Raw genomic sequence first — 57,671 nt, 5'->3', positions numbered from 1 at the left:
TACTATTTAATTGTTAAAGAAGAAAATAAAGTAATGGGATGGATATTAATAGGGGGAAATACAGACTATTTTTCTCGTGAAAAACTTGGATTTATATATGAATTGTACGTTTTCCCAGAATATCGCGGGAGAGGATTATCGCGAGAACTGATGGAAGCTAGTATTAAGGAATTAAAGGAGAAGTATTCAGAAATTCGGTTGAATGTATTTGCTGGGAATTTTGCAAAAGAGATGTACGAAGAGTTTGGGTTTGTTGAAAGGCAGGTCATTATGACTTTGAAGTGAGTATTATAGTCTGAATGGGAGAAAATAATGATTTAGTCGCTACTTTCTCGCTGGGATTTAAAGTGAATAAGTCCTTATAAATATATAAAATAGATGGTTTGCCTTTATTTTATAGTAGATTTATAGAGTGTGCTTAAAAAACAAATAAATTAGTATTATACAATATATCGTTATTATAGTAAAAGAGAAATTTTGGAAAAATATCATTTTTTTGTTTAGAAATTTTTAAATTATTGATATAATCAATTTGTAGAATTGATTATTGGTTAATTTTACTATTTTTTAATTTTAAGGGGGATTTAATAATGGCAGGACAAATTCGTATGTCACCAGAGGAGCTTAAATCGAAAGCGACTCGATATGGACAAGGTGCAAATCAAATTGAGGACATTTTACGTCAACTACAAAACTTACAAAATGAATTAAGAGGAGAATGGGAAGGTCGTGCTTTCGAAGGTTTTGACCAACAGTTCAATCAATTAAAGCCAAAAGTACAAAACTTCGCACAGCTATTACAAGAAATCAATATGCAGCTTAATAAAACTGCAGAAGCTGTTGCTAGACATGACGAAGATCTTTCTCGTAATTTCGGTCTACAATAAGACAGATAAAAAGAAATATATAATTTAGCCATGCAACCATACGTTGTATGGCTAAATTACTTTAAAACTAGAGTAAGATACGAAGTCTTTCATTAGATAGACTCGCAGTCGCAGGAGTGATAAGTAGTGAAAAAGTTCAAATGGAGCATCTTGTTGTTTATTATTTTAGCTCTTGTACTATCAACAGGGGTCTCCTATTTAGCATTAAATCAAAATGTTAAGAAAGCTAATGAGAATACTACACCAAAAATGACAGTTGCGTTGGTAAATGAAGATCAGGGCACTGTATTTGAGGGCAATAAAATAGCGTTTGGAGATCAATTTGTTAAAAATGTAAATAAAAATACGAAACAAGAATGGTACGTAGTTAGCCGCGGGGTAGCGGAAAATGGATTGAAAAATAATAATTACAATATGATGATTGTTATTCCAAATGATTTTTCTAGGAAGGCAGTTGCGATTGATTCAGAGATTCCAGAGAAATTAACGTTAAACTACAAAGTAAATGCAACTGGGAATAAGGATTTGAAAGCTGAGGCAGAAAATACAGCTTCTGTTATTTTAGAAGATTTCAATAAGCAAATAATCGACGTTTATTTTGCGAGTATTATCGGTAAGCTACAAGGTGCACAAGATAATATAGGTAAAATAATTGAAAAAGGAAACGTTCAAACAACTATGTATAAAAAAGATATACATAGTCCGTTAGCAAATTACACAAATCAATTTAAAACAGTACAAGATTATACAGGTGTTTCTGTTAATAGTTTCAAAGGATTTCAGGATGTTTTAAAAGGTTTCGGTCAAGCGTTAGATGAAGGGAATAAATCTAACAGTACGTACTTAGATGGTTTTAATAACTTTCAAAAAATGCAAACTGATAACAATTTGTTAGCGAATAATTTCACAAATCAATTCAATCAATATATGAATGATATGAATACAGGCGATGCTTTAAAGCAATTAAGTGCATTGGAATCCGCTAATAAAATTATTTCAAATCAATTTACATTTTCAGAGAAAGAACCGAATATTTTAACTGATGCTGCAGCGATTCAAAAATATTTAGCAGATGTAAAAAAACAAGTGTCTGAATATGATACAGAACTTGCAGGGAAGTTAGAAAGTGATATTCAAGAGACGGTAATTAAGAAGTTAAAGCAATCTATGTCGAATGATGGAAAGCAAGAGATCTTCATAAATACATTAATGAAACAACCAGATGCTCGAATAAAGAACCAAATCGAGAATTTAATTGCGAAATTACCTAGTTTAAACATGGAAGAAATCGGTCAAAGTGATTTGCCAGATACAACGAAATTACAACTGCAAAATGTAATTCAATTTACAAAAAAATATAATAAAGAAAATAATTTTTATTATGATCCTGTAAATAAAATATCTTTAGGAAACGCAATTAAAGAAGTAAAGGATAGACTTTATACAGAGGGAATTACATTTAGTGATACTGCGAAAGTAATTAAAATGGAATCTCCGCAAATTTTGAAGATAAAGATTCCAGAAGAATTTAAACTAGATGGAAGTACAGGATTCTTACATATTGATGGTGAGGATCGTACAAGTGATTTTCTTCAAAGCGAAGCAGGAGAAATTACAATAGCTCCTCGTAATGAAGGGGATATAAAGATTGATCTGCATGTGAAGTTAAAAGATCCAAACATCAATATAGATGTTTTCTCTCCTGTAATGTGGCAGTGGGAATTGAGTGGGACTCATAAAAAAGAAACTAGTCCTGAAAAAGAAAAACCTAACAAAGAAGATAAAGGAACACAAACGGAAAATAGCAAGGTGGAAAATGTGGTTCATAAATCACAGTATGGCATAATGCCGTTAGTACACAATGCTAAAACGCCTATTATCAAAAAAATGGAAAACACAACAGGCAATAATGAAGGAAGCCAAGGAGGCGGAACAGGGAAAGATAACGGAACTGGAGGAAACCCAGGAGGCGGAACGGGAACAGATAACGGAACTGGAGGAAACCCAGGAGGCGGAACGGGAACAGACAACGGAACCGGAGGAAACCCAGGAGGCGGAACGGGAACAGACAACGGAACCGGAGGAAACCCAGGAGGCGGAACGGGAACAGATAACGGAACTGGAGGAAACCCAGGAGGCGGAACGGGAACAGACAACGGAACTGGAGGAAACCCAGGAGGCGGAACGGGAACAGACAACGGAACTGGAGGAAACCCAGGAGGCGGAACGGGGACAGATAACGGAACCGGAGGAAATCCAGGAGGCGAAACGGGAACAGATAACGGTAAAGTTATTGAAAGTACAACGAATCAAGTAATACATCAAAAAACAGAAAAAATAACAGATATTACTTCTAGTGTATTAATAAAAGAAGCAGTAGATACAGTCGAAAGTTATCAAGGTTTAATGAGCCTTTACGAAATGTATTATGGGATTGATTTAAGAACGAAAGATGTAGGTCCTAAGTTAGAAGAGGGAAGTTTAGATGCAATTGCGACGGACCAATCTTTGTACTACGTATTAAATAAACAAAGCTTAATTGATTTAATTTCAAATCTTGTTTCATCAAGTATTACTACAGAAATAAAGCAAGATATGTCAGGTTTAAAACAAAAAATAAACTCTTATCAACAATCTATTACTAGTGCGGATCAAAATTCTATGCTACTAGCGGAGAAATTAAATGGAACGACGCAACAAGCAACTAGTATGAATGAAAATTTAGGAGAGTATTTAAAAGGTTTAGCGAAATGGCGTGAGAATAGCTTAAAACTAGTTGAAGAGCAGCAAGTATTAACAACAAATCATGCTGGTGAGCAAACAGCTGTTTTATCGTTAGATTCTGGTATTAAATCATTAATGATGCAAAGTCAGTCATTGGTCGAAAGTTCGAAACATAGTTTAGCAACTTCAGACGATGTATATAAAACATTTGATCAAATCAATGGACAAGCAAAAGAAATTCAAGACAGCGGAACGACAATTGTTTCAAAAGCTGATTTATTATTAAACGACTTTACGAAGAAAATGGAAGATGATAAATCATTCTCCAAAAACTTTACGAAAATTTTAGCGAATAGTCGTATTGGAGATCGTCAAAATGAAATGCTATATGACTTTTTAGCTAGTCCAGTTCAAAAGCAAAATGATGGAGTAATTGTAGCAGGTAATGCTTTTACACCTTACTTAATTGTATTAACTTGTTTCATTGTTGCATTATTTACAGCATACGCAATTGCGAATCAAGAAAAGAAACGAATGCAATCAGATCATTTTGAAGAGAAATTCTCATTAATTGATATGAATGTACCAACTACAGTAGTAGCTTTCGGTATATCAATTGTGGAAGGGATTAGTATAGGTATCATTTCTGGGCGTCTTTTAAAGTTCGGTCAGGATCAAAGTTTACTATGGATTGCGTTCATCACATTTATTATGATGGCGTTTGTATTGGTCTCAACCTACTTATTACGACAAATAAAAATGGTAGGTATGTTTATACTATTAGTATTTTTAAGCATGTACCTATTTTTAACTGAGGCAGTTGGAAGTAAAGTAGATCAAATGTCCTCTGTCGGAAAGATACGTCAATTCTCACCGCTTCAGTATATAGAAAGTTTTCTAAATGATTTTATTAGTGGTAAAGATACTGGGAAAGTTATTTTTGTCGTATTGTTTGTAATTGCCATTATTGGATTGGTTAGTAATCTATTTGTATGGCATAAGAAATGGGAGGAAAAAGAAGTAAATGATCAAACAATGGAGCATAGTGGCTAAGTTATCATTTCTCTCTATCCTTTTACTGTTTGTCGCGCTACCGATAAGGAGCGCGGCTGACAGTTATCTTGGTGATGATGGGAAGATTAAGTTTAAAGTGGATCGACTTGAAGAAAGCGACCAAGAAAAAAATAAAAAGGAACATAAGGAAACAGAATTAGATAAAGCATCGATTGAGTTATTTAACAAAGATATAGAAGAAGAAATTGAGAAAAAGAAAAAGAAAGAACAAAAAGATATGGAAGCTTTGCGAGATTCTCTTTTTACAAAACCAAAAGAGAATAATAGTGTTAAAGATACGAAAAATAGTTTGTTTAACAGTGAATACATTGTCCGAAAAAGTGCAGATGAAGTAGCAAGTAATGAAACAATGAATGAAGAGCCAATTAGTATAACAATAATATTATTATTTGGCGGCGGCATTCTACTTATTTGCATCGGTATTTATACGGTTCTTCGTAAAAGTTGGAGGTAAAGCGATGGCAATACAAACACATATCAATGTGACAGTAGATTTTAGTAAATGGAATGGAAATACATATGATTTGCGTATTCCGAATCATCAATCTATTAAATATTTATTGAAAAACTTATTAGATACGCTAAAGATTGATAATCATGAAGGTTCACATTTTGTGATTAAAGTGAAAAATAAGTCAATTGTTTTAACAGATAATGATCGTTTAATTGATCACCAAATAACAGATGGAGATATTTTGCAAGTTTTATAAAGAATATTTTTTACTTTTAGTTATTTGAAAATAAGTTATTACGGGTTATAAAGAAAAGGAGAAGAGGATAAACATGACGGGAAAAATAATTCAAATTGATGCAATGAACTATCAATTTCAAATAGAAAAAGAAAATTGGAAATTGGAGATGACCAAATCTCAAACACGTATAAAAGACTTCCGTCAATTCGATATAATTACGGGCGTATCATCTGAATTTGTACCATTAACAATAGAAGAAACGGATGATATGTTTACGTTTCTATATCAAGTAGATAAAAAATTATATAAGTGGGACGATCTTAGCCGTTTTAGAAGAAATGAGAAATTAAGACTACTTCGGAATGTTGCGCAGTTTCGTAAATATTTAAATAAACGAATCACGTTCTTTTTACATCCAGACAATATAGTTTTTAATGCTAATTTAATACCAAGTATTATACATAGAGGAATTCGAGATATTGTTCCGCCAACCCCGTTATTAGAAGAGCAGTTTTTAACACAATATAAGTGTCTAATTATTGCTTTATTCTCCCAAAAACATAACTTTGATGATTTGTATGCTGGGTTACTAAAAGATGCAAAAGAAACAACATTTGAACAGACCGTTGCTCAAATGGAAAGCTTAGATGCATTACTGCAGTTTCTTGATGACAGCTTTGAGAAGGAACAAACAAAAACAGAAAAAAATATGCAGTTAGTACCTAAAAAAAGCTATAAATCATTTAAATACTTAGCTTTTTCCTTCATAGCGGCGACAGTTATTTTAGCTGCTCCTTTAATATATTTCACTTTTATAAAATTTCCTTATCAAAATAAATTGTTAGAAGCAAATGCAAGTTTCATAGCAACTGATTATGACAAAGTCATTACGCAATTGAATGAGGAGGAGTTTGAATCATTACCGATTGCATCTAAATATGAGTTAGCATTTGCATACATTACAGCTGAAAAACTAGGTGAAGCTCAAAAGAAATCGATTATGAAAAACATTAGTTTGAAAAGTGATGAAAAGTATTTGCTGTATTGGATGTATAACGGAAAAGGTAATTTTGATAAATCATTAGATTTAGCTAAGACACTTGACGATCCTCAGCTTATTATGTACGGCCTTGTTAAACAAATTGAATCACTGAAAAATAATCCAGATTTATCAGGGGAAGAACGTGATCAAAAGTTAAAAACATATGAGCAACAATTAGATGAATATAAAAAGAAATATGGCAATTCATCAAGCGATAAAAATTTGTCGGACACAGAGAAAAAAGAGTAAGCACTTGATGAGACAGTTGAAAAGGAGCAGTGAACACGGATGGAGCAACTATTAGTATTGACTTATGGAGACAAAATATATAAGTGCACATTACATCCAAATGAGCAATCAATAGTGTCGATTGGAAAAGAGTGGACAAATGATATTACGAATCCAAGTTTAGAACAAGAAGTAGAGTTAAAGTGGAATAATGAAGTAAATGCTTGGATGGTACAGGATCAATTAATAGAATTCAATAAGGAAATTGAGATTGGGAAAACAAGAGATGTGAGCTTAAAAATCTTTATATCTATTGTTGGCACAACTAAAGTGTTTGATATCGGAACGAAACATTCTCTTACAGTGAGTCAAAACGATTACGATGATATTTCTATTACCGAGACTAGTGTAGATTTAATGCTATCTCGCGAAACGTTGTACGATTCTTTTAAAGTGAACGTGTATGGCGGGGATGTATTTCATAATTATACGAAGTTAAAAGATAGCGTTATGTTGGAATCAGGAGACGTATTATATTTTGATGGTATTTTATTGGAGATTGGTAGTGAAGACATTCAAGTACTTTCTTCAGAAGATAAAGTGAAATCTGCGTTACCTATTTTAGTAGAATCAGAAACGAATTATCAAAGTGGTTATCCAGACTATCATCGTTCACCACGTATTATTTACCGTGAACCAGAAGAGAAAATGACAATTGCAAAGCCTTCAAGTATGCCATCAAAACCAACGGAGCATTTAGCAAGAATCATTGCACCTTCACTTGTCATGATTGTCGTAACAGTATTACTTGCAATTTTCATGAAATATGGAATGTTTATTATCGCATCGATTGCGATGACATTAGTAACAATCATTGTTTCTGTCACATCGTATATAAAAAATTTAAAGCAATATAAAGTCGACATTGTTGAACGTGACAAAAGCTACAGAGAGTATATAAAACAAAAAACGAAAGATTTACATGCAGAAAGTGAAAAACAGCGTCACGCATTACATTATCACAATCCAAATGTAGAAGTAATACGTAATATGGCAGTTCAAGTAAATCCTCGAATTTATGAAAAAACAATGTTACATCATGATTTCTTAACATTTAGCGTTGGAACAGGACAAGCTAATACGAGTTTTGAAATTCAATTTAATGAAGAAGAATTTAGTCAAACGAAAGATGAATTAATTGATATAGCGCGTGAACTAAGACAGCGTTATCTATCATTAGAAGATGTACCAGTTGTAACAGATTTAATGAATGGACCAGTTGGTTATATTGGCCAACGCTCTTTAGTGTTAGAGCAATTACAATTATTAGTTGCACAAACAGCTTTATTCCATAGTTATTATGACTTGCAGTTTATTACTATTTTTCCGGAAGAAGAAAAAGAAAAATGGGATTGGATGCGCTGGTTACCTCATGGAAGTGTTCGTGATATAAATGTACGTGGATTTGTATACCATGATCGTAGCCGTGATCAAGTGTTAAATAGTTTGTATCAAATATTGAAAGAACGAAAATTAAAACTAGATGAAAAAAGTTCTACTAATGAAAAAATGTACTTTGCACCGCACTATGTCGTTCTCATTACAGATGAAAAACTAATATTAGACCATGTTGTTATGGAATTCTTTAATGATGATCCGAGTCAATTAGGTGTATCACTTGTATTTGTACAAGATGTTATGCAAAGTTTACCGGAGCATGTGAAAACGGTAATAGATATAAGAGATGCAAAACAAGGGAACATCATCTTAGAGCAAGGAGAACTTGTTAACCGTCAATTTAAGCTAAATCACGTGCCAAAAGGATTCAATTTAGAAGATATTTCACGGGCATTAGCACCATTAAATCATTTGCAAAACTTAAAAAATAGTATTCCAGAAAGCGTAACATTTTTAGAAATGTACGGCGTTGAAAAAGTAAAAGAACTGAATATCACAAGTCGTTGGGAGAAAAATGCAGCGCATAAATCTTTAGCTGTACCACTTGGATTACGTGGGAAAGAAGATATCGTAAACTTAAACTTACACGAAAAAGCACACGGACCACACGGATTAATAGCAGGTACAACAGGTTCAGGTAAATCGGAAATTATACAATCGTATATATTATCTCTAGCAGTCAATTTCCACCCGTACGAAGTAGCCTTTTTACTAATTGACTATAAAGGCGGCGGAATGGCGAATTTATTCAAAAACTTACCGCATTTATTAGGAACAATTACGAACTTAGATGGAGCGCAAAGTATGAGAGCGCTCGCATCAATTAAAGCTGAATTACAGAAAAGACAACGATTATTTGGTGAAAATGATGTAAACCATATTAATCAGTATCAAAAACTGTATAAAGAAGGCTTAGTAAGTGAGCCGATGCCGCATCTATTTTTAATTAGTGATGAATTCGCGGAATTGAAGTCAGAACAACCAGAGTTTATGAAAGAGTTAGTTTCAACAGCACGTATCGGTCGTTCGCTCGGAATCCATTTAATATTAGCTACGCAAAAACCGAGTGGTGTTGTAGATGATCAAATTTGGAGTAACTCGAAATTCAAACTAGCATTAAAAGTTCAAAATACGTCAGATAGTAATGAAATTTTAAAAACGCCAGATGCTGCTGAAATTACATTACCAGGACGTGCTTACTTACAAGTTGGGAATAATGAAATTTATGAACTATTCCAATCAGCCTGGAGCGGAGCAGACTATGTAGAAAACAAAGAGGATAAAGAACATTTAGACGCAACAATCTATGCAATAAATGATCTAGGACAATATGAAATATTAAGTGAAGATTTAAGTGGCCTTGGTAGCAGTAAAGAAGTAATAAGCGTACCATCTGAACTGGATGCTGTTATTGACTACATTCACGATTACGCAGAAATAAATGAAATTGAAGCGTTAGCTAGACCGTGGTTACCACCACTTCCAGAAAGCGTATATTTACAAGACTTACATGCAATTCAGTTCAAAGAAGCATGGACGAAAGAAAAGAAACCATTACAAGCAACAGTTGGTCTACTAGATCAGCCTGAATTACAATCACAAACACCATTAACATTAGATATTAGTAAAGACGGACACGTAGCGGTCTTCTCAAGCCCAGGCTACGGAAAATCAACATTCTTACAATCAGTCATTATGGATGTAGCTCGTCAGCATAGTCCGGAGCATTTGCATGTTTATTTAGTGGACCTTGGAACAAATGGTCTTCTACCTTTGAAAGGATTACCTCATGTAGCGGATACGATTACGATTGATGAATCTGAAAAATGTTTAAAGTTTGTTGAAAGATTAACTCAAGAAATGAAAAATCGTAAACGATTATTAAGTGAATATGACGTTGCAAATATTGAAATGTATGAAAAGGCAAGCGGGAAAGAAATACCACATATTATTATTGCAATCGACAATTATGATGCAGTAAAAGAAGCGAAGTTCTATGAAAGCTTTGAAATGCTAATTATGCAAATTGTCCGAGATGGTGCAAGTTTAGGAATTCATACCTTAATTAGTGCAGGGCGACAAAATGCACTTAGAATTCAATTGTACAATAATATTAAAATCCAAACTTGCCTATATATGATTGATCAAAGTGAAGTAGCTAGTATTGTAGGGAGATCTGATATAAAAGTGGAAGAAACAGCAGGAAGAGCGTTAATAAAACTAGAATCTCCTACATTATTCCAGGTTGCACTACCTACGAAAGCAGAAGATGAATTACAGCAAATTCAATTATTACAACAAGAAGCAAATGATATGGATCGAGAATGGGATGGAGAACGTCCGAAGGCAATTCCAATGATGCCAGAAGTGATTGATATTGCTACTTATCGTAAAAATAAAGACGTTACAAAAGCTCTACAAGCAGCAAGAATTCCAATGGGGCTTGATTTTGCAAACGTAGAAGTTGTAGCTCATGATATTGCAGTGAATGATCATTTAATGATTTATAGTGTAGATGATAGTATGAGAAAACAAATTGTATCTAGCATCCTATCTCAATTGAATAAAGATTATTTTGAAAGTGTGACGTTGGTGGATACAGCAGAGTATAGTTTCGTTCAATATAAAGACGATGTGACGCACTACATTGTAGACGAAAATGAAATCAATATGCATGCGAAGTATTGGATGGAAGTAATTCGTGAACGAGCTCTTGAATTAGCACAAGCAAGACAAGAAGGTAGAGAAATTCCTGCATTCACAAAACAACTCATTATCATGACAAATGTTGAAGAGTTTAGTAAATTTGTTTATTTAGAAATGGAGGATGCAGCGAATTTAATTGATTTATCTCGTACAGTAGGTATTTACTTTGTATTAGCAGGTCACCACGACTACATGGACCGAAATCGTGAAGCTCTACCTATGAAAATGAGAAGTAAACTAACAGCAGCAATTATCGCAATGCCATTAAATGATCAAAGTATCTTCAACATAAAATATATAAGCAACGAAGCACCATTAGGTAAAGATGAAGTGTATTACTATCAAAAAGGGAACATAATGAAACTAAAAATGCCTAGAGTAACTAACGAGGTGACAGTATGAAATTAAAGAAGAAAGCTAAGGTGATGATAGTCGTGTCAATAGTGGCAAGTTTATTAAGTGGATGTGGTTTTGGGGAAAAGCAAATAGATTATAAGCCATTTGTCAAAGCTTTGGATGAAGGTGACATGAGAAAGGTTATGTCTGCGAGTGATGATGGGTATGCGTATGTGAAACAAAGAGGTATATATAGTACATATGAACAAAAGGAAGATGGAGAGCATAGAAAAACAATCTATCAAACTTCGGAAGGGATATATAATACGAAAGATAAAAGTTTATATGGAAGTACAACACAAGCGGTTACTTCAGCAGTAGACAGCAAAGATAATAAAAAAGAAGGTGTTTATCGTACCAATATTATGTATAAAAATGGACAGGTGAAAAGTCCGGATTCAAATCTGGATGTTTCATACGTAAACTTAATTGTTGATCGTTTAAAAGGAATAGGGAAACTAAAGATGAAGCCCGGAGATGATATAAAAAAGTTTGATCAACCTAGTACAGTTGGATATAAACTAAATGAATCAGAGTTTCAGAGTATTGTTAATGATAAGTTGAAAATACAATATGATGAATATGATGGTGGATCGATTGTACTGCATATAGATTCTAAAGATGGTTCAGAGCAGATATTGGAGGTAAGTATTGTAATAAATTATAAGAAGCGAAATGATGAAGGTAAGTTAGTAGAATATATATCACAAATACACACATATTTTGATAGTCAAAAAGGCAATAATCAAGATGCAAAAAAAAAATATATAGATTACAGAGCACAGGATAAAAATAATAAGTAATTAGGAGTGAGTAATATGAGTAAGGATGTGGAGCAAGATAAAGAAATAATAGAGGATATAGAGGTAAGAGAGATAAATTCTGATTGGGGGAAATTGGAGCTAGCTGGAAAGGATATTTATGACTTTAAAGCTGGTAAAGAACCGTATAACCAACTAAGTCAAAAAAATAAAAAGACATTACAGGATAAATTTAACGCAGATTTTATAGATGATAAAGTTGATGAAAATACAGGATTTGCTGCATACGCTTTTAAAGATAGGTCTACAGGAGAAATTGTAATAACATATGTAGGAACGGAAGATGCAACGGATGCAATAACAGATGGTGAAATTGGGGGACATAATATAACAGGTGCAAATAAAATAATGTTAGGTAATTTGGAACACGATTTTACAGTTAGACAGTATGATCAAGGAGAAGAATTTTATTTGAAGGTTAAACATGATAACCCTTCTGCCAAAATTAGTGTAACAGGGCATTCATTAGGTGGTGGTATAGCTAATACTGTATCGTTAAGACACCAAGAAGATAATATTGAAACATTAACATTAAATCCAGCGCCTGTATTAAAGCGAGATGTTGATAAATTTGGTAATGGGTTTGATATGAAAAATGTTCGGAATATCATTAATCAGAATGATCCACTACATATTGGGATAAAGGCAGCAGACTTCACACTTCCGGGAAGAATGTATAAAATTCCGAATCAAGCTGGTCACTCATATGCTTTTACATTGAAGGATTATGATGAGAATGGACATCTAATATGGATTGATAAACTAGCAAGTGATAACGATACGGGGTGGGATATTATCCCAGGATTTATGGAGTTTTCTCAATCTGCTGGGGCTATATACACAGGAACTATACATGATGTATTTCATAGAAAAGTTTCTATAGAAGAAGAAAAGGTAGCTGGAACTGCAATTAATTTGATACTAAATGCAACGCCAATTTCTAGTATTATAGGTGGAATATTAGGTTACTCGGACATTGTACAAGGCAGCAAGGAGCTTGAAAAGCTAAGAGAAAAAGTTCAAGAAGGTTTTTCAAGATTAAATACAAAGTATGAAGGACTAAAGTCTCAAATTACAGCAGAAGCAATCCAATTTAGTATAATGGCTACAGTTGAAATAAAAGGAGCGGTAGATATCGCTGTAGAATGGATTGAAACAACTTTAGCGAAATGTAAGGAAAAAGTTTTAGAAGTATTAGAGTCTGTATTTAATACTGCTATAAATTTTTTAGCTGGAAGTGTTGTAGTATATTTAGCTACAAGTGAAATTTTAGATATTGCAAAAGAAGTTGCAGCTTCTTACGTGCAAGATTTACTAGATTTGTTTAAAGGAGATTTTGTAGTTGATACAAATGTAGCTGCAATTGTATCTGAACATATATTAAGTCATCGTCACTCATTGTTAAATCTCTTTATGAATGATAACAGTAGGGGGATAAACCGTTCTTTATTAGGTGAAATTGCTAAAGATGTGAAGGAGTTATCGAAAGATTTAAAACAATTAAACGACGATGTTTCAGAAGCGGTATTTTCTATGTTTGCAAAAGACGAAGAATTAGGAGCAGTTTCATATTATTAAAACTCCAAGTTTATAAATTTAAAAGAGAGGGGTATGAAGGTGGATTTACATACGATAATGTCAAGAGTTCATAGTACATTTCCAGCTAGTGGTGGACGAGAACAAATTATAAACGTTGTAGTGCAATTGGAAAAAGCAGCTACATCTTTAACGGGAGATATTAGAAGGTTAGAGAGTAGTATTGATAGTACATTACAAGGAAAAACACGTGAGGCATTTATTGATCGTATCCGTCAATTAGAGAAAAAAAGACAAAAAATAGAAGAGAAAATTAGCGTACTAAAAGGGACAGTGAATTAATATGAAAGACTATATGGATAAAGTATTACCTTTAGGCAGTGTTGTAAGATTGGGTCTTAAAGAAGAGGAAGATGTGGAGTATGTAATCACTACGAGAGGTTTATTACTTGATGAAAACACATTCTATGATTATGGTGGAGTGTTGCATCCAGTGGGTTTAACCGAAGAGACGTATAAATTATTTAACCACACGGATATTGCAGAGGTTAAATTTGAAGGGTATCGAAATAAAATTGAAGGTCAATTCGCAGCTAAGTTTAAAATGTGGCGGAATGAGTTTGTTGAAAAAGTAATTGAAAAAAATAAAAAGCAACAACAAGCACAAGAGTTAGAAATAAAGGGAAAAAAAGAAATTTAAAAGGAAATAAGCTTTCCTCTTCCAAAATGGAAAGAGGAAAGCTTATTTTGATTGAATAAGGGTGTCAGTATGAAGTTAAAGAAGAAAGCTAAGATGATGATAGTACTGTCAATAGTAGCAAATTTATTAAGTGGATGTGGTTTTGGGGAGACGAAGATAGAGTATGAGAGATTAGTAAAGGCATTGGATGAAGGTGATATGAAGACGGTTATGTCTGCGAATGATGATGGATATGCATATGTGAAAGAAGAGACTAGCGAAAGTACTTATGAAGAAAAAGAAGATGGTGAACATAGCAGGATAATATATCAAACAACCCATGGAGTATATAATGTGAAAGAAGACGACTTATATGGGAAAACAACTCAAAAGGTTGTTACTGATATAAAAAATGATAAAAACGTTGGTAGTAATCAAAATTACAAAAAAGAAACGGTCTATAGTACAAATTTAAAAAATGAAAAATCCCGTTCAGTAGCCCAGGATCAAGCTATGAATGTTTCATATGTAAAATTAATGTTTAGAGGATTAAATGAACTTAGTAAATTGAAACCGAGTGAAGATACAAAAAGATCTAGTGAACCGAGCATAATAAGCTATGATTTAACTGAGTTACAGTTTAAAAGCATCATAAATGACAAGTTAAATTTAAAATATGATAAATTTAATTCTGCAATATTGATGATCGAATTTAATACGCCTAATGATACAAAAGAAAATCAAATGAGAATAATACAAATAACAATAGCGGTAAATTATGAAGAAAAAAAAGAAGATAAGCTTATAAAACACAATCAAGAAATTTCAACATATTATCATACCAGAGAAGATAATAATCAAAGTGCCAAAAAAGAATATGTAAATTATGAAAAAGAGTATATAAATTAAAAATAAGATATTTTAATTGAATTTTGAGAATGATAAATGTTGTGAGGATATGAGTAAAGGGGTAGTGAAAAATAGTTACTGTGATAACAGTTATGTTTTGCTGAGCGCGTGTAGTTTTAGGAAATCAAAATAAAGTATGAGAGCCTAATAAAGGCAATGGATGAAGGTGACAAGAAGACGGTTATACTTAAGTGAAAGAGAGAAGAATATTTGGAACTTTTGAGGAGAAAGGATACTATTTGAACTATCAAAAAGCATTCTGAGTATATGATTATGGTAATTAATGTGGTAATGGTATATCTAAAAGATTATCTGAATTTAATTGTACAAAGATCTATGTACTTAAAAATATTAAGAATGTAATAGAATTTTAGTGCACGAAAATTATTTAAACTGTATAGAAGGGGAAATGTCAGGGTGTGGAATATAAAAGAAGAAGATTTAGATAAATTTCGAATAACATGTCAAGGACGTTTAAGTCCTGAAGGTGCTACGGGTTTTATGCTTGGAACAATATTTTATATTTCAATATTTATGTTTATTATTTTTGTAGGTGATTTGAATTACTACAACAATTTTTTTGATAGAACAATTGTTAAAACTGAAATTGTGTTATTTAGTATTCAAATTATATTTTTAATTATATATCTATTTCCGAAAGCATGTTTTACATTTCAAAAGTTACAAACGCTAATCGTATTACTATATGCGTTTCAACTTGGAACGATATTATTTGTAGTTTCGATTGTTTCTGAAATGGCTGATAATTCAATTGGTAGGATGTATACCGGGTTACTAGTTGTAGGAGCAGTTATTATCCATATTGTAGCAACGCTAGATACATTTAAACAAGCAAGTGAAGGTGCATTTAGTAGTGATGAAAGATCCACCTCGTTTTTTAGTAAGACAAAAGGAGCTATGATAAAGGGGGCTATAATATATATATTCATACTACTTATTTTAATGTATTTTCAAAATGATTATTCAATTGATTTTTTTGTTATGTATGGAGTAGGAACTGTATTAATGTATGCGGTTGCAATCGGAGCGGCAGAATTCCAATTATTGGCGTACTGTAGATTTAAATTCAAGTCATTTAATATGTCATGGGAAGAGAATGAGAGAATGCGTGGGAGAATTCGAAAGCGAAATACAAAATCCAAATCGAAAAGTAAATAAGAGTGAAATAGAATTGAAGTGAATGGAAATTATTTAAACTGTATAGAAGGTGAAATGTCAAGGTGTGGAATATAAAAGAAGAAGATTTAGATAAGTTTCGAATGACATGTCAAGGGCGTTTAAGTCCTGAAGGTGCGACGGGATTTATGCTCGGAACGATATTTTATACTTCATTATTTATGGTTATTATTTTTATAGGAGGAATAGATTATTATACTACCTTGTTTGATAAGGTAATTGTTAGGATTGAATTAGTGTTATATGGTTTGCAAGTAATGTTTTTAATACTATATTTATTCCCTAAAGCTCGTTATAAATTTCAAAAATTACAAACGCTCGTGATATTATTATATGCATTTCAACTTGGAACTATCGGATGCATGTTATTTGTTCTTTCTGGGATGATAGAGCATTCAATTGATCTCAATATACGTGTTTATGTAGGGCTATTAGTATTAGGTGGAATTATTGTTCATATTGTGACAACAGTTGATACATTTAAACAAGCAAGCGAGGGTGCATTTAGTAGTGAGGACAAATCCGCTTCGTTTTTTAGTAAAACAAAGGGACATGTTATACAGGGTGCTGTAATTTATGTGTTAATTCTTCTTTTTTTGATTTATATAAATAATAATTATTCATTAAACACTATGTTTGGTTATGTTATATGTAATGTTGTTATGTATGCAGTAGCAATAGGAGCAGCTGAATTCCAGCTCTTAGTGTACTGTAGATTTAAATTTAAATCATTTAATATGACGTGGGAAGAGAATGAGAGAATGCGTGGGAGATTTCGAAAACAAAATAAGAAATCCAAAACGAAAAATAAATAATATATTAATAGAATTTTAGTGCTCGAAAAATAATTGAAACATATAGAAGGTGAAGAGCCAGGATGTGGAATATAAAAGAGGAAGATTTAGATAAGTTTAGGATGACATGTAATGATCGTTTAAGTCCTGAGGGTGCTACAGGATTTATGTTTGGAGGAATACTTTATAGTTCAATAGCCGTTTTTTCTATTATTGTATCAGGTGATTGGGATTACTGTATGGTTCTCCTTAATATAGGAATTGTTAAGCTGGAAGTGTTGTTATATGCTCTGCAAGTAATTTTTTTCATTTTATATTTATTTCCAAAAGCTCAATTTAAATTTCAAAAGCTACAAACAATTGTTGTATTATTAAATGCATTTCAAATGGCAATAATATTACTCGTAGTTTTGATTGGTACTAAAATGGCTAATAATTCAATTGATCAGATTACATTACTGTATGCAGGATTATTATTTTTAGGAGCAGTAATTTTTCATATTTTGACAACAATTGATACGTTTAAACAGGCAAGTGAAGGTGCATTTAGTATGGATGAAAGATCCGCTTCCTTTTTTAGTAAAGCAAAAGGAAAGATGATGAAGTGGGCTACATTATACGCAGTAACTATTCTCATTTTGCTATATTTTCATAACGATTATGGATTTGATACTTTAGGTATGTATGTAGTAGGGACCTTTTTAATGTATACGATAGCCATAGGTGCAGCTGAATTTCAGCTATTAGCGTATTGCAGGTTTAAATGTCCGTCATTTAATAAAACGTGGGAGTAACATAAAAGAGAAACTCCAAGATATCAAAAGAAAAATAAAAAAAGTAAATCAAAACGTAAGGCATAAAGGGAAATGGCAGAATAAATTTAAATGCCCACCATTTAATATAACGTGGGAAGAGAATGAGAGAATGCGTGGGAGATTTTGAAGGCGAAATACAAAATCCCCATCGAAAAGTAAATAAGAGTGAAATAGAATTGAAGTGAATGAAAATTATTTAAACTGTATAGAGGGTGAAGAGTCAGGATGTGGGATATAAAAGAAGAAGATTTAGATAAGTTTAGGATGACATGTAAAGGGCGTTTAAGCCCTGAAGATGCTACAGGATTTATGTTTGGAGGAATACTATTTAGTTCAATAACAATTTTTTCTATTGTTTTATCAGCTGGTTGGGATTACTGCATGCTTCTCTTTAATATAGGAATTGTTAAGTTAGAAGTGTTCTTATATATCCTACAAATAATTTTTTTCGTTATTTATTCATTTCCGATAGCTCAATTTAAATTTCAAACCCTACAAACCCTACAAACCCTACAAACCCTACAAACTCTTGTCGTATTATTATATGCATTCCAAATGGCAACAATAGCTCCTACTGCTTTGACTGTTACTAAAATGGCTAATAATTCAATTGACTGGATTACAATAATGTATGTGGGTTTATTGCTTTTAGGAGCAGTGATTTTTCATATTTTGACAACAATTGATACGTTTAAACAAGCGAGTGAAGGTGCGTTTAGTATGGATGAAAGGTCTACTTCTTTCTTTAGTAAAACAAAAGGAAAGATGATGAAGTGGGCTACACTATACGCAGTAACTATTCTTATTTTGATATATTTTCATAATGATTATGGGTTTGATGATTTATTTATGTATGTAGTAGGGACCTTTTTAATGTATACGATAGCCATCGGTGCAGCTGAATTTCAGCTATTAGCATATTGCAGGTTTAAATTTCCGTCATTTAACATTTCATGGGAGCAACATAAAAGAGAGACTCCAAGATATCGAAAGAAAAATAAAAAAGGTAAATCGAAACGTAAGGCATAAAGAAAGTGCGTATTGTATGTTTTGATGATAGAAAAGTAATTATTTACAGGAGAGTATTTTAACTTCTAAAAGAAAATTTAATTATATAAGGTGATTAAAGTGATTAGAAGGTTATCTGATCGAAAATGTAGAGTGGGTAGTGTGATGATGAAATGAACACAAAAAAGGTTTCTAAAATGATTACTATCATAATAACAATCAGCCTACTACAAGCATGTAGTTTTTTTGAAAAAAAGATAGAATATGAGCCATTTGTCAAAGCTTTGGATGAAGGTGACATGAAAAAGGTTATGTCTGCGAGTGATGATGGGTATGCTTTTGTGGAACAAAGAGGCATATATAGTACATATGAACAAAAAGAAGATGGAGAACATAGAAATACAATCTATCAAACTTCGGAAGGAATATATAATACGAAAGATAAAAGTTTATATGGAAACACAACACAAGAAGTTACTTCAGCAGTAGACAGCAAAGATAATAAAGAAGAAGTTGTTTATCGTACCAATATTATGTATAAAAATGGGCAGGTACAAAGTCCGGAATCGAATCTGGATGTTTCATATGTGAACTTAATTGTAGATCGTTTAAAAGGGATAGGGAAACTAAAGATGAAGCCCGGGGATGATATAAAAAAGTTTGATCAGCCTAGTACTGTTGGATACAAACTAACTGAATTAGAGTTTCAGAGTATCATTAATGATAAGTTGAAAATACAATATGATGAATATGGTGGTGGATCAATCGCATTGCATATTGATTCTAAAAATGGTTCAAAGCAGATATTGGAAGTAAGTATTGTAATAAATTATAAGAAAAGAAATGATGAAGGCAAGTTAGTAAAATACATATCACAAATACATACATCTTTTGATAGTCACCAAGGCAATAACCAAGATGCAAAACAGGAATATATTGATTTTAAAGCACAGTATAATAAGAAGCAGTAATATTAAGAAGGGCATTTGCACGTAAAGATAATAGCGACATAGGTGTGATAAATGTTTCATAAATATAGTGGAAAGAATTTGAGGATAAACGCCCCAATTGATGGAGTAGATGCAACAATTGGGGCGTTTATCTATCTAAAATTAGCTTGAATACATGACATGTTTTAGTTAGGGGCATGGCTTTACAAGTAGTTTCTTCATAATAACGGTGTGGGGTTTTTGTGTAATCAGCTTTTATTGCTAAGTTACAACTATTTTCGTTTATAGAGTATCTCTTATTATCGATACATCGTCCACATTCCAATGTCTTTAAATCCTAGTCGTTTATAAATTCGTCCAGCAGCTGGATTGTTATAAAATAAACAAAGTGTTCGGTCTTCTTTCGTAAAGTCTTGGATCATTTTTTGTAATATGAGTGAAGCGTAACCATTTCCGCGATAATTCGGGTGTGTACATACACCAACTACCATAGCGGATAATGAATTTTCAGCGGAAGTAGAGGCGGATGCGATGATCACGCCATCTTTTTCAATATAGTATGTGCGTCCTGTATTTGTTTCGATAGCCTGCCTTAATATTTTCTCTGATTCATTGGTAGTCGGAAATTCAGCGATGTCACTTCGTAATTTCATAATTCGCTCTATATCATCTAGTGAGGCAAGTTTAATTGTTTCATGAATTGGTGTGCTAGGTAAGTTGTTGTCATTTAGACATTCGCAAAAATACATTTCATTTTTAGTACCTAGTTGTATATTTGAAGCAGTTTCAAATTGTTCTACGATAGTTGACTTACCAGAGAGTTTAAGTGGCTTATATGCGGAAAGAAGTGCCTCATAATCAGTGGTAATAAATTCTTCTTTACTATAGGGTATAAATGAATCGTGGAATCGGAGTAGAATTGATTTTAATGTTCCATTCTCTTTAAATACTCCCCATAATTCTTGAAAATCTGTGTCATAACCGAAAGCTTCAATATCTCCAATAATAAACAAGTTAAGGGCTGCTTCTTCTTTTAGATAAGCGAATACTTGTTCATGATCTTTCTTTGTTAATTTTCGCATCATAACGAATCGACCTCTTTTTTTATTTTTCTAAATATTATAACTTAAGTTTTTTGAAATCAATATAAAATTTTATGTTTAGTTCACAAACTTTCGGAAAAACTAGGAAAGATATGACAAAGGAGGTTATGAACGGTGGATCATCCAATTCAAGGGTTAATGAAAGCAGCAATGGAAAATTTAAAAGAAATGGTTGATGTAAATACGATTGTTGGAGAGCCTGTTCAAACGGCTGACGGTGGTGTGGTGTTAACTGTTTCTAAAGTAGCGTTCGGTTTTGGAGCAGGAGGTTCTGATTTCCAAACGAATGATGGACAAAGAGCGAACGGTAACCCTGCATTTGGTGGCGGTAGCGCGGGTGGTGTTTCGATTACACCAGTAGCATTTCTTGTGGTGAATAAAGATGGAGTAAATATTCTGCATCTACAAAATGCGACACATTTAGCAGAAAAAATGATTGAATTAGCTCCACAAACAATTGATAAAATTCAATCGATGTTCCAAAAAGAAGAAAAGAAAGAGGGAAATCATCATCCTCAAAACCCTGATGAAATCCTTTAAAAACGCCTGCTTATGAGCAGGCGTTTTTTCTTGTAATCACTATGTAATAAAACACATGAAATTGTAAATAGTTTTTGAAGTTTTTTCTATGTTTCTAAAATTTTTCATGTTAAAATATGCTATAGAATTGAAACATATAAAACGAAGGTGGCTAGGTGCTTTGTCTGGAGGATCTGACCAAGTAAAGAATATGATATATATTAATGGTAATCGTCGAGGTCATTGTTTTATTACATCAGGAATTACGTTTAAAGAGTTTGCGAGTAACATCCCTTCACCGCTTCATCAAGTGTTGCTTTTGAAGCACAACTTTGAATGGACGGATTTTCATTATCATACTTTATTTGAATATGTTGAGGAAGAAAATATACATAAGTTAATTCAAGCAGAGATTGATGAATTTGATGAATTTTGTTGGGTAGATTTTGATGATGCAAGCGATTTAGATGAATTAGAGCCGAAAGAAATTGCAGAATTATTATATTTGGCTCACAAAAAAGAACCACTTGCAAGAACATTCTTTCCGCTGTTGAAAAATAGATTTGTTTATTTTTCACATGATGACGGATGGTACAACAAAGTGTATTATCGTAGAATTGCTGATTTTGTAGGAATGTTAAGTAAAGTCATTCCGTATAAACTCGGTGCTTTCGGTAAGAAACGTTTTTCTTTCTTCCAAAAATCAAAAATTTTCCCAGCGATTTCAAAAGAATTGATTATGGGACTGATTCCACTAATGGAAGATGGTCTTTACATAGATCTAGCAGGGAAGATTGAGTCAAGAAGAGGTCTTGAAATTCCGGTATATGTAGTTGGTTCGTATGAAAGTACGGATGAGGTGTTAGATAATATCGATGAATTGAAAGAGGAAGCAACAGAAACAGGTTGGCTCATTTTTGATAAGAAAGAACAAGAGTGGCAATGGGTTGTTGACTAAGAAAACTTGGCGTATGAAGTCAAGTTTTCTTGTCATTTGAAAGGAGTACAAATGAAGAAATATTATACAATTGTGGGTATTATAAGTATTATTCTCGTGGCAATATTACTTATAACTTGTCCGAAAGAATCAGATTTTAAAGTGTATGTACAGGATAAGTATGCGTTGAATTGTAATGAGAGTAGTTTTGAATGCACGCAAAATGTAGATGGTAAAAAAGAAAAACTACAATTTGAAAGTACAGATGCACGAAATGGTGTATTCTTTATGACTGTAAAGCAAACATTTAAAACAGAAGCTGGTGTTTCAAAAGAATATAGCGGAGTAGGAATGTTTGGTACATTTCTTTTTGTTTCAGAGAAGACTTTCTAGTAATAGAAGGTCTTTTTTTTATGCTTATGTTCATATAGATGAAGTAAGACAAGCATAGGAGGGGTATTGATGAAGAACACATGTATTGTTTGTGGTGGTGAGGAGTTTTTTTCCTCAACGTTATATGCACGTACGAAACAAGATTGGGCATATGCACCAAACATGTATCGATTTGAAAAAGTATTTATTGAGCATCGAGATGAAGAAAATTATCCAGTGTTTCAAGAGATTACAGCGAAACATTGTTGTGGATGCGGTCATATTATGTTGTATCATGAATGAACACACCAAGTATGACTTGGTGTGTTTTTTTAAAACGCTGACAAAGCAAGCGGATAAAATAAAGTGAATAAAACAGAAAAACTACCAAAACCAATTGCTGTATATCCAAGTGTTCTTGCTCCGAAATTGACAGCTAATAGGCCAACTAAAATTGCTAGGGAGCCGAGCGTAACTGGATAAAAAGCAATGGAGAATAACGAAAGAAATAAAGCGACATAGCCTACCATTGCACCGGTATTTGTACCTTCTATCTCATTTGCAATTTCTTTACGCTTATGTCTAATTGGAATGCCAGCTGGTGATATTTCAGCTGCATACTCTTCGTTTTTTTCACCACTTTTAAAATGATGATTTCTCTTTCTTCGCATGTACATCCCTCTCTTTCAATTGGGTGTATCTATAGTATCTTTCAAAATGAGAAGAGCATGAGTATGAGTTAAACCCAAGTAAAGCAAAAATTGGAGAATACGCATTCCATCGTTAACATATCCATCTCCTATTGAAGATAAAGTGTGGGATTTTTTCCACTAGGACTGATTATCAGCCAGCCCCAATTGGATTTTTATGAGTAGTTCTCTCCCATTAACTGATCCGCATCCATTGAATTTTGAGGTAGGTGTCTTACTGCAAGCAGGATAAAACAGGAATTTTGGAAAATGATGTAGAATGAAATGAGTGATAATACGTGAAGGTAGGGGAATGTATGACAACATTTAATTGGCATGAATCAGCAGAGAAGAAATGGGATAGTAGCGCAGAGTTTTGGAATAAAAATAGTCAGGAAATGTGGGATAGCGGGAGTAGGAGTACAATTATTCCGTTTTTTGAACAATACGTGAAGAAAGAAGCACAAGTGCTCGATGTTGGTTGTGGTGATGGGTACGGTACATATAAATTAAGTAGCGCAGGCTATAAAGCAGTGGGAGTAGATTTATCGGAAGTGATGATTCAAAAAGGTAAGGAGCGCGGAGAAGGACCGAATTTATCTTTTATAAAAGGAGATCTTTCTGCATTACCATTTGAAAATGAGCAATTTGAATCAATTATGGCAATTAATTCTTTAGAATGGACGGAAGAGCCATTACGAGCGTTAAATGAAATAAAGCGTGTGTTAAAGAAAGATGGATATGCATGTATTGCAATTTTAGGACCGACAGCAAAGCCACGAGAGAACAGTTATCCTCGCTTGTACGGAAAAGATGTTGTTTGTAATACGATGATGCCTTGGGAATTTGAACAGTTAGCGAAAGAACAAGGTTTTAAAGTTATAGATGGCATCGGCGTATATAAGCGCGGAGTAAATGAGAAGATGTTAGGTCAACTACCTACAGAGTTACAACAATCGTTAACATTCTTATGGGTATTTATGTTAAAAAACGTATAAAGAAATGAAAGAATTTTTAGGAGGTAAATAAGTGCAGAAAATACAAAAAACTGATACAATATCATCAGAACCAATTAAAGGGGGACTAGGGTATATGACAACTACTACAACAGTGAAATCCGATATTGAAATCGCACAAGAAGCGAGTATGAAGAAGATTCAAGAAATTGCAGCTGATTTAAATATTTTAGAAGATGAATTAGAGCCATACGGGCATTATAAAGGTAAGTTATCTCTTGATATTTTTAAGCGCTTACAAGATGAGGAAGACGGTAAAGTTGTTTTAGTAACAGCGATTAACCCAACTCCAGCTGGAGAAGGTAAATCAACAGTAACAGTTGGTTTAGGTCAAGCTTTTAACAAAATTGGTAAGAAAACAGTAATTGCACTTCGCGAACCATCTCTTGGACCAACGATGGGATTAAAAGGCGGAGCAGCAGGTGGCGGTTTTTCACAAGTCGTACCAATGGAAGACATTAACCTTCACTTTACTGGAGATATCCATGCGATCACAACTGCCAATAACGCATTAGCAGCGTTTATTGATAATCATATCCAACAAGGAAACACACTTGGAATTGATACGCGTAAAATCGTTTGGAAACGCTGTGTTGACTTAAATGATCGTGCCCTTCGTAACGTAGTAATTGGTCTTGGTGGACCTGTACAAGGTGTACCACGTGAAGACGGTTTTGACATTACAGTAGCATCTGAAATTATGGCCGTATTCTGCCTTGCAACAGATATTCAAGACTTAAAAGCGCGTCTATCTCGCATCGTAGTTGCTTATAACTTTGCAAATCAACCTGTAACGGTTAAAGACTTAGGTGTAGAAGGTGCTTTGACACTATTATTAAAAGACGCATTAAAACCGAACTTAGTACAAACGTTAGAAAATACACCAGCTATTATTCATGGCGGACCATTTGCGAATATTGCTCACGGTTGTAACAGTGTTATCGCTACAACAATGGCAGCAAAATTAGGTGATTATGTTATTACAGAGGCTGGATTCGGTGCTGATTTAGGTGCTGAGAAGTTTTTAGATATTAAAGCTCGTGCAGCTGGCATTAAACCAGAAGCAGTTGTTATTGTTGCGACGATTCGTGCGCTTAAAATGCATGGCGGCGTTGCAAAAGATCAATTAAAAGAAGAAAATGTAGATGCATTAGCAAAAGGTATGGAAAACTTACAGAAGCATGTTGAAACAATTCAAAGCTTCGGTGTGCCTTTCGTAATTGCAATTAATAAATTCATTACAGATACAGATGCAGAAGTTACATACTTACAAGAGTGGTGTAATGAGCGTGGCTATGCAGTATCCTTAACAGAAGTTTGGGAGAAAGGTGGCCAAGGCGGAGTTGACCTTGCTGAAAAAGTACTAAAAGAAATCGAAAAAGGTGAAAACAACTACGCACCACTTTATGAATTAGAATTACCATTAGAAGAAAAAATTCGTACAATTGCTCAAAAAGTATATGGCGCAAAAGATATTGAATTTGCTCCGAAAGCACGTAAGCAATTAGCTCAATATGAAGGAGAAGGTTGGAGTAATCTACCAGTTTGTATGGCGAAAACACAATACTCTCTTTCTGACGATGCAACAAAATTAGGTCGTCCATCTGACTTTATCGTTACAATTCGTGAGCTAAAACCATCGATCGGTGCAGGCTTTATCGTTGCGTTAACAGGTACAATGTTAACAATGCCAGGTCTTCCAAAACAGCCAGCAGCACTTCAAATGGATGTAAATGAAGATGGAAAAGCAGTAGGTTTATTCTAAAAGGTTGTAATTCATCTCGTTTATCTGTAAACTATATATACATCAAGTGGCGCCTTTCCATCGAAAGGCGCCTGTTTTTTGGAGGAAATTATGTTTGATCCAACTGCTTTTGACAATTTAAAAGTAATCGTAGAAGGTGCTGTGTATGATTTTGATCTACATGGAGATATTCTTGTAACAGATCGAAAAGATATGATGGATCTTGCTTCATTAAGTCGTATATATCATATCTCATTTCAATTAACAGAACCGTTTGAACCATTAGTAGAAGCAACATTTTCATTATCTGTGGATGCAAAGAACTTGTCTGGTGAAATACTAGAAGTGCCTCAGTTTACACCAGGTTGTGAGATGAAGCTAGCATTTTCATTCCCGTTAGAACAACCAGAAGTAAAATGTGAAGAAATTGAAACATTAATGCGTTCTATATGGGGAAAAGAAAGAATGATTATGCAGAAAGTTTCATACGAATATAATAAGCAAGCGATTTCATATCATAATAAGGTAGAGGTTCTATTTCAAAAAGCGATTACAGAAGACCATGTTGATGATTTAATAGCTGTTATTTCACACATGATAGAAACGGTGCGAACAATACAGCATTTTCTTCAAAAATAGAGATAAAGGAGAAAAACAAATGATAAAAGATATGCAACCATTTTTACAACAAGCTTGGGAGAAGGCTGGTTTTAAAGAGTTAACTGAAATTCAAAAACAAGCGATTCCAACTATTTTAGAAGGACAAGACGTTATAGCTGAATCTCCAACTGGAACAGGAAAAACATTAGCGTACTTATTACCCCTTTTACATAAAATTAATCCTGAAGTAAAACAGCCACAAGTTGTTGTTTTAGCGCCAACACGTGAACTTGTAATGCAAATTCATGAAGAGGTTCAAAAGTTTACAGCAGGAACTGAAATTTCAGGTGCATCTTTAATTGGTGGTGCAGATATTAAGCGCCAAGTTGAAAAATTAAAGAAACACCCAAGAGTAATTGTCGGTTCACCAGGCCGTATTTTAGAATTAATTCGTATGAAAAAGCTAAAAATGCATGAAGTAAAAACAATTGTATTTGATGAGTTTGATCAAATTGTAAAGCAAAAAATGATGGGCGCAGTGCAAGATGTAATTAAATCAACGATGCGCGATCGTCAATTAGTATTCTTCTCGGCGACAATGACAAAAGTGGCAGAAGATGCGGCACGTGATTTAGCAGTTGAGCCACATTTAGTACGTGTAACACGTGCAGAGTCAAAAAGCTTAGTTGAGCATACGTATATCATTTGTGAGCGACGTGAGAAAAATGATTACGTAAGAAGAATTATGCATATGGGCGATGTAAAAGCAGTTGCTTTCTTAAACGACCCATTCCGTTTAGATGAAATTACTGAGAAATTGAAATTCCGTAAAATGAAAGCGGCAGCTCTTCATGCAGAAGCAAGTAAACAAGAGCGTGAAGCAACAATGCGTGCATTCCGCGGCGGGAAATTAGAAATTTTACTTGCTACTGATATTGCAGCACGCGGTATCGATATTGACGATTTAACCCATGTAATTCACTTAGAATTACCAGACACAGTAGACCAATATATTCACCGCTCTGGACGTACTGGACGTATGGGTAAAGAAGGAACTGTTGTATCTCTTGTAACACCGCAAGAAGAGCGCAAATTACTACAATTTGCGAAAAAACTAGGCATCGTATTTACGAAGCAAGAAATGTTCAAAGGATCATTTGTAGAAACAAAACCGAAAGCACCAAAGAAAAAGAAACCAGCATTTACTGGGAAGAAAAAGCCTAGATAAATGATGAGGAAGACGTAACTATTTGTAGTTACGTCTTTTTTGTTTGTAAACAAGCGATAATGGGAATTGTATTAGTGTTTTTAATGTGCCTATCATATATATGCTTCTACTGGGAGTATCGAAAAAAGGGTAGTTTATTTATTTGGTTTATACGAGGAAATAATATAAAAAAAGTCGAATATTAAACTGACACGAAATAATAAAAAGAAGGTACATATATGGATAGGAAATTAGGAATGTTTTTAAATACGAAACATATTGAAGTAAACGAAGGAATACAAAAAGCAAGGGAATGGGATTTAGAATATATTCAATTATATGCTATGAATAAAAACTTTAACTTAGCTAATATCTCAATGGTAGAATGGAATGCTTTAAAGAAAAGCTTATCTTTTAATGGAATAAAGATTCCATCATTAGCAATTAGTTTTGGAGAAAATGGAATTATGGTAATAGAAGCTGAGAGTGCAATAGATCAGTTTAAATATATTACTGACAGAGGTTTGGGGCTTGGGGCAAAGATCATAACAGCTCATATTGGGAAAGTTCCAGATGATGAAAAAAGTGCCTACTATGATAAAATGGTACGGGTTTGTTATGAGATAGGGGAATTAGCGTTCAAATTTGGAGGATTCTTCGCCATTGAGACGGGATCTGAAAAAGCAATAGTATTAAAACGATTTTTAGAAACTGCAAACTCGAAAGGACTAGCTGTTAACTTTGACCCAGCAAATTTAATAAGTGATGTAAATGAAAATCCGGGAGAAGGTTTATTACTATTAAAAGATTATATAGTACAAACTCATATTAAAGATTGTAAAGAAGTGAAAAGAGATCGTTCAACTAAGTATATAGAAGTCGCAGCAGGGAATGGTGAAGTAGATTTCGATATATTCTTCAAAGTATTAGATAAAATTGGATTCGACGGATATAACATGATTGAAAGAAATGATTATTTTGATGAACTGGATGGGATGAGTCAGTCGATAAATTTTGCAAAGAAGTACATACCAACTCAAAAGGAATAACGATAGTATTTGTAGAAAGCTACATAGAATATAAAAACCATTAGGGGGAAATGTAATGATCCATAAAGTAGGACAAATTATGTTATATGTAAATAATCAAGATGAGGCAGTAAATTTTTGGACGGAAAAGGTAGGGTTTCATGTAGTAGCAGAGGAAGATAACAAACAAGGAATGAGATGGATTGAAATTGCTCCGACTAACGGTGCAGAAACGAGCATTATATTACATAATAAAGAAGTTATTTCTAAAATGAGCCCAGAATTGAATCTTGGTACACCGTCCTTAATGTTCTTCTCAGAAAATCTTGATCAATTATATACAGATTTAACAAATAAAAATGTTACTGTTGGAGAAATGGTAACTATGCCTTCTGGTAAAGTGTTTAACTTTGCTGATAGCGAAGGGAATTATTTTGCGGTTATGGAGAAGAACCAATAATAATATTGCTATGTGAAAATCCCCCTCAAATATATTTGAGGGGGATTAAATTTTTGAAGTGGATTTTTCATTAGAGAGTTGTTTAATAAAAAATACTCCTTTTTCAATCGCTGTCTCAATATAGCCAACGATTTGGTCAAACGTAAATACCTGTAAGTCTTCATGCAAATGTTGCTTTGGATACAACATATCTTCAAAAAGATACTTTCGAAAAGCTAAAACGTTTTCTTTAGAAACCTCTTCAATATCCACAATGTGAGCCTCTTGATTGAGAAGAGAGAAAAGCTGTTGTTCTTGATCGTAATGATGAAGCAACTTTGCATTTAACAATTTAAAATCGTTATAGTACAGGGGTGCGATAGTTTCGTCATTCTCTATTCTATTTTTTAGCCAAGGTAGAAAAAATCCACTTAGCCAATTATCATCGGCAATGAGGTGGGTATAATAGCCTAAAATAAATGGGGAATCTATATGTGATTCATATTTATGAAAAAATGAATCATAATCTATTCTTCTCGTATAGTTCTTCGTTGTACCGGCATAAAAATGTGAGGTTCCTTTTTCTTTTTTTGAATGAACAGCATCAGGGGCTACAGCTCCAAGTAAGAAAGAAGTCTTATCGTGAATTGATAGTTTTTTAGCAATACCACTAGCGATAATAACATGCATAATTCGTGATCCCATGAATGCCACCTCTGTTTCCAGTATTCATTTCAGGAAGAGGACTAAACAGTTAGTATTACTTTCCCTGTACTTTTTCTACTTTCGACCCATTCATGTGCTTTCCCTGCATTTTGAAGTGGAAAAGATTTCGTAGGCTTAATTTGTAAACGTCCGTCACGCAAATAACGGAAAACTTCATTTGCAGTTTCTTGGAGCAGTTCAGGACGCTTTTTTCGTGTGGTTCCAAAGCTAAAACCGAGTATAGAGCGACAACTTGCATGTAAATCTTTCGTTTGAAAGTTACCAATTTCACCGCTAGCATTACCGAAATGAACGAGGCGACCGTAATAAGCAAGGCAGTTTAAACTTCTTTCAGAAACAGTTCCAGAAATAGAGTCCAAAATGATATTCACTCCTTCTCCGTTTGTCAGCCCATTGACTTTCTCTACAAAATCTTCAGCTTGATGACAAATTACATAATCAGCTCCAGCATCTAAAGCGATTTTTCTTTTCGTTTCACTTCCGACAGTACCGATAACTATCCTAGCCCCTAATAGTTTTGCAAGTTGAATTGCTGTAGTACCAATCCCGCCAGCAGCTGCATGAATGAGTACAGATTCACCTTTTTGAATCCTTGCAACATTAGCGAGTAAATTATAGCTTGTAAAAGATACGATCGGACAAGCAGCTGCAGTTTGAAAGTCGACTTCATGGGGTAAAACGAAAGTAAGATTTTCATTTGCAACAACGTATTCTGCGTAAGATCCATTTTGAGGAAAAGCAATGACACGTTGTCCAGGGTGAATATTTTTCACATGAGAACCGACACGTTCTACAATACCAGTGGCATCTATACCTGGAATAAAAGGTAGTGCTTTATTTCCTTTGTTGCCATAACGTGATTTAATATCAGCGAAATTTACACTAGTAGCAACTACGCGAATTAAAACTTGATCTTCTGAAATAGCCGGTATATCAAAATCTGTATATTTCATCACTTCAGGACCACCGAACGACGTTACAACGATAGCTTTCATTATATGTCCTCCTAAATTTGACTATATAAATTATTTTAAATCTTTATCAGAAATTGGAAAATTATATAATAGTTATGTGTGGTTATAAGTGAAGCTTATGAACTCAGTGGATCATTATATTAATTTATATAAAAAACTTTTTCGGAAAAATCGAACGAAATATGAATTACCTGCCAATATATAGTGTAAGACAAAGGAGGGCTGGAATATGAAGGGTGAAATAGATTACGCACATTTAATTCAATTAACTTTATCAGGCAATAAAGAAGCGTATAGCGAATTGTATGATGTAACGATTCAAGAAGTATATAAAACAGCACATTTTTTAATTGAAGATAAAACGGATGTAGATGATGTCGTTCAAGAAGTATACATACAGCTATATGAATCGCTTCGTAAATATGATAGCGAGAAGCCATTTCGCCCTTGGCTAATTGGGCTTGTGATTAAACAAATTCATTCTTATAGAAGAAAGAGGTGGATGCGACTACGAATTATAAAAAAAGCAGAAGAGCAAAGAAAGCCAGTGCAAATTGATTTTTCTAACGATGTTGTAAGTAAAATATCAAACCAAAAACTAATCGAACTCATTCATAAATTACCGTATAAATTGAAACAAGTTATTATCTTAGGATACTTACACGATTATTCACAAGAAGAAGTAGCACAAATATTACATATTCCAATCGGTACAGTGAAATCTAGAATTCATGCGGCATTAAAGAAACTACGTCAAAAAGAGCAAGTAGAAGAAATTTTTTTAGGAGAGGTAGGGAATGTGAAATGAGTTTAGATTGTAGAGTTAGGGAATCTATACAAGAAGAAGCAAAGGGTATTGTTGCCCCGCCGGATTTAAAAGAAAAAGTAATCGTGCAAATAAAAATGAAGCACGGCGGGAGTAAGAGGAAGAAACGCCTTATCGCAGGAGTACTTGCAGCAGCTCTTTTAATCCCGACGACAGGTTTTGCGTACCAATCTATTATGGCGGATGGTATATATGGATCTTTTGAGAATTTAAAAAAACATGCCGGAGCAATGACATTAGAAACGTACATGCGTTTTAATGCAAAATTATCAGAAGCGAAAGATGAAATGGGTGCGAAGGAATATGAAGAGTTTACAAAAGAACTGAAAAAATTAACTAATGCAAAGCTTGCGTACGGAGATTCGAATGGTAATATAGATTATGATGGATTATCACCAGCAAAAAGAGAAGAAATGAAAAAGGTAAGTATGGGCCTTCAACCATACTTTGATAAATTAAATGGTCATAAATCTAGTAAAGAAGTATTAACGCAAGAAGAGTTTGATCGCTATATGGAAGCTTTAATGACACATGAAATAGTACGAGTGAAGATAAAATCAACTGGTGCAATAAAAATAGAAGAAGTACCTGAGGCGTACAAAGAAAGATTTATTAAAGCAGAGCAGTTTATGGAGTATGTAAATGAAAAGGTGCGATAAGTAAAAAGCTCAAAGCTTTAGCTTCGAGCTTTTTTTATTGAAAGAAAATAAAGTATTCAATTATATTTTTTCATCGTTGCATTGTCCTTTTGTATAAAACAATCTAAAAGGGAATAACCAGCTATTAAACTAATAATCGTAACAAAAGTTGTATTTATTAGAATAATATTAACTAAATAAGGTAGGTATTCGGCAAGTGGTGAAAAGAGTAGTGCTGGGGAAAAGGAAATGAATAGTGTAGGCACTGTAATAGCAATAAATTTATCCGGTTGAAAGCTCCAGTTTTGTTTACTCGTTTCGCGATTAATAGATTGAAGGAATCGTAATAAAATGCCAACTATAAGAGGGAAGAGTGTAAAGTAGAATAATCTTGGATAAACGTTAAAGTTCACTTGTGCATCTGTATCTAAATAAAATTGAATTTTTACTCCTACAAATAATAATAAGACGATAAATAATGTGAAGCAGAGGTATAGCATCAATTTTTGCATTATATTCCACCATCCTTTACTCAAAATATATTCAAAAAAAGAAGAGATATACAATAACTACTGTTGTATATCTCTTCTTTTACTGTTAGTTAATAGTGGAGTTTGCTTTTTCTTGCTTCGTGAAATAATCAATAATGCCCATTGCGCTAATTTCTATATCTAAATGTAAAATATTATAAACGGAATGATCTGATGGAACGTTTAACTTTGTAAGATGAGAAGAGATTTTATCCATTAACAAAGTTTGTAAAGCTTTAGTCGCTTCATCGAAATCATTATACTTGTTAAAGACTTCCTTACCAGTCTGAACGAAAATAGGTAGCCAATGTTCCAATTGATTGTATACTTCTGTAACATGAGAGGATGCGCCGTAATGACCGAAATAAATAGTATCTACATTCATGCTTTGAATGTGATTTTTAGAAGCAATCATCGCATCTGGTTGGAATTGTGAAGGGGACGTTGATGGTAGATATAACTCTACATCAACGTCTGCGAGTTCTCTATAATAAATTCCAATTGTATCGCCAGTAAAAATCCCGTTTGTTAATGAATCGTGAATGCTAATATGGTGCTTCGCATGTCCTGGTGTATCATAAAATGTAAGGGTGCGGTCTTTTGCAATTTTTAACGTATCACCATGTTGTACAATATGAACACGTTCTTCTTCAATTGGAAGAATTGGGTAAAAGAGTTTATCGAAATCTTCTTTGTAGACAGCTTTTGCACCTAAAATAAGTTTTGTTGGATCAATCATATGACGAGCACCACGAGAATGCACATATAACGTAGCATTTGGACACTGTTCCATCATTAAACCAGCTGCGCCAGCGTGATCTAAATGCACATGTGTAACGATAATGTTTTTAACATCGTTTAAATCAATATGTAATTGTTGTAAGCCGTCTAAAATATACGGAAGAGAAGGGGCTGCACAAGTTTCAATTAAAGTAATATCGTCACCTAATAAAACGTACGTACCTGTTCGTTCATTATGCTGTAAATCGAAATCATCAATAAGATATAGGTGAGAAGATAATTGCTCTACTTTTTTCATAGTTACCACTCCTTATATACTGCATGTTTTTATTATACGCTAAAATAGAAAAAAGGCAGAAAACGAAGCTCGTCTTCTGCCTTTTTGTAATATTATTATTTCGTTTGTTGTTTATTAATAGACATAATGAATAGTCCAACAATCCCGCCTACTAATGGAAGCATAATCTCTCCTGCTAAATTAAAGTAGGAGCTTAAGAATAAACCATTTACATCGATTACCCAGCCAGTAACATACAATAACATCATATATAGTACGAAATAAAACTCGCGATTTGAAATCGTTTCATGTTGTGCAGTTTTCATAATGAACACCATCCTTTTCTTTTATAATGGAATATAAACTGTCACATTTTGTTCACATTTCAATTGTAAAACTTTCCATCATAAAAGTCTAGTAGTTTGTGTCGAATTTTCGAACAGAAATAAAGCGCTATCATTACAACTTATAAGTACGTAATAAGAGCTGTATATTCACGAATGTAGTATAGTATAAACATAGAATGATAGTGAAGAGAGGGGCAAAGACAATGACAGTTTATGATTTTTCAGCTAAAACAATTACAGGTGAAGAAAAATCGTTAAAAGATTACAAAGGAAAAGCACTTCTTATTGTCAATGTAGCTAGCAAATGTGGTTTCACACCACAATATAAAGGATTACAAGAGGTATATGATAAATATAAAGACCAAGGACTCGAAATACTCGGATTTCCTTGTAACCAATTCGGGGGACAAGAACCAGGTACAGAAGCGGACATTACTAGTTTTTGTGAATTAAACTACGGTGTAAACTTCCCGATGTTTGCAAAGGTTGATGTGAAAGGTGATAAGGCTCATCCTTTATATACATACATGACAGAACAAGCACCAGGTTTACTCGGTATGAAAGCAGTGAAATGGAATTTTACGAAGTTTTTAATCGGAAAAGACGGGAAAGTAGTAGGGCGTTTTGCGCCGCAGACGAAGCCGGTAGATTTAGAAGTTGAGATTGAGAAGGTACTTGGAGAATAATTAGGAGTTTCACTTTATTAAAAAACGTCTCAAAGAACAATGTAGTTCTTTGAGACGTTTTCTTTAAACTCATATTTTCAAGATTAAATAACTGTATCAAAGCCATCTGATTTAGGCAGAGAAGCTGCTTTTTTCATAAGCACTTCCCATAAGTGTACAGATTTCTTCCATTCTTCTGCAGCCTGCTCCTGTTTATACATAGCGTTCTCATAACTGGCAGTAAGTTGTTGCATATCGGCCGAGTTGTAAAGTGTATCGATATGGAGAGCGTATTCTCGGAATGTTTGACTTTCACTCCGTGGTATGCCAATTCTCGCAAATTGTTTTAAAAGTGCACCGTAAGCTTTTTGATAAACAGCATCATTTTTTCGGTATTTATAGAAATGAATAATAAGAAATGTCATCCATTTCATTCTAGTGGTGAAGAGAATGTATCCTATAATACTAATTAGTATCGTAGAGAGGAATACGTACCACCAAGAAAAACTAGTTTTAGAATTTGTGACCTTTTTAGTAGAAGCTTCTTCTGTATTTTCTATTAAACTTTTAAGTTTTGCTTCATTATTTCGTTGTTGTATTTGCTCGTTATTAGAATTATTTGCTTCGCTATTTTGTGAAATAGGAGCAGGTGTATTATTTATAAAATTATAGGGATTGGTAAATCCTTTTGTTGGTTCGAATGGAATCCATCCGTATCCTGGGAAATATACTTCGACCCAAGAGTGTGCGTTATCGTTCGTGATTGTATAAACATCCGCACCTTCTGCAGAGGCAAGTGTATTGTCAAGAGTTCCTTCTGTATAGCCTTTTACCCAGCGAGCAGGAATCCCGGCAGAACGAAGTAGTACAATCATAGACGTCGAAAAATTATTACAGTAGCCACTTTTTGTATCGAAAAGGAATTGATCTACATAATCTTGGCTTTTGGCAGGGAATAAGACATTCGTTGATTCGTATGTAAAAGAGTTGTCTGTGAAGTAATTTTCAATAGCTAATACTTTATCATATCGGTTGTCTTTATCATTTGTAAGATTGACAGCCAAGTCTTTTACGCGCTGTGGTAATGACTCGGGAAGTTGTGTGTACTTTGTCATAAAATAAGGGTTTGTTTCTTGACCTTCATTTGTTTTTACAGCTTTCAAGTTTTCTATGGAAAACTCAGGGATCTCATATGTTACTTTATACGAATGTAAAGTAGTAGAAGAGTCTTCATTCATTGTATAAATTTTTTCTGAAAACGGGTCAACACTGTATGATACATCAGAAGAAGCCTCAACTGATACTAATCCTGCTGGATAGGTAAGGTGAGGGTAACTTTTTTGCATGGTAATTGTTGCCTCAGTCGTTTCCGTTTTTGTATTTTGTTCGTACCAGCTTACGACGTCGTTTTTATTTTTAAAAGAAATCTTTTTCGGATTTTCAGAAATTTCCCAGCCTTTTCCTGTATAGAAATCTTTTGTTTCTACTCTCCAATAGTGTTTGTTTTGCGTTCGTGCTGTGAAAACAATTGTAGGATCCGCCTTAAAAGGACCACCTAATCGCGAGTCATCTAAACCATACCCAATTGTAGAAACTTTTTGTTCTTTACTTGCTTCAGATGTGTTGAATTTTAAAAAATCCATTGGGTTTGGCCATTGAGGGCCAAATTTTGGAGCAAAGTATGCGATGGTTACTAATAATACAATAAATATTGTAAGTGGTCTAAGTAATTTTGAGATTTCCCTAGCATAATTTTGTAAGTGTTCACGCTCTTTTATTCGTTCTACTTGAAGAAGACTAAGCATAAAAAATCCGATGACAACAGTTCGAATAATAGCGTAGTTTGCATTGTATAAATGTAAGTTATGAAAAGTTGCGATATAAATAATTGTCAATACAAGAAATAGAAACCCACGTTTTTTATGAATAATCCAAAATGAAGTGAAAGAACTCAAAAACCAAAATGAGAGAAAAAATAAAACCGTCGGAAAAACTGGAGAAATATCTAGTAAATTCCCTTGGAAAAATAGGGAGGAATTTCGAGACATATCAGAAAAGAATGTTGTTAGCCAAGATGGATTTATAAAAGCATTTTTATAATATAGGGAATGAATGATAAATAGGACTGTGACAATTTTTATTGGAATCTGCCACCTCGTCTGAAAAAAAGAGAGAGCGAAGCAAATTCCTATAAATGTTACGAAAATATCTAATCTACCTACATTTGTAATGCCTATAAGAGGTCTTAGCCATTCTAGTAAAAGAAGAAATACACATGCATGCATAAAGAATCTGTTCGTATCCCACTTGTATTTTGTTTGTAATGTTATCATTTGCTCACCTCAAAAAACACGTTTGTATACCGGTTTTCATAAACCGTGTTTACAAATATTTGTCGTTTTTTTAGAGTTTCTATTATACTGATTTCTCGGTGTGAAAGTTGATTCGCTTTTTCTTTCACGACAAAAACCATACATTTTCTATTTTTTATAGCAGCACAATCAGCCGCCTTTTGAATATCGGGAGAAAGATTACTGGTCACGAGTATAACCGTGACGGGCTCATAAATTTTTCTTAGTTCCATGTCTACACTCTGGGAGAGCGGGAATACACTGTCTGCTTGCACTTTTGCTAAATGACAAAGGATTTGTTGTAACTGCGTATATCCATTGTCTAAAGGGAAGATAGTTTGTTCTTTTCCGATAGACACGAATGATGCTGGTGAATTTTGTTTCAAGACAGTCCTTACGATAGAGGCAGTAAATGTGACGACTGATTCGAATAGAGGAGACTCGGTTCTGTCTATGAATATCATGACATTATGGCTGCGCTGCTGTTCAAACTCTTTTGTCATAATATTGTTTGTTCGTGCAGTTGCTTTCCAATCAATCCATGAAAAGCGATCACCAGGTTTATAGTCTCTGACACCGACAGAGATTGTAGAGTCTTTTGCTGAATTTATATTTGCTGAAAGCGCTCCTTGTTCGAAATGATTTTCCAATTGTCGATATGCTATATCTACATACTGGGGATAGACTAAAAATGTATCTGGAACTGAAAAAGTTACTTCTTTCTCTATCATGCCGAATAAATCGCCGGTTTTGACACGAACGCTTGAAAAAGTGTGCTCGCCTCTAGGGATTGTGTCAATAACATATTGAAACGAAATATTTCGTTTCAATCCTGGGAAGAGTACTACCTTATTCATCTTTGTTTGTTTACAACTTATAAATTGTGATGGCAGTTCATCTTCTATAACTAAATAAAGTAAGGGGAAAGGAAGTTTTCTTTTTATTGTAATCGTGCTTACAAATTGTTCTCCTACTACATATCCATTTTGGTTTGTTATTCGTTTTACTTCAGCGTCCCGTAAAGCGTAGAAGGGGAGTAGTAGCGAATAAAGAGCAATGGGAATTATGCTGTAAAACAAAAACCAACTGACAAACCCTCCTTGAAGCATAGCGTACATAAATGTTAAGACTAGACATAAAGGGAGTAGCAATAACTTCATAACGTGATATAGCGCTCGTAGCATTCGTTTCATCAAGGATTCATCGTCCTTTGAGTAGGCACGGTAGTTCGTGCAACGATTTTTCCGATAACTTGTTCTCCTGTTATTCCTTCAAATTTTGCTTCCATTTTTAGAATGAGTCTATGTGCTAAAACGTAAGGAGCTAAAAATTTAACATCGTCTGGAATAACATAATTCCTGCCATGGATAAATGCATAAGCTTGTGAAGCTTTCATTAAAGCAATCGAGCCACGTGGACTTGCACCTAACTGTATAGAACTGTACGTACGAGTCTGATTAACAAGCTTTACAATGTAATGCTTAATTGCTTTGTCCATACTTACTACCCGTACGTTTTGTTGTAAATAAATTAATTCTTCTATTGTAGTAATGGTCTGTAATTGAGAGAGTGGATTTGTTTTTTCCATCCGGTTTAAAATTTCAAATTCTTCCTCTGGTGTAGGATATCCCATTTTTAGTTTCAATAAGAAACGATCGAGCTGAGCTTCTGGTAGAGAATATGTTCCTTCATATTCGACCGGATTTTGTGTAGCCATGACAAAGAACGGCTTTGGTAAAGGTCTTGTAATACCATCTATTGTAATATTGCCTTCTTCCATACATTCAAGTAAAGCAGATTGTGTCTTTGGAGATGTACGATTAATTTCATCAGCAAGTACAAAATTCCCCATAATTGGTCCAGGCTTGAACTCAAATTGGAGCTCTTTCGGATTATAAATAGAAACTCCTGTTACATCTGACGGCAATAAATCAGGTGTAAATTGAATTCGCTTATAATCAGCATCAATGGATTTAGAAAGAGCACGTACTAGCATTGTTTTCCCGACACCAGGAACATCTTCTAATAGCACATGACCTTCAGCTAAGAGAGCTGTCAAAGCTAAGATTGTTTCTTTTCGTTTTCCGACCATTATTTTTTCAATATTATTGATTATTTTTTCTACAGTGGGATGTAATGAATCAAGCTGGGGCATCGTAATCCTCCTAATGTTATTATCGTTTTCTAATCAATTTAGTGGACATATTTCTAATTCTATATGTAGATAGTAAAGGTCTAACTTAAATTCTGAGAATATTCAGATTATTTATTTCAATTACATCTAGTATAATTGTTTCCGTAACTAAGGGCAATACAGTAAATAATGATTTGTAGTTTTATGTAAAATAAGACTCGATATAAAATAATAACATTGGGAAAAATATTTTTACATACAATTTATACTCTTTTCCTTATGGCAGTTTTGAAATAATATCAAAACTCTTTTTCTTTTGCAAAATAGTCGATACCTCAAAATACCATTCTCCTAATAATTAAGATTAACCATAATCTTCACAACGGAACACAAGATTTTCTCACAAACTTATTTTCTACTGAATTTTTGACAATCTCTTGAACTGTGCGAAATGTCACATCTGTATTTTACAACCTCTCTTATAGTAAGGGTATGTAAGAGAGACGTATTAAAGGAGTGAACAGTATGAAGAAAAAACCTTCAGCACTAATGAGACGTTTAAAATATTTTTCACCAATAGATCGTTATAACGATAATCATACACAAGAAACATATGAAGATCGCGAATGGGAAAATGTGTACAGAAAGCGTTGGCAGCATGATAAAGTAATTCGTTCTACACATGGCGTAAACTGTACTGGCTCATGTAGTTGGAATATATATGTGAAAGATGGAATTGTGACTTGGGAAGGACAGGAGCTTAACTATCCAACGACAGGTCCTGACATGCCTGATTTTGAACCACGAGGATGTCCACGTGGAGCGAGTTTTTCTTGGTACATTTATAGTCCGCTTCGTGTGAAATATCCGTATGTACGTGGTGTTCTTTGGAATATGTGGCAAGAAGAATTACAAAATAACGAGTCCCCATTAGGCGCTTGGAAAAGCATTGTGGAAAACCCTGAAAAAGCACGTACGTATAAGCAGGCGCGTGGTAAAGGGGGATTCATTCGTGCGAATTGGGATGAAGTGTTACAACTTGTTTCTGCTTCATTACTATACACAGTATTGAAATACGGTCCAGACCGAAATGTTGGTTTCTCGCCAATTCCAGCTATGTCGATGTTAAGTCATGCAGCTGGTAGTCGCTTTATGCAACTTATGGGTGGACCAATGCTTAGTTTCTATGATTGGTACGCAGATTTACCACCAGCTTCTCCGCAAATTTGGGGTGATCAAACAGATGTACCAGAAAGTAGTGACTGGTATAACTCTGGTTACATTATGACATGGGGTTCAAATGTACCGATGACGAGAACACCAGATGCTCACTTTTTAGCAGAGGTTCGATATAAAGGAACGAAAGTCGTTTCTGTCAGTCCTGACTTCGCTGAATCTACAAAGTTTGCGGATGATTGGATTAGTGTGAAACAAGGTACAGATGGTGCACTTGCGATGGCAATGGGGCATGTGATTTTACAAGAGTTTTACGTAGATAATCAAGTGGAATATTTCACAAAGTATGCGAAGCAATATACTGATTTTCCTTTCTTTGTCACATTGAAACAAAAAGGAGATCAATTCGTTGCTGATCGTTTCTTAAACGCTGCTGATATTGGACGCGAAACGAAGTTAGGAGAATGGAAACCTGTTCTTTGGAACGAGAACACGAATGATTTTGCAACACCTCATGGCACAATGGGCTCACGTTGGGATAACGAAAAGAAATGGAACTTGCGTTTAGAAGATGAAGAAACAGGTGAAAAGATTGATCCACGTCTTTCTTTACTTGGAATGGAAGAATCGATTGGAACTGTACAAATTCCGTACTTCTCTGATGATGGAAACAAAGTATTAGAACGTACAATTCCAGTGAAAAAGGTTATGACAGAAGAAGGCGAAGTGTTCGTTACAACTGTATACGACTTAACGTTAGCAAATTACGGTGTGAACCGAGGGCTCGGCGGACAAGAACAGAAAGACTTCAATGATGATGTACCATTTACACCTGCATGGCAAGAGAAAATAACAGGAGTGAAACGAGAGCTAATCATTCAAATCGCTCGTGAGTTCGCACAAAATGCTGTTGATACGAACGGTCGCTCAATGATTATTGTCGGAGCTGGTATTAACCATTGGTTTAACTCAGATACGATTTATCGCGCAGTTTTAAATCTTGTACTTCTCGTCGGAGCACAAGGAGTAAACGGCGGTGGTTGGGCGCATTACGTTGGTCAAGAAAAATTACGACCAGCGGAAGGGTGGCAAACAATCGCGATGGCAAAAGATTGGCAAGGGCCACCGAAATTACAAAATGGTACATCCTTCTTCTATTTCGTAACAGATCAATGGCGTTATGAAGATACACCTGTTGGACATTTAGCATCACCAGTGGAAGGAAACTCTCGTTATCAACATCATGGTGATTACAACGTATTAGCTGCACGACTTGGCTGGTTACCTTCTTATCCGACATTTGAGAGAAATGGAATTGAATTATATAAGGAGGCTGTTGCTGCTGGTGCAACAACGCAAGAAGAAATCGGAAAATATGTTGCACAAAAATTAAAAGAAAAAGAACTGAAATTTGCGATTGAAGATCCAGATAACAAAAACAACTTCCCGCGCAACTTATTCGTATGGCGTGCAAATTTAATTTCGAGTTCTGGTAAAGGACATGAATATTTCTTAAAACATTTATTAGGTACAACAAACGGGTTAATGAATGACGACAGTGATTCATTACGACCAGAAGAAATTAAGTGGCATGAAGAAGCGCCAGAAGGGAAGCTTGATTTACTCATTAATTTAGATTTCCGTATGGCTGGAACAGCACTGTATTCTGATATCGTATTACCAGCTTCAACTTGGTACGAAAAACATGATTTAAGTAGTACAGATATGCATCCATTTGTGCATCCTTTTAATCCAGCAATCGGTTCACCGTGGGAAGCACGCTCTGACTGGAATATTTTCACTTCACTTTCTAAAGCTGTGTCAGATTTAGCGAAGAAAATAGATCTTGAACCAATGAAAGAAGTTGTTGCAACACCACTTCTTCATGATACACCGCAAGAATTAGCGCAACCACTTGGCAAGATTAAAGATTGGAGTAAAGGTGAATGTGAACCAATCCCGGGTAAAACGATGCCACAAATTCATGTTGTTGAAAGGGATTATAAAACGATTTATGACAAAATGACAGCACTTGGACCAAATGCCGGAAAACAACCGATTGGTACGAAAGGGATCTCTTGGTCAGCAGAAAAAGAGTATGAGCAATTAAAGAGCAAATTAGGAGTTGTTCGAACGGATACTATTGCGAAAGGTTGCCCAGACATTAAAGAAGCAATAAATGCTGCTGAGGCAGTATTAACACTTTCTTCTACAACAAATGGTCATATGGCTGTAAAAGCATGGGAAGCACTTGAAAAACAAACGGATTTAAAACTACGTGATTTAGCAGAAGAACGTGAAGAAGAATGCTTCACATTTGAACAAATTACAGCACAGCCAAAAACAGTAATTACTTCTCCAGCCTTCACAGGTTCTGAAAAAGGTGGACGCCGTTACTCACCATTTACAACAAATGTGGAACGTCTTATCCCTTGGAGAACGATAACTGGTCGACAATCTTTCTACTTAGACCATGACATGATGAAAGAATTTGGTGAAACGATGGCAACATTTAAACCAATTCTGCAACATAAACCGTTCCGTAAATCACGGCCCGAAGTAGAAGGGAAAGAGATTACACTAAACTATTTAACACCGCATAATAAGTGGTCGATTCATAGTATGTACTTCGATTCATTACCGATGTTAACGCTATTTAGAGGTGGTCCAACTGTTTGGATGAATAAAGAGGACGCTGCTGAAGCGGGTGTTGCAGATAATGATTGGATTGAGTGCTTTAATCGTAACGGTGTTGTTGTAGCGCGTGCTGTTGTAACGCATCGTATACCGAGAGGAATGGCATTTATGCACCATGCGCAAGATCGTCACATTAACGTACCTGGTACGAAATTAACAAGTAACCGCGGGGGAACGCATAATAGTCCAACTCGAATTCACGTAAAACCGACACATATGATTGGTGGATACGGTCAATTAAGTTATGGATTTAACTATTATGGTCCGACTGGGAACCAGCGCGATTTAAACGTTGTAATTCGCAAACTGAAGGAGGTAGATTGGCTTGAAGATTAAAGCACAAGTCGGAATGGTAATGAACCTAGATAAATGCATCGGCTGCCATACTTGTAGCGTAACGTGCAAAAACACCTGGACAAATCGTCCAGGTGCTGAATATATGTACTTCAATAACGTAGAAACAAAACCTGGAATTGGTTATCCGAAACAATGGGAAGATCAGGATAAATATAAAGGCGGCTGGGAATTGAAAAATGGTGAAATTCAGCTGAAATCTGGTTCGAAAATGAAACGTCTTATGAACATTTTCCACAATCCAGATCAACCAACAATTGATGATTACTTTGAACCTTGGAATTATGATTATGAAACATTAACAAATAGCCCACAGCGTAAACATCAACCAGTTGCTCGTCCGAAATCAGCAATTACAGGCGAATTTATCGACAAAATTGAATGGGGTCCAAACTGGGAGGACGATTTAGCAGGCGGACATATAACAGGATTACAAGATCCGAACGTAAAGAAAATGGAAGAAGAAATTAAAACAGATTTTGAAAACGTCTTTATGATGTATTTACCACGCATATGCGAACATTGTATGAATCCATCGTGCGTATCATCTTGTCCATCTGGTGCAATGTATAAACGTGAAGAAGACGGGATTGTACTTGTGGATCAAAATGCATGTCGTGCTTGGAGATTCTGCGTATCATCTTGTCCATATAAAAAAGTGTATTTTAACTGGCAAACGAATAAAGCTGAAAAATGTACAATGTGTTTCCCACGTATTGAGGCTGGTATGCCAACAATTTGTTCAGAAACATGTGTAGGACGTATCAGATATATTGGGGTAATGCTATATGACGCTGATAAAGTAAAAGAAGCAGCGTCTGTTGAAGACGAAAAAGATTTATATGAATCTCAGCTTACTGTTTTCCTAGATCCAAATGATCCAGAAGTGGCAGCTGAAGCGAAAAAACAAGGCATTCCTGAAGAATGGATTAAAGCGGCACAACAGTCACCAATCTATAAAATGATTATCGATTGGAAAATTGCTCTACCTCTTCACCCAGAGTATCGTACAATGCCAATGGTTTGGTATATCCCGCCGCTTAGCCCAATTATGAATATGGTGGAGGGAAAAGGTAGTAACTGGCAAGCAGAAGAGATTTTCCCTGCTATTGATAATATGCGTATTCCAATTCAATATTTAGCGAATTTACTCACTGCAGGAGATGAATCACATATTCGTCTTACATTGAAAAAAATGGCTGTTATGCGAACGCATATGAGAGCAATGCAAATTAATAAAGAACCAAATGAAGCTGTATTAAAAGAACTTGGCTTAACGAAACAGGATGTAGAAGATATGTATCGTCTTCTTGCTATCGCAAAATATAAAGATCGTTTTGTTATCCCGACATCTCACAGAGAACAAGTTGCAGATTTATATAGTGAACAAGGAAGCTGTGGTTTATCATTCGCAGGTGGTCCAGGCTCTTGTATGACAATTTCTTAAATAATGGGGGCGGAAAAATATGAAACAAAGTTTACAAACTGCTTTTTCATGTTCTTCATTTCTTCTTTCCTACCCAGAAATCGGGTGGAGAGAAACTTTAACTGAATTACAAGAAGAGATGGAAGCGATTGAACAGGACGATGTTAAAGCTTCACTTACAGCATTTATAAAACAAGCGCTAAATAAAACGAACGATCAACTCATTGATGGTTACGTATATACATTTGATTTTGGTAAAAAGACGAATATGTATTTAACGTATATGAACACTGGTGAACAAAGAGAAAGAGGGATTGAATTACTAGAGTTAAAGCAGCATTATAAAAAATCAGGTTTTGAAGTAACAGATAAAGAATTACCTGATTATTTACCGCTATTGCTTGAGTTTTTTGCAAATGCAAATGAGCAAGACAGTGAACCAATTATGAGTAAATACAAGGAGAACATACAAGCATTACACGTTCAGTTAAAAGAAGCAGGTAGTATGTATGAACCAATTCTTGCGGCTGTTCTACTCGCTATCGATACATGGGGTGTACAGACAAATTAGAAAGGAGAGTTGTTAAAATGATGGATCAATTTCTATGGGTATTGTTTCCCTATATCATTTTTGCAATCTTTATCGGTGGACATATTTTTAGATACAACTATGATCAATTTGGATGGACATCAAAATCTAGTGAACTATTAGAAAAGAAAATGCTCCGAATCGGAAGTCTATTATTCCACTTTGGGATTATGTTCGTAATTGGCGGTCATGTTATGGGGATTTTAATTCCAGAAGCTGTATACCGTTCAATAGGTATTTCTGAGCATATGTATCATGTAGTAGCAATTAGTTTTGGGCTTCCGGCAGGTGTTGCTTCTATCATCGGTTTAATTATATTAACGTACCGCCGCGTAACTGTAAAACGTATCATTGCAACGAGTACAAAGGGAGATTATATTGCGCTTATTTTATTACTTATCGTAATGCTAGCAGGACTTTCTTCAACATTTTTAAATATCGATTCAAAAGGATTTGATTATCGTACAACAATTGGCCCTTGGTTCCGAAGTCTCTTTATTTTCCAACCGAAAGTTGAATATATGATGGAAGTACCAGTATGGTTTAAAATTCATATTCTTGCGGGAATGGGGCTTTTCGCAGTATGGCCATTTACTAGACTGGTACACGTATTTAGTGCCCCAATTAAATATATAAGCCGTAGCTATGTAATTTACAGAAGACGTATTCCTAATGAGCTGAAAAAATAATTTAGTTTTATATGTTTCGTAATTTATAAAGAAAGCCGAGATCTAATTGGAGACCTCGGCTTTCTTTGTAGGTATAAGTATCTAAATAAGACGCTAATCAATACTACAAACAGAAGTAGAACAATCTTCACAAGCAATTTCACATTTTAAAAATTGTAAATCGTGTATTGTAATCTTTCCTTTATGAATAGAAATTGTACCTTGCTTTTTTAATTCATTTAACATTCGATTTACACTTTCACGTGAAGTTGCACAGAAATTAGCAAGTTCTTGATTCGTTAATGGTAAATCGATGAGAATACCATTTTCCTTTAAAACACCATAACTATTTGTCATTCGTATGAGAGTAGAATATAGGGCACCTTTTTTGCCATGTAATACTAAATCTCGGAACTTCGTTTGCATTCTTCTTAAATGTTCACTAATCCATTTCATAAATTCAAATACAAGAGCTGGTTTTTGGAGTAATTCTTTTTCTAACGCTTCACGCTTTATAACGCCTACTTCAACATCTTCAAGGCATTTTGAATTTAATAAATACTTCGCATTATCCGTGAACAATGTTAATTCTCCAATAATGTCGTATGCCGAACAAATTCGAAGTGTTAGTTCTTGTCCGTCAGCACTAAGTTTACTAATTTGTACTTTTCCTGAGTGGATGATATAGAGTTCGGTTGCCTCCATACCTTCCTGAAAAATAAAACTACCTTTTTTAATTTGCATTTTATATTCAACAGATGCAAGTAATTCTTTTAAATCTTGAGATAATGTCATACTGTTTGCCACAGCAATCACCTTTCTTCTTATAAGCAATACATTTTCTATTTTGAGTGTAAATATGATGAAAATGCAAGAGCTATTTTAAAAATAATGTAAAATTTCAATGACCGTAAAGAGTATGGCCTGAAGATGTGAACAAAATACGAACGGATTTGTGAAAAGTTTTTGAATGGGGAAAGTGATGTGAGAAAAGTCACATTGAATATGTAGCTTCTTTTTTATAATAAAGGCAAATAAAAAAATGAAAGCTTACTAAGGATTGCAGCAGAAAAGAAGGGATAGAGATGCACGAGAACATAAAAGATTCTTTAAAGCGGCCACTTCAAGATTTACGTATTTCAGTTATTGATCGTTGTAATTTTAGGTGTACATACTGTATGCCTGCTGAAGTGTTCGGACCTGATTACGCTTTTTTAAAGGAAGAGCTTTTATTAACGTTCGATGAAATAGAAAGGTTAGCGAGATTATTTATAAGTATGGGAGTTAATAAAATTAGGCTTACTGGCGGTGAACCTTTATTGCGTAAAGACTTATCGACGTTAATTGCAAGACTTACAAATCTAGAAGGCTTACAAGATATTGGACTCACAACAAACGGAATTCATTTAGCAAAACAAGCTAAGGCGTTAAAAGAAGTGGGATTAAAGCGTGTAAATATTAGTTTAGATGCGATAGAGGATTATGTCTTCAAAAAAATTAATGGACGAAATGTAAGCACAAAACCTGTATTAAAAGGAATTGAAGAAGCAAAGAAGGTAGGGTTAGAAGTAAAGGTAAATATGGTCGTAAAAAAAGGAATGAATGATAGTCAAATTCTTCATATGGCTCGTTATTTTAAAGAACAAGAAATTCAGCTCCGTTTTATAGAGTTTATGGATGTGGGCAGTACAAACGGCTGGAACTTTGAACAAGTTATTACGAAGGAACAATTAATAGAGAAAATTAATCGTGTATATCCAATTGAGCCCGCTCAGCCTCGTTACTTTGGAGAGGTTGCGAAATTGTATCGATATGTAGGGAGTAATGCAGAAGTGGGATTTATTACTTCTGTTTCTGAGTCATTTTGTTCTTCTTGTACGAGAGCACGTATTTCGGCAGATGGTAAGTTTTTTACGTGCCTATTTGGAGAAAAAGGAACGGATTTGCGAACGCTTCTTCGAGAAAATATTTCTGATGCCTCACTATTAAAAATTTTACAACATACATGGCGATATAGAACAGATCGATATTCAGATGAAAGAACGGTTGAGAGTGCAAGTAAACGTCCAAAAGTTGAAATGTCTTACATTGGTGGATAGTGAAAGGAGGATTTCTTATGCAAGAGCGTTATTCAAGACAAGTGTTGTTTTCTGGAATTGGTGAAATGGGACAAAGAAAAATAAGAGAAAAGCATGTGCTCCTAATCGGTGCGGGTGCACTAGGGGCTGCGAATGCAGAAGCACTCGCTAGGATGGGAATTGGGAAATTGACAATTGCCGATCGTGACTATGTCGAATGGAGTAATTTACAACGGCAACAGTTATATACAGAAGAAGATGCAAAACAATGCAAACCAAAAGCAATTGCAGCGGCAGAACATGTAAGAAAGATTAATTCTGAAGTGGAAATTGTACCAGTTGTAATGGATGTCACAATGCAAGAAATAGAAGAGTTAACAAAAGAAGTGGATCTCATTATAGATGCCACTGACAACTTCGATACGCGCCTACTTATAAATGATATTTCACAAAAAGAAAATATACCTTGGATATACGGTGGATGCGTTGGAAGTTACGGTGTAACGTATACAAGTCTTCCAGGAAAAACACCATGTTTTCGCTGCTTAATGGATCATCCGATGGGCGGTGCAACATGTGATACAGCGGGAATTATTCAGCCAGCTGTACAGATGGTTGTTGCTCACCAAGTGACAGAAGCAATGAAAATATTGGTGGATGATTTCGAGACGCTACGAGGAACAATGTTATCATTTGATATTTGGAACAATCAATTTCTCTCATTAAAAGTAAATAAACAGAAAAAAAGTACATGTCCATCTTGCGGAAATACACGTACGTACCCAAGTTTAACATTTGAATCACAGGTGAAAACGGAGGTGCTATGCGGACGGAATACAGTTCAAATCCGTTCAGGAATAAAGAGAGTTCTAAATTTAAACGAAATCCAAAAAAGATTACAAAAAATTGTACATGTCCAAAAAACGCCGTACTTACTATCATTTCTAATTGATGAATATCGTTTCGTTTTATTTACAGACGGTAGGGCATTTATTCATGGGACAAATGATGTGAAAATAGCAAAACGTATACCGATTCCAGTGGCAGAAGCAGTTGCACGAGTAATGAAATATGCTCATCAAGGTGAAACAGAAGAGGTTTCTCTTATAGAAAGTTACGGAAGAACGCTTGGAGAAGATGTTATTGCAGATCATGATGTCCCGCATTTTGATCGCTCTCCGTACGACGGGTTTGCGATTCGATCAGAAGATACGAAAGAAGCAAGTAGTAGTAACCCTATTCAGTTTGAAGTAATTGGTGAAATTGGAGCAGGGGTTGTTTTTACAGAAGAAGTGAAAGCATTTCAAGCTGTCCGTATTATGACAGGAGCCGCAATTCCGAGAGGGTGTAATGCGGTTGTTATGTTAGAACTAACGGAAGGATTTGAAAAAAACGAAAAGACTTATATGACATTAAAACGCTGTTTCACAGCCGGTGATAACATTTCTTTTAAAGGTGAAGATGTAAAACAAAATACTATCCTTGTGAAAGAAGGGACTGTTATTAATCCTGGAGTAGCAGCACTTCTTGCTACGTTTGGTTATAGTACGGTATATGTTATAAAACAACCAGTGATTGGAATTGTAACGACGGGTAGCGAACTGCTTGAAGTACATGAAAAATTAAAGCCAGGGAAGATTCGAAATAGTAACTCCTATATGATAGCTGCTCAAATTGAACGAGCAGGGGGGATTGTACAGTATTATGGGCAATTCGCTGACGATTTTGAGACGTGTTATAACACTGTAAAAAAGGCGATAAAAGAAGTTGATATATTAATTACAACTGGTGGTGTTTCAGTAGGAGACTATGACTATTTACCTGCCATCTATGAGAGATTACGAGCTAATGTACTTTTTGACAAAATAGCGATGCGACCAGGAAGTGTGACAACTGTAGCTGAGGTAGAAGGAAAATTACTATTTGGTCTATCTGGTAATCCTTCTGCTTGTTATGTCGGTTGTGAATTATATGTTAGACCAGTGATTGGAAAATACTTGCATAGGGAAGATTCGCACATATATCGTGCAGAGGCAATTTTACAAAAAGACTTTCCGAAAGCAAACCCATTTACTCGTTTTGTAAGAGGGAGAGTGGAAATTGTAGATGGGCAATTACAAGTTACACCAGTTGGTTTAGATAAATCTAGCGCAATTTCTTCACTTGCAGAAGCGAATGCATTTATCGTTTTGCCAGGGGGAACGAGAGGATTTAAAGCTGGAATTACTGTTTCGGTACTGTTATTAGAATCAAACAACGGAAGTGAGTGGCCGTGGGAAGAGTCGCTTCGATCATACAAGTAATAGAAAAATAGGTTGCTAACTTATATAAAGATAAGAGGTGCAAAATGACACATACGTATTATGAAGTAATTGATACACCTATTTCAATTGAAGAAGTTACAAACAAAGTAATTCGTCGTGAGTGTGGTGCGGTTACTACTTTTATTGGTACTGTTAGAGAATTTACGAAAGGTCGACGTACACTTTGTTTAGAGTATGTAGCTTATAAGACAATGGCGGAGAAACAGCTTGAGAGAATTGGCACTGAAGTAGGAGAGAATTGGCCGGGGATATATGTCGCTATTACACATCGCATTGGTACATTACAAATTTCTGATCTTGCTGTTGTCGTTGCTGTTTCTACACCACACCGGAAAGCTGCCTATGAGGCGAACGAATATATTATGGAGCGTATTAAACAAATTGTTCCAATTTGGAAGAAAGAGTTTTGGGAAGATGGTGAGTCATGGATAGGTGATCAGTTAGAGAGGGTAACATATGCAAATGGTGAGCCTAGAAAGGAGATGAGAATATGATTGAAGTGCTATTATTTGCACATTTACAGGAAGAAGTAAGTAAGTCGTCATTGCACATAGATTGTGAAAATATTACAGTTGCGAAGCTGAAGGAAGTACTCATTAAGAAATACAACATAGCAATTTCAAACGAGATTATGGTCGCGATAAATGAAGAGTATGCAAATGAGAATGACATCATTCAAACTGGCGATATCGTAGCAATGATTCCGCCAGTAAGTGGTGGTTGATTCTTTTCAGCCTAATCATGTTAGGACGTGATTAGGCTGGAGAGAATGAATATAACTATGCATACATAGGAGGGAACAGGATGAAAAGTCCTAATTTTCAATTAAGTTTACAAACTTCTAATCTAATTATCGGTTTTATGGTATGGGTCATTTTATCATCATTAATGCCTTATATTAAAGCGGATATTCCATTAACTGCGGGACAAATTTCTATGGTCACAGCAGTACCTGTTATTTTAGGCTCTATTCTTCGTATTCCAATTGGTTATTGGACGAATCGTTTCGGAGCAAGAAAATTATTCTTTATTAGTTTTATTCTATTATTATTTCCTGTTTTTTATATTAGTGTTGCCAATTCTATGATGGATTTAATTATTGGTGGATTATTTGTAGGAATCGGTGGTGCTGTATTCTCTGTAGGAGTAACTTCTTTACCAAAATACTTTCCGAAAGAGAGTCACGGTTTTGTAAATGGTATTTACGGTGTCGGTAACGCCGGAACAGCAATTACTTCGTTTTTAGCACCTGTCATTGCAACTTCAGTTGGCTGGAGAACGACAGTACAATGTTATTTAGTTTTACTTGCAGCGTTTGCACTTATGAACTTTTTATTAGGTGATCGTAAGGAGAAAAAAGTGAATACACCACTAATGGAACAAATAAAAGGTGTATATAAAAATGAGAAACTTTGGTTTTTATGTATCTTTTACTTTTTAACATTCGGATCATTTGTCGCATTTACAGTATACTTACCAAACTTTCTAGTATCTCACTTCGGATTAGAGAAAGTAGATGCAGGTATGCGGACAGCCGGATTCATCGTACTCGCAACAATTATGCGCCCGATTGGTGGTTGGCTCGGTGATAAGTTTAATCCATTTAAAATATTAATCTTCGTATTTATCGGTTTAACACTTTCAGGTATTATTTTATCGTTTATGCCAAGTATGAACGTGTATACATTTGGTTGCTTACTAGTAGCATTTTGTGCAGGGATTGGTAATGGTACAATCTTCAAACTCGTTCCAATGTATTTCTTAGAACAAGCTGGTATTGTAAATGGTCTCGTATCAGCTTTAGGTGGACTAGGAGGATTCTTCCCACCGCTAATTTTAACATTACTATTCCAATTAACAGGTCATTATGCAATTGGATTTATGGCGCTATCAGAAGTCGCACTTGCTTGTTTAATCATTACAGTATGGATGTATAGCCAAGAGAAATTGTTAGTGATGTTAAAGAATCATTAATAAGGAAAAAGAACCATCCCAAAGTATATTGGGATGGTTCTTTTAGTAATAGGCTTCAACATGTTTTTATTGATATCTCAATAAACGCTTGTTTTCTATAAGAATGTGTTTTTAAAATGAAAAACAGAAGGCTTATGGAATTTTATTTTAAAATATAGAAGTCAAAAGTTATTCATTTAAAGGGTAGATTAGTGAAGGAAATCTTAAATCTATTCTAAAAATCGAACTCATTTTTAGAATGCAAATATTTAATTGAATCGGGATGTTTAGATGAAAAAAATATAAGTCCACTCAAGATAAACAAGTATCAGGTGTGTTAGGTGGTTTAAGCGACAAGTATGGGATTGATGTAAGTATTCTTCGCATAGTAACTGCAGTATCAGATTTTTTTAGGGCCAAATTTTTTGGTAAGGCTAACGGATATTGTGAAAAAAGTACTACACTAAAGAATACAGTTTAGTTCAATAAGATAAAATTATGAATTTGTATAAATAATCCATAATTTTCTTTATGAGTTATATTTGATATGTTAAAGAAAAGAGAGGGGAGGGGAGGGAAATGAAATAAGAATTTTTGATGAGCATTTTCATATTATCGATTTCAGTTTTCTGATTATTGAGAACTAAGGGTGTTTTCCGATGAATGAAATGTGTCCACATTTAGTAAAGCGTTTAATCCAACTAAAATATATTTAGAATGAGGTTTTAAATGTTTGTATTTATTATATTAGACGTAATATTACCGATATTAATATTGATGCTAATTGGTGCAATCTTACAAAGAAAGTTCCAATTTAACTTAAAGCAGCTATCTACACTTATTACTTATTGCTTAATGCCAGCGGCTGTATTTGTGAATATATATGATATTCGTATAGAAACAGGTTTGTTGCTCCAGATAATATACTATTTAATGCTTTATAGTCTGAGTCTGATCATAGTAAGTCATTTCATTTCAAAAATATTAAAGTTAGAAAAAGGAGAAAGTGCAGCTCTAAAAAATAGCATTTCGTTAATGAATTCCGGTAATTATGGGTTACCAGTAAGTCAATTGATTTTCAGTCACAATCCAGTGGGGGTTTCCATTCAAATTTTTATTGTTATTTTCCAGAATCTTTTAACTTATTCATATGGGATATATAACTTACTATCAGCAACAAAAACAATCGGAGGTATTATTCAATCATTTCTAAGACTGCCTGTATTTCATGCACTCGTATTAGGGGTTTTCTTTCAATCTTTTACAATTCAAATACCTAATTCTATCTTTATTCCTCTTAATCAGCTTGCGAATGGTTTTGTTGCAATAGCACTCATATTGCTAGGGGCACAATTATCCAACATTAAGCTTAATTTTTTCCATCGAGTCATAACATGGGCTTTAATTGGAAGGTTACTGATGGGACCATTATTAGCACTTGCCGTAATATACATACTAAACATCGATGGTATTGTTGCACAATCATTATTTATTGCAAGTTCTTTTCCTACTTCAAGAAATACATCAACCATTGCTATGGAATATCAAATAGAGCCTGAATTACATGCACAAATCGTTTTATTTTCAACACTTTTCAGCATTATTACAGTAACTGTCGTTATTTATTTGTCATATATTTTGTTTTGAATATACGTGTTAAAACGAATAGATTTGAGGCGGTAAATGATGGCGGAAATCCCATAGATATGAGAAGAAAACAGTCTATGATATATTGGGTATCGTTTACAATTGTACCATGTCTGATAATCAAGTAGCTTAGCGAAAAAAGACACAATTTCGCTTATAATTGACGTTACATGAGCTTAGTTTGATAGCGGTGGGGTGGGAGTGTCAAGTAAGAAATTTTTCTTTATTGATTTTATGCGGTTTTTCCGCAAAATTGTAACTAAGGGGGATTCCAAGTTGAGTAAACAGAATATCAGCACAACAGTTTCAGGAGATATAATTGTTACCCATCTAGTTGGCAATATAAAAACAGATGATGTGTATGAATGGTTTAATGGTTTTGAGCAGGTTTGTCAGCAATTCATTTCTGAAGGGCGGAAATACAAATTGTTGGTGGATAGAAAAGGATACACGCCAAATCATTTTTCTGTTCAAAAAGTATGGAAAGAGAAGTTCTTCAATGAAATCATTTTGAATAACAGTAAGGCAATTGCATTTCTCCTTGAAGAGGGGGAGATAATGGATTATTTACAACAATCTAATACGAAAGAATCTATGAGATTTTTTGATGATTATGAACAAGCGCTAATTTGGTTGAATGAATATCCAATATAAAACCTGTATTGAAGCAGTTGCTCTCAAGCAACTGCTTTTTTGTCCGTAATTGTTGCCGTTATTTTTCTTCACAGATTCTTGTCCAATTGTTTGTCTGATCCTAAAAAACGAAACTAAAGCAAAAAGAACAAACGCCTCTAAAAAACGTTTGTTCACAGTTAATTCCTATTTTAGCTAAGTGATAGATTACATTTTATGAGTACGAGAAAGTCTTTTTATAAGTTTAGGAAGGACAGAAGTTAATTCCTGTTTCATACGCTTCGTAAACGATGGGTCCTTACCTGAAGTCGAAATAGTGACAACATATTCATCATTTCGTATAACGCCAGGTGTGTGAAACGATGATGCTGTACCATCACTTACAACGTTAACCCACTGGAAATCATGAGCGGCCTGTTTGACCATCATATTTACAGCATGTTGATTTGTAGCTGCATAAATTAGATGAGCATCTTTAATATCATCATTACTAAAAGTTTTTTGCTTCCAAGTAATATAAGGAAGCTCTTTCATTTCCTCGCAAATCTCGGGGCTAATAACGGTGACGAAAGCGCCTGTATCTTTTAATCCAGACGCTTTTCGATATGCAATTTTACCTCCACCAATGATAACGACCACTTTATTTTGCAGATTAAACATAAGGGGGTACATGTTATACATATATGCATTCCTCCATTCGTTCTAACAATGTTAATTTCATATATGTATCAAACTGTAGGCAATTACAAGTCGTCACGTGATCGTATTTTTTTGTATACAACTTAATTTTTTGAAGCAATAATCCGGTAAAGAGAAGGTAGGGCATGACATATACATGGGATGCAGTTGATGTTATAGTCTTTAGCTCAGCAGTAAAAGAGGGCGTTCCTTTCGTTAAAAAGGAGCATGATACTGGTAGACTGAGTTTTTGTTCGACAGCTGCTCCGATTTGTTGTAACTCATGTATCGGCTGAAAATCACTACTACCTCTCCCTACGAGTAAAACACTACTACCTTGCATTGGCATAGTTTCACGTATTCTTTTCACTACAAGTTCAACCATATGCGGATGCGTACTAAAAGGTTGTACAACTGAAAATGAGATATGTGGATATTGATTTTTCATTTTCGCTATCTCCAAAGGAATATCACGTTTATAGTGAGCTGCTGCAAATAATAAAACAGGTACAATCATTATTTCAGTTACTCCCTCTATTATCGTTTCTGTAACTGCATCCGAAATAGTAGGTGTCGTTAGTTCTAGAAAAGCTATTTTTTGAATTCTTTCGTTTCGCTCTTTCATAACAGATTGAATAAATTGAATGAATTGTTCATTACCTTCTTGTAGCCGGCTTCCATGTCCAACATATACAATTCCTTTCATTGTCTCACCATGTCTTTCTTCATAAGAGTTTCTTGTAATTGATGATCTACGTTATGAAACCCAACTTTATTTGCATAGTGTAAAGTTGGAACGTCGGTATACGAGAATGGGAGAGTAAGAATATTGATAAAGCCAAGGCGTTTTATTTCTGCTAGAAACGTATCAATAGAAGCGCGACCTTCAAATACAATGCTATCCCATGAGAATTCAGAAAGAATACGTGAATGAATTTCATCGAAGCGATGATCAATTGTGTACTCATGAGTCATCATATAGGAACCAGCACCAATTTTTTCTTGAATAACAGCAATTCGGTTAATGTTTCGTCCTAAATAAATCGTTGAATTCGAAGAAAATTGCGCAGGTTTACTGAACAATCCATATTGCATGAGCTTTTCTTGAATAGAAAGGTTCATATACTGAAGTTCTGCCTGTAAGGAACGAATATCTTTATGATATTTACTGCATGATTGCATTAAGATGTCTACACTGTCAGCGGAACAAAATACAAGACGATCGACGTTAAAAATCTTATTGATTTGTTCAGAGGTTACTGTGTATTCTTTCTTTTTGAAAGTTGGAATTTGATATATTTCTGCACCGGACTCTTGTAACTTTTGCTTTATTGCGCTTTTTTTATTTGTTGCAGCTGCAAATAAAACTTTCTTGCCGTGCAATGGTTTACGTTCTTTCCAAGAGATTTGATTCCGCAAAGTAACAACATCACCAACAATTGTCATAGAAGGATTAGAAATATTTTCGTTTTTGACAATAGAAACAATGGTAGACAGTGTCCCTGTGACAACGCGCTGTTTACCAGTTGTACCCCATTCAATGACTGCTACTGGCGTATCTTCTTTTTTTCCTGCTTGTAGTAAGTTTTCACAAATTGTAGGTAAGTTTTTTATACCCATGTAGTAGGCAATCGTGTCGCTATTGTGAGATGAATTATATTTTCCATGA

Annotated in this window: 54 protein-coding genes and 3 pseudogenes (2 of these 57 cut by a window edge); 43 read left to right on the top strand and 14 right to left on the bottom strand. The window is 34.5% G+C overall.

The window, feature by feature from the left end; all coding sequences use genetic code 11:
* From ACTFR3_RS06565 to ACTFR3_RS06480, 18 genes and pseudogenes are all read left to right on the top strand, one after another.
* Nucleotides 1-285, top strand: partial view of a GNAT family N-acetyltransferase gene (locus tag ACTFR3_RS06565; protein WP_000584239.1) — the 3' portion only. Its footprint begins 144 nt before the window's first position; the window shows 285 of its 429 coding nt (coding positions 145-429); the start codon falls outside the window, past its left edge; the stop codon is at nucleotides 283-285.
* Nucleotides 286-590: 305 nt separating this feature from the next.
* On the top strand, nucleotides 591-887 hold the full coding sequence (locus ACTFR3_RS06560) for a WXG100 family type VII secretion target (protein ID WP_000918601.1): 297 nt from the start codon (nucleotides 591-593) through the stop codon (nucleotides 885-887).
* A 126-nt stretch (nucleotides 888-1,013) separates the two neighbouring features.
* Nucleotides 1,014-4,664 (top strand): type VII secretion protein EsaA, encoded by a 3,651-nt coding sequence (gene esaA / locus ACTFR3_RS06555; RefSeq protein WP_440044289.1) that lies wholly within the window; start codon nucleotides 1,014-1,016, stop codon nucleotides 4,662-4,664.
* Complete coding sequence (essA, locus tag ACTFR3_RS06550; protein WP_033695489.1) at nucleotides 4,636-5,139, top strand: type VII secretion protein EssA; 504 nt, start codon at nucleotides 4,636-4,638, stop codon at nucleotides 5,137-5,139. Before esaA ends, essA begins: the two co-directional genes overlap by 29 nt.
* 4 nt (nucleotides 5,140-5,143) lie before the next feature.
* Complete coding sequence (locus tag ACTFR3_RS06545; protein WP_001007571.1) at nucleotides 5,144-5,395, top strand: EsaB/YukD family protein; 252 nt, start codon at nucleotides 5,144-5,146, stop codon at nucleotides 5,393-5,395.
* Nucleotides 5,396-5,468: 73 nt separating this feature from the next.
* Complete coding sequence (gene essB / locus ACTFR3_RS06540) at nucleotides 5,469-6,668, top strand: type VII secretion protein EssB (protein WP_153582328.1); 1,200 nt, start codon at nucleotides 5,469-5,471, stop codon at nucleotides 6,666-6,668.
* 39 nt (nucleotides 6,669-6,707) lie between these two features.
* Nucleotides 6,708-11,213 carry a type VII secretion protein EssC gene (essC, locus tag ACTFR3_RS06535; protein WP_440044288.1) on the top strand — a complete coding sequence of 1,502 codons (4,506 nt, stop codon included), beginning with the start codon at nucleotides 6,708-6,710 and terminating at the stop codon, nucleotides 11,211-11,213.
* Nucleotides 11,210-12,010: a DUF3952 domain-containing protein gene (locus ACTFR3_RS06530; protein ID WP_065211635.1), complete on the top strand. Its 801-nt coding sequence runs from the start codon at nucleotides 11,210-11,212 to the stop codon at nucleotides 12,008-12,010. The genes essC and ACTFR3_RS06530 overlap by 4 nt, the downstream gene beginning before the upstream one ends.
* Before the next feature lie 15 nt (nucleotides 12,011-12,025).
* Nucleotides 12,026-13,606 carry a lipase family protein gene (locus ACTFR3_RS06525; RefSeq protein ID WP_440044287.1) on the top strand — a complete coding sequence of 527 codons (1,581 nt, stop codon included), beginning with the start codon at nucleotides 12,026-12,028 and terminating at the stop codon, nucleotides 13,604-13,606.
* A gap of 39 nt (nucleotides 13,607-13,645) precedes the next feature.
* A complete protein-coding gene (locus tag ACTFR3_RS06520) occupies nucleotides 13,646-13,906 on the top strand; it encodes a hypothetical protein (protein WP_025687481.1) in 261 nt (86 codons plus the stop codon).
* Between the two features lies 1 nt (nucleotide 13,907).
* Nucleotides 13,908-14,264, top strand: coding sequence for a DUF4176 domain-containing protein (locus ACTFR3_RS06515; protein WP_000656384.1), 357 nt, complete (start codon nucleotides 13,908-13,910; stop codon nucleotides 14,262-14,264).
* A 93-nt stretch (nucleotides 14,265-14,357) separates the two neighbouring features.
* Nucleotides 14,358-15,152, top strand: a complete 795-nt coding sequence (locus tag ACTFR3_RS06510; protein ID WP_440044381.1) for a DUF3952 domain-containing protein — start codon at nucleotides 14,358-14,360, stop codon at nucleotides 15,150-15,152.
* Nucleotides 15,153-15,201: 49 nt separating this feature from the next.
* Nucleotides 15,202-15,338: pseudogene (locus ACTFR3_RS06505) on the top strand (DUF3952 domain-containing protein); the annotation flags it as partial.
* A 231-nt stretch (nucleotides 15,339-15,569) separates the two neighbouring features.
* Nucleotides 15,570-16,331: a hypothetical protein gene (locus ACTFR3_RS06500; RefSeq protein ID WP_440044286.1), complete on the top strand. Its 762-nt coding sequence runs from the start codon at nucleotides 15,570-15,572 to the stop codon at nucleotides 16,329-16,331.
* Nucleotides 16,332-16,393: 62 nt separating this feature from the next.
* The gene (locus ACTFR3_RS06495) at nucleotides 16,394-17,164 is read left to right on the top strand and encodes a hypothetical protein (protein WP_440044284.1); all 771 of its coding nucleotides are present in this window, start codon (nucleotides 16,394-16,396) and stop codon (nucleotides 17,162-17,164) included.
* 62 nt (nucleotides 17,165-17,226) lie between these two features.
* Nucleotides 17,227-18,003: pseudogene (locus tag ACTFR3_RS06490) on the top strand (hypothetical protein).
* A 180-nt stretch (nucleotides 18,004-18,183) separates the two neighbouring features.
* Entirely contained in the window at nucleotides 18,184-18,987 is an 804-nt protein-coding gene (locus ACTFR3_RS06485) for a hypothetical protein (RefSeq protein WP_440044282.1), read from the top strand.
* Nucleotides 18,988-19,163: 176 nt separating this feature from the next.
* Complete coding sequence (locus ACTFR3_RS06480; RefSeq protein ID WP_440044281.1) at nucleotides 19,164-19,937, top strand: DUF3952 domain-containing protein; 774 nt, start codon at nucleotides 19,164-19,166, stop codon at nucleotides 19,935-19,937.
* A gap of 278 nt (nucleotides 19,938-20,215) precedes the next feature.
* Here the strand turns inward: ACTFR3_RS06480 and ACTFR3_RS06475 are convergent, their stop codons facing one another.
* Nucleotides 20,216-21,001: a GNAT family N-acetyltransferase gene (locus ACTFR3_RS06475; protein WP_000984754.1), complete on the bottom strand. Its 786-nt coding sequence runs from the start codon at nucleotides 20,999-21,001 to the stop codon at nucleotides 20,216-20,218.
* A 132-nt stretch (nucleotides 21,002-21,133) separates the two neighbouring features.
* On the opposite strand from ACTFR3_RS06475, the gene ytfJ reads away from it, so the two are divergent.
* From ytfJ to ACTFR3_RS06455, 4 genes are all read left to right on the top strand, one after another.
* Entirely contained in the window at nucleotides 21,134-21,559 is a 426-nt protein-coding gene (gene ytfJ, locus ACTFR3_RS06470) for a GerW family sporulation protein (RefSeq protein ID WP_000349991.1), read from the top strand.
* Between the two features lie 160 nt (nucleotides 21,560-21,719).
* Entirely contained in the window at nucleotides 21,720-22,496 is a 777-nt protein-coding gene (locus tag ACTFR3_RS06465) for an oxalate:formate antiporter (RefSeq protein WP_000014087.1), read from the top strand.
* Between the two features lie 51 nt (nucleotides 22,497-22,547).
* Entirely contained in the window at nucleotides 22,548-22,868 is a 321-nt protein-coding gene (locus ACTFR3_RS06460) for a hypothetical protein (protein ID WP_000761174.1), read from the top strand.
* Nucleotides 22,869-22,937: 69 nt separating this feature from the next.
* Nucleotides 22,938-23,150, top strand: a complete 213-nt coding sequence (locus ACTFR3_RS06455; RefSeq protein ID WP_000798747.1) for a hypothetical protein — start codon at nucleotides 22,938-22,940, stop codon at nucleotides 23,148-23,150.
* Nucleotides 23,151-23,179: 29 nt separating this feature from the next.
* On the opposite strand, the gene ACTFR3_RS06450 is transcribed toward ACTFR3_RS06455, so the two are convergent.
* Nucleotides 23,180-23,518: a hypothetical protein gene (locus tag ACTFR3_RS06450; RefSeq protein WP_001253200.1), complete on the bottom strand. Its 339-nt coding sequence runs from the start codon at nucleotides 23,516-23,518 to the stop codon at nucleotides 23,180-23,182.
* Between the two features lie 335 nt (nucleotides 23,519-23,853).
* On the opposite strand from ACTFR3_RS06450, the gene ACTFR3_RS06445 reads away from it, so the two are divergent.
* The 6 genes from ACTFR3_RS06445 (at nucleotide 23,854) to ACTFR3_RS06420 (ending at nucleotide 29,591) form a co-directional block, all read left to right on the top strand.
* Complete coding sequence (locus ACTFR3_RS06445) at nucleotides 23,854-24,534, top strand: class I SAM-dependent methyltransferase (protein ID WP_000206577.1); 681 nt, start codon at nucleotides 23,854-23,856, stop codon at nucleotides 24,532-24,534.
* 94 nt (nucleotides 24,535-24,628) lie between these two features.
* Nucleotides 24,629-26,317: a formate--tetrahydrofolate ligase gene (locus ACTFR3_RS06440; protein ID WP_013141915.1), complete on the top strand. Its 1,689-nt coding sequence runs from the start codon at nucleotides 24,629-24,631 to the stop codon at nucleotides 26,315-26,317.
* A gap of 90 nt (nucleotides 26,318-26,407) precedes the next feature.
* A complete protein-coding gene (locus ACTFR3_RS06435; RefSeq protein ID WP_000460219.1) occupies nucleotides 26,408-26,935 on the top strand; it encodes a hypothetical protein in 528 nt (175 codons plus the stop codon).
* Nucleotides 26,936-26,954: 19 nt separating this feature from the next.
* Entirely contained in the window at nucleotides 26,955-28,124 is a 1,170-nt protein-coding gene (locus ACTFR3_RS06430) for a DEAD/DEAH box helicase (RefSeq protein WP_440044280.1), read from the top strand.
* A 218-nt stretch (nucleotides 28,125-28,342) separates the two neighbouring features.
* Complete coding sequence (locus ACTFR3_RS06425; RefSeq protein ID WP_440044279.1) at nucleotides 28,343-29,152, top strand: sugar phosphate isomerase/epimerase family protein; 810 nt, start codon at nucleotides 28,343-28,345, stop codon at nucleotides 29,150-29,152.
* A gap of 55 nt (nucleotides 29,153-29,207) precedes the next feature.
* Nucleotides 29,208-29,591, top strand: a complete 384-nt coding sequence (locus tag ACTFR3_RS06420) for a VOC family protein (RefSeq protein ID WP_000581478.1) — start codon at nucleotides 29,208-29,210, stop codon at nucleotides 29,589-29,591.
* Between the two features lie 45 nt (nucleotides 29,592-29,636).
* Here ACTFR3_RS06420 and ACTFR3_RS06415 read toward each other — a convergent pair whose 3' ends face one another.
* On the bottom strand, nucleotides 29,637-30,275 hold the full coding sequence (locus tag ACTFR3_RS06415; protein WP_025688276.1) for a zinc dependent phospholipase C family protein: 639 nt from the start codon (nucleotides 30,273-30,275) through the stop codon (nucleotides 29,637-29,639).
* Between the two features lie 41 nt (nucleotides 30,276-30,316).
* A complete protein-coding gene (locus ACTFR3_RS06410; protein WP_440044278.1) occupies nucleotides 30,317-31,291 on the bottom strand; it encodes a quinone oxidoreductase family protein in 975 nt (324 codons plus the stop codon).
* 208 nt (nucleotides 31,292-31,499) lie between these two features.
* On the opposite strand from ACTFR3_RS06410, the gene ACTFR3_RS06405 reads away from it, so the two are divergent.
* Both ACTFR3_RS06405 and ACTFR3_RS06400 read left to right on the top strand, forming a co-directional pair.
* Nucleotides 31,500-32,078: a sigma-70 family RNA polymerase sigma factor gene (locus ACTFR3_RS06405; RefSeq protein WP_440044277.1), complete on the top strand. Its 579-nt coding sequence runs from the start codon at nucleotides 31,500-31,502 to the stop codon at nucleotides 32,076-32,078.
* On the top strand, nucleotides 32,075-32,755 hold the full coding sequence (locus tag ACTFR3_RS06400) for a DUF3600 domain-containing protein (RefSeq protein ID WP_440044276.1): 681 nt from the start codon (nucleotides 32,075-32,077) through the stop codon (nucleotides 32,753-32,755). The genes ACTFR3_RS06405 and ACTFR3_RS06400 overlap by 4 nt, the downstream gene beginning before the upstream one ends.
* Before the next feature lie 56 nt (nucleotides 32,756-32,811).
* Here ACTFR3_RS06400 and ACTFR3_RS06395 read toward each other — a convergent pair whose 3' ends face one another.
* The 3 genes from ACTFR3_RS06395 to ACTFR3_RS06385 all read right to left on the bottom strand — a co-directional run bounded on the left by ACTFR3_RS06395 (nucleotide 32,812) and on the right by ACTFR3_RS06385 (nucleotide 34,608).
* The gene (locus ACTFR3_RS06395) at nucleotides 32,812-33,246 is read right to left on the bottom strand and encodes a hypothetical protein (RefSeq protein WP_001170914.1); all 435 of its coding nucleotides are present in this window, start codon (nucleotides 33,244-33,246) and stop codon (nucleotides 32,812-32,814) included.
* Nucleotides 33,247-33,331: 85 nt separating this feature from the next.
* Nucleotides 33,332-34,303 (bottom strand): MBL fold metallo-hydrolase, encoded by a 972-nt coding sequence (locus ACTFR3_RS06390; RefSeq protein ID WP_440044275.1) that lies wholly within the window; start codon nucleotides 34,301-34,303, stop codon nucleotides 33,332-33,334.
* A 95-nt stretch (nucleotides 34,304-34,398) separates the two neighbouring features.
* Nucleotides 34,399-34,608: a DUF3925 domain-containing protein gene (locus ACTFR3_RS06385; protein ID WP_000844984.1), complete on the bottom strand. Its 210-nt coding sequence runs from the start codon at nucleotides 34,606-34,608 to the stop codon at nucleotides 34,399-34,401.
* Between the two features lie 224 nt (nucleotides 34,609-34,832).
* On the opposite strand from ACTFR3_RS06385, the gene bsaA reads away from it, so the two are divergent.
* Entirely contained in the window at nucleotides 34,833-35,315 is a 483-nt protein-coding gene (bsaA, locus tag ACTFR3_RS06380; protein WP_000219440.1) for a glutathione peroxidase, read from the top strand.
* An 83-nt stretch (nucleotides 35,316-35,398) separates the two neighbouring features.
* Here bsaA and ACTFR3_RS06375 read toward each other — a convergent pair whose 3' ends face one another.
* Genes ACTFR3_RS06375 through ACTFR3_RS06365 form a run of 3 tightly spaced genes read right to left on the bottom strand, consistent with a single transcriptional unit; the run spans nucleotide 35,399 to nucleotide 39,800 of the window.
* On the bottom strand, nucleotides 35,399-37,627 hold the full coding sequence (locus ACTFR3_RS06375; protein WP_025688291.1) for a transglutaminaseTgpA domain-containing protein: 2,229 nt from the start codon (nucleotides 37,625-37,627) through the stop codon (nucleotides 35,399-35,401).
* Nucleotides 37,624-38,838, bottom strand: a complete 1,215-nt coding sequence (locus ACTFR3_RS06370) for a DUF58 domain-containing protein (RefSeq protein WP_440044274.1) — start codon at nucleotides 38,836-38,838, stop codon at nucleotides 37,624-37,626. Before ACTFR3_RS06370 ends, ACTFR3_RS06375 begins: the two co-directional genes overlap by 4 nt.
* Nucleotides 38,838-39,800: an AAA family ATPase gene (locus tag ACTFR3_RS06365; RefSeq protein ID WP_071740311.1), complete on the bottom strand. Its 963-nt coding sequence runs from the start codon at nucleotides 39,798-39,800 to the stop codon at nucleotides 38,838-38,840. The genes ACTFR3_RS06370 and ACTFR3_RS06365 overlap by 1 nt, the downstream gene beginning before the upstream one ends.
* A gap of 504 nt (nucleotides 39,801-40,304) precedes the next feature.
* On the opposite strand from ACTFR3_RS06365, the gene ACTFR3_RS06360 reads away from it, so the two are divergent.
* From ACTFR3_RS06360 to narI, 4 genes are read left to right on the top strand one after another with little or no spacing between them, the layout of a single operon-like run.
* Nucleotides 40,305-43,988 carry a nitrate reductase subunit alpha gene (locus ACTFR3_RS06360; RefSeq protein ID WP_000729058.1) on the top strand — a complete coding sequence of 1,228 codons (3,684 nt, stop codon included), beginning with the start codon at nucleotides 40,305-40,307 and terminating at the stop codon, nucleotides 43,986-43,988.
* Complete coding sequence (gene narH / locus ACTFR3_RS06355; protein ID WP_025688298.1) at nucleotides 43,978-45,453, top strand: nitrate reductase subunit beta; 1,476 nt, start codon at nucleotides 43,978-43,980, stop codon at nucleotides 45,451-45,453. Before ACTFR3_RS06360 ends, narH begins: the two co-directional genes overlap by 11 nt.
* A 19-nt stretch (nucleotides 45,454-45,472) precedes the next feature.
* Nucleotides 45,473-46,003, top strand: coding sequence for a nitrate reductase molybdenum cofactor assembly chaperone (gene narJ, locus ACTFR3_RS06350; RefSeq protein WP_025688299.1), 531 nt, complete (start codon nucleotides 45,473-45,475; stop codon nucleotides 46,001-46,003).
* A gap of 17 nt (nucleotides 46,004-46,020) precedes the next feature.
* A complete protein-coding gene (gene narI, locus ACTFR3_RS06345; RefSeq protein WP_000969212.1) occupies nucleotides 46,021-46,710 on the top strand; it encodes a respiratory nitrate reductase subunit gamma in 690 nt (229 codons plus the stop codon).
* A gap of 93 nt (nucleotides 46,711-46,803) precedes the next feature.
* On the opposite strand, the gene ACTFR3_RS06340 is transcribed toward narI, so the two are convergent.
* Nucleotides 46,804-47,496, bottom strand: coding sequence for a Crp/Fnr family transcriptional regulator (locus tag ACTFR3_RS06340; protein WP_440044273.1), 693 nt, complete (start codon nucleotides 47,494-47,496; stop codon nucleotides 46,804-46,806).
* 278 nt (nucleotides 47,497-47,774) lie between these two features.
* Between ACTFR3_RS06340 and moaA the strand changes: the two genes are divergently transcribed.
* The 8 genes and pseudogenes from moaA to ACTFR3_RS06300 all read left to right on the top strand — a co-directional run bounded on the left by moaA (nucleotide 47,775) and on the right by ACTFR3_RS06300 (nucleotide 55,345).
* Nucleotides 47,775-48,788, top strand: coding sequence for a GTP 3',8-cyclase MoaA (gene moaA, locus ACTFR3_RS06335; protein WP_440044272.1), 1,014 nt, complete (start codon nucleotides 47,775-47,777; stop codon nucleotides 48,786-48,788).
* Between the two features lie 17 nt (nucleotides 48,789-48,805).
* Nucleotides 48,806-51,070: a MoeB/ThiF family adenylyltransferase gene (locus tag ACTFR3_RS06330; protein ID WP_440044271.1), complete on the top strand. Its 2,265-nt coding sequence runs from the start codon at nucleotides 48,806-48,808 to the stop codon at nucleotides 51,068-51,070.
* Nucleotides 51,071-51,114: 44 nt separating this feature from the next.
* Nucleotides 51,115-51,585, top strand: a complete 471-nt coding sequence (gene moaE / locus ACTFR3_RS06325; protein WP_000149962.1) for a molybdopterin synthase catalytic subunit MoaE — start codon at nucleotides 51,115-51,117, stop codon at nucleotides 51,583-51,585.
* A complete protein-coding gene (gene moaD, locus ACTFR3_RS06320; protein WP_000573688.1) occupies nucleotides 51,582-51,815 on the top strand; it encodes a molybdopterin converting factor subunit 1 in 234 nt (77 codons plus the stop codon). Before moaE ends, moaD begins: the two co-directional genes overlap by 4 nt.
* Before the next feature lie 80 nt (nucleotides 51,816-51,895).
* The gene (narK, locus tag ACTFR3_RS06315) at nucleotides 51,896-53,065 is read left to right on the top strand and encodes a nitrate transporter NarK (RefSeq protein ID WP_440044270.1); all 1,170 of its coding nucleotides are present in this window, start codon (nucleotides 51,896-51,898) and stop codon (nucleotides 53,063-53,065) included.
* A gap of 274 nt (nucleotides 53,066-53,339) precedes the next feature.
* Nucleotides 53,340-53,468 (top strand): annotated as a pseudogene (locus tag ACTFR3_RS06310) (PspC domain-containing protein); the annotation flags it as partial.
* Nucleotides 53,469-53,773: 305 nt separating this feature from the next.
* Nucleotides 53,774-54,691: an AEC family transporter gene (locus ACTFR3_RS06305; RefSeq protein WP_000497498.1), complete on the top strand. Its 918-nt coding sequence runs from the start codon at nucleotides 53,774-53,776 to the stop codon at nucleotides 54,689-54,691.
* Nucleotides 54,692-54,925: 234 nt separating this feature from the next.
* Nucleotides 54,926-55,345 (top strand): STAS/SEC14 domain-containing protein, encoded by a 420-nt coding sequence (locus tag ACTFR3_RS06300; RefSeq protein WP_440044379.1) that lies wholly within the window; start codon nucleotides 54,926-54,928, stop codon nucleotides 55,343-55,345.
* A gap of 186 nt (nucleotides 55,346-55,531) precedes the next feature.
* On the opposite strand, the gene ACTFR3_RS06295 is transcribed toward ACTFR3_RS06300, so the two are convergent.
* The 3 genes in view from ACTFR3_RS06295 to ACTFR3_RS06285 are tightly spaced (each overlapping or abutting the next) and all read right to left on the bottom strand, a layout consistent with a single transcriptional unit that may run on beyond the window.
* Nucleotides 55,532-56,005: a precorrin-2 dehydrogenase gene (locus ACTFR3_RS06295; RefSeq protein ID WP_000282590.1), complete on the bottom strand. Its 474-nt coding sequence runs from the start codon at nucleotides 56,003-56,005 to the stop codon at nucleotides 55,532-55,534.
* On the bottom strand, nucleotides 55,998-56,708 hold the full coding sequence (locus tag ACTFR3_RS06290; RefSeq protein WP_000676478.1) for a sirohydrochlorin chelatase: 711 nt from the start codon (nucleotides 56,706-56,708) through the stop codon (nucleotides 55,998-56,000). Before ACTFR3_RS06290 ends, ACTFR3_RS06295 begins: the two co-directional genes overlap by 8 nt.
* Nucleotides 56,705-57,671: the 3' portion of a uroporphyrin-III C-methyltransferase gene (locus ACTFR3_RS06285; protein WP_440044269.1), read on the bottom strand. The gene runs 458 nt beyond the window's last position; only the last 967 of its 1,425 coding nucleotides appear in the window; its start codon lies off the right edge, out of view; it ends in the stop codon at nucleotides 56,705-56,707. The genes ACTFR3_RS06290 and ACTFR3_RS06285 overlap by 4 nt, the downstream gene beginning before the upstream one ends.

This window comes from Bacillus cereus group sp. MYBK14-1 (assembly GCF_051916885.1).
Taxonomy (GTDB): Bacteria; Bacillota; Bacilli; order Bacillales; family Bacillaceae_G; genus Bacillus_A; species Bacillus_A cereus.
The sequence above is the reverse complement of the archived record's forward strand: the minus strand, read 5'-3'. Positions and strand labels throughout refer to the sequence as shown.

What these genes read in the sequence shown, in the direction of transcription:
- ACTFR3_RS06560 (WP_000918601.1), top strand. Translation starts at nt 591, where the DNA reads ATGGCAGGACAAATTCGTATGTCACCAGAGGAGCTTAAATCGAAAGCG.
- essA (WP_033695489.1), top strand. Translation starts at nt 4,636, where the DNA reads ATGATCAAACAATGGAGCATAGTGGCTAAGTTATCATTTCTCTCTATC.
- ACTFR3_RS06545 (WP_001007571.1), top strand. Translation starts at nt 5,144, where the DNA reads ATGGCAATACAAACACATATCAATGTGACAGTAGATTTTAGTAAATGG.
- essB (WP_153582328.1), top strand. Translation starts at nt 5,469, where the DNA reads ATGACGGGAAAAATAATTCAAATTGATGCAATGAACTATCAATTTCAA.
- essC (WP_440044288.1), top strand. Translation starts at nt 6,708, where the DNA reads ATGGAGCAACTATTAGTATTGACTTATGGAGACAAAATATATAAGTGC.
- ACTFR3_RS06530 (WP_065211635.1), top strand. Translation starts at nt 11,210, where the DNA reads ATGAAATTAAAGAAGAAAGCTAAGGTGATGATAGTCGTGTCAATAGTG.
- ACTFR3_RS06525 (WP_440044287.1), top strand. Translation starts at nt 12,026, where the DNA reads ATGAGTAAGGATGTGGAGCAAGATAAAGAAATAATAGAGGATATAGAG.
- ACTFR3_RS06515 (WP_000656384.1), top strand. Translation starts at nt 13,908, where the DNA reads ATGAAAGACTATATGGATAAAGTATTACCTTTAGGCAGTGTTGTAAGA.
- ACTFR3_RS06510 (WP_440044381.1), top strand. Translation starts at nt 14,358, where the DNA reads ATGATGATAGTACTGTCAATAGTAGCAAATTTATTAAGTGGATGTGGT.
- ACTFR3_RS06485 (WP_440044282.1), top strand. Translation starts at nt 18,184, where the DNA reads ATGTGGGATATAAAAGAAGAAGATTTAGATAAGTTTAGGATGACATGT.
- ACTFR3_RS06480 (WP_440044281.1), top strand. Translation starts at nt 19,164, where the DNA reads ATGATTACTATCATAATAACAATCAGCCTACTACAAGCATGTAGTTTT.
- ACTFR3_RS06475 (WP_000984754.1), bottom strand. Translation starts at nt 21,001, where the DNA reads ATGATGCGAAAATTAACAAAGAAAGATCATGAACAAGTATTCGCTTAT.
- ACTFR3_RS06460 (WP_000761174.1), top strand. Translation starts at nt 22,548, where the DNA reads ATGAAGAAATATTATACAATTGTGGGTATTATAAGTATTATTCTCGTG.
- ACTFR3_RS06455 (WP_000798747.1), top strand. Translation starts at nt 22,938, where the DNA reads ATGAAGAACACATGTATTGTTTGTGGTGGTGAGGAGTTTTTTTCCTCA.
- ACTFR3_RS06450 (WP_001253200.1), bottom strand. Translation starts at nt 23,518, where the DNA reads ATGCGAAGAAAGAGAAATCATCATTTTAAAAGTGGTGAAAAAAACGAA.
- ACTFR3_RS06445 (WP_000206577.1), top strand. Translation starts at nt 23,854, where the DNA reads ATGACAACATTTAATTGGCATGAATCAGCAGAGAAGAAATGGGATAGT.
- ACTFR3_RS06440 (WP_013141915.1), top strand. Translation starts at nt 24,629, where the DNA reads ATGACAACTACTACAACAGTGAAATCCGATATTGAAATCGCACAAGAA.
- ACTFR3_RS06435 (WP_000460219.1), top strand. Translation starts at nt 26,408, where the DNA reads ATGTTTGATCCAACTGCTTTTGACAATTTAAAAGTAATCGTAGAAGGT.
- ACTFR3_RS06430 (WP_440044280.1), top strand. Translation starts at nt 26,955, where the DNA reads ATGATAAAAGATATGCAACCATTTTTACAACAAGCTTGGGAGAAGGCT.
- ACTFR3_RS06425 (WP_440044279.1), top strand. Translation starts at nt 28,343, where the DNA reads ATGGATAGGAAATTAGGAATGTTTTTAAATACGAAACATATTGAAGTA.
- ACTFR3_RS06420 (WP_000581478.1), top strand. Translation starts at nt 29,208, where the DNA reads ATGATCCATAAAGTAGGACAAATTATGTTATATGTAAATAATCAAGAT.
- ACTFR3_RS06415 (WP_025688276.1), bottom strand. Translation starts at nt 30,275, where the DNA reads ATGGGATCACGAATTATGCATGTTATTATCGCTAGTGGTATTGCTAAA.
- ACTFR3_RS06410 (WP_440044278.1), bottom strand. Translation starts at nt 31,291, where the DNA reads ATGAAAGCTATCGTTGTAACGTCGTTCGGTGGTCCTGAAGTGATGAAA.
- ACTFR3_RS06405 (WP_440044277.1), top strand. Translation starts at nt 31,500, where the DNA reads ATGAAGGGTGAAATAGATTACGCACATTTAATTCAATTAACTTTATCA.
- ACTFR3_RS06400 (WP_440044276.1), top strand. Translation starts at nt 32,075, where the DNA reads ATGAGTTTAGATTGTAGAGTTAGGGAATCTATACAAGAAGAAGCAAAG.
- ACTFR3_RS06395 (WP_001170914.1), bottom strand. Translation starts at nt 33,246, where the DNA reads ATGCAAAAATTGATGCTATACCTCTGCTTCACATTATTTATCGTCTTA.
- ACTFR3_RS06390 (WP_440044275.1), bottom strand. Translation starts at nt 34,303, where the DNA reads ATGAAAAAAGTAGAGCAATTATCTTCTCACCTATATCTTATTGATGAT.
- ACTFR3_RS06385 (WP_000844984.1), bottom strand. Translation starts at nt 34,608, where the DNA reads ATGAAAACTGCACAACATGAAACGATTTCAAATCGCGAGTTTTATTTC.
- bsaA (WP_000219440.1), top strand. Translation starts at nt 34,833, where the DNA reads ATGACAGTTTATGATTTTTCAGCTAAAACAATTACAGGTGAAGAAAAA.
- ACTFR3_RS06375 (WP_025688291.1), bottom strand. Translation starts at nt 37,627, where the DNA reads ATGATAACATTACAAACAAAATACAAGTGGGATACGAACAGATTCTTT.
- ACTFR3_RS06370 (WP_440044274.1), bottom strand. Translation starts at nt 38,838, where the DNA reads ATGAAACGAATGCTACGAGCGCTATATCACGTTATGAAGTTATTGCTA.
- ACTFR3_RS06365 (WP_071740311.1), bottom strand. Translation starts at nt 39,800, where the DNA reads ATGCCCCAGCTTGATTCATTACATCCCACTGTAGAAAAAATAATCAAT.
- ACTFR3_RS06360 (WP_000729058.1), top strand. Translation starts at nt 40,305, where the DNA reads ATGAAGAAAAAACCTTCAGCACTAATGAGACGTTTAAAATATTTTTCA.
- narJ (WP_025688299.1), top strand. Translation starts at nt 45,473, where the DNA reads ATGAAACAAAGTTTACAAACTGCTTTTTCATGTTCTTCATTTCTTCTT.
- narI (WP_000969212.1), top strand. Translation starts at nt 46,021, where the DNA reads ATGATGGATCAATTTCTATGGGTATTGTTTCCCTATATCATTTTTGCA.
- moaA (WP_440044272.1), top strand. Translation starts at nt 47,775, where the DNA reads ATGCACGAGAACATAAAAGATTCTTTAAAGCGGCCACTTCAAGATTTA.
- ACTFR3_RS06330 (WP_440044271.1), top strand. Translation starts at nt 48,806, where the DNA reads ATGCAAGAGCGTTATTCAAGACAAGTGTTGTTTTCTGGAATTGGTGAA.
- moaE (WP_000149962.1), top strand. Translation starts at nt 51,115, where the DNA reads ATGACACATACGTATTATGAAGTAATTGATACACCTATTTCAATTGAA.
- moaD (WP_000573688.1), top strand. Translation starts at nt 51,582, where the DNA reads ATGATTGAAGTGCTATTATTTGCACATTTACAGGAAGAAGTAAGTAAG.
- narK (WP_440044270.1), top strand. Translation starts at nt 51,896, where the DNA reads ATGAAAAGTCCTAATTTTCAATTAAGTTTACAAACTTCTAATCTAATT.
- ACTFR3_RS06305 (WP_000497498.1), top strand. Translation starts at nt 53,774, where the DNA reads ATGTTTGTATTTATTATATTAGACGTAATATTACCGATATTAATATTG.
- ACTFR3_RS06300 (WP_440044379.1), top strand. Translation starts at nt 54,926, where the DNA reads ATGCGGTTTTTCCGCAAAATTGTAACTAAGGGGGATTCCAAGTTGAGT.
- ACTFR3_RS06295 (WP_000282590.1), bottom strand. Translation starts at nt 56,005, where the DNA reads ATGTATAACATGTACCCCCTTATGTTTAATCTGCAAAATAAAGTGGTC.
- ACTFR3_RS06290 (WP_000676478.1), bottom strand. Translation starts at nt 56,708, where the DNA reads ATGAAAGGAATTGTATATGTTGGACATGGAAGCCGGCTACAAGAAGGT.